At 64.7% G+C, this 56254-nt stretch carries 54 protein-coding genes (2 of these 54 only partly in view); 20 read left to right on the forward strand and 34 right to left on the reverse strand.

The features are described 5' to 3' along the window. Together rfbB and RAD16_RS24395 are read left to right on the forward strand one after the other, a co-directional pair. On the forward strand, positions 1–28 hold the end of the coding sequence (rfbB, locus tag RAD16_RS24390; protein ID WP_458160393.1) for a dTDP-glucose 4,6-dehydratase. 1037 nt of this gene lie to the left of the window's left edge; only the last 28 of its 1065 coding nucleotides appear in the window; the start codon falls outside the window, past its left edge; it ends in the stop codon at positions 26–28. Between the two features lie 102 nt (positions 29–130). Beyond that, positions 131–337 (forward strand): hypothetical protein, encoded by a 207-nt coding sequence (locus tag RAD16_RS24395; RefSeq protein ID WP_458160394.1) that lies wholly within the window; start codon positions 131–133, stop codon positions 335–337. An 85-nt stretch (positions 338–422) separates the two neighbouring features. Here the strand turns inward: RAD16_RS24395 and RAD16_RS24400 are convergent, their stop codons facing one another. Next, entirely contained in the window at positions 423–683 is a 261-nt protein-coding gene (locus tag RAD16_RS24400; protein WP_458160395.1) for a hypothetical protein, read from the reverse strand. 657 nt (positions 684–1340) lie between these two features. Beyond that, positions 1341–1616: a hypothetical protein gene (locus RAD16_RS24405; RefSeq protein WP_458160396.1), complete on the reverse strand. Its 276-nt coding sequence runs from the start codon at positions 1614–1616 to the stop codon at positions 1341–1343. Here RAD16_RS24405 and RAD16_RS24410 point away from each other — a divergent pair. From RAD16_RS24410 to RAD16_RS24420, 3 genes are all read left to right on the forward strand, one after another. Next, positions 1606–2232 carry a hypothetical protein gene (locus tag RAD16_RS24410; RefSeq protein WP_458160397.1) on the forward strand — a complete coding sequence of 209 codons (627 nt, stop codon included), beginning with the start codon at positions 1606–1608 and terminating at the stop codon, positions 2230–2232. The two genes, RAD16_RS24405 and RAD16_RS24410, sit on opposite strands and share 11 nt — an antisense overlap. Positions 2233–2416: 184 nt before the next feature. Continuing rightward, a complete protein-coding gene (locus RAD16_RS24415; protein WP_326897928.1) occupies positions 2417–2590 on the forward strand; it encodes a hypothetical protein in 174 nt (57 codons plus the stop codon). A gap of 309 nt (positions 2591–2899) precedes the next feature. Further along, positions 2900–3265, forward strand: coding sequence for a VanZ family protein (locus tag RAD16_RS24420; RefSeq protein ID WP_458160398.1), 366 nt, complete (start codon positions 2900–2902; stop codon positions 3263–3265). 82 nt (positions 3266–3347) lie between these two features. On the opposite strand, the gene RAD16_RS24425 is transcribed toward RAD16_RS24420, so the two are convergent. The 12 genes from RAD16_RS24425 to RAD16_RS24480 form a co-directional block, all read right to left on the reverse strand. Then, positions 3348–3653, reverse strand: coding sequence for a hypothetical protein (locus RAD16_RS24425; protein WP_458160399.1), 306 nt, complete (start codon positions 3651–3653; stop codon positions 3348–3350). A 126-nt stretch (positions 3654–3779) separates the two neighbouring features. Beyond that, on the reverse strand, positions 3780–4226 hold the full coding sequence (locus RAD16_RS24430; protein ID WP_458160400.1) for a hypothetical protein: 447 nt from the start codon (positions 4224–4226) through the stop codon (positions 3780–3782). 141 nt (positions 4227–4367) lie between these two features. Then, positions 4368–6095, reverse strand: a complete 1728-nt coding sequence (locus RAD16_RS24435; protein WP_458160401.1) for a chemotaxis protein — start codon at positions 6093–6095, stop codon at positions 4368–4370. A 6-nt stretch (positions 6096–6101) separates the two neighbouring features. After that, positions 6102–7193, reverse strand: a complete 1092-nt coding sequence (locus RAD16_RS24440) for a protein-glutamate methylesterase/protein-glutamine glutaminase (RefSeq protein WP_458160402.1) — start codon at positions 7191–7193, stop codon at positions 6102–6104. 15 nt (positions 7194–7208) lie between these two features. Then, positions 7209–8063 (reverse strand): CheR family methyltransferase, encoded by an 855-nt coding sequence (locus RAD16_RS24445; protein WP_458160403.1) that lies wholly within the window; start codon positions 8061–8063, stop codon positions 7209–7211. 139 nt (positions 8064–8202) lie between these two features. Continuing rightward, entirely contained in the window at positions 8203–10005 is a 1803-nt protein-coding gene (locus tag RAD16_RS24450) for a methyl-accepting chemotaxis protein (RefSeq protein WP_458160404.1), read from the reverse strand. Between the two features lie 55 nt (positions 10006–10060). After that, positions 10061–10549, reverse strand: coding sequence for a chemotaxis protein CheW (locus RAD16_RS24455; protein ID WP_458160405.1), 489 nt, complete (start codon positions 10547–10549; stop codon positions 10061–10063). Positions 10550–10615: 66 nt separating this feature from the next. Next, the gene (locus RAD16_RS24460) at positions 10616–12316 is read right to left on the reverse strand and encodes a methyl-accepting chemotaxis protein (RefSeq protein ID WP_458160406.1); all 1701 of its coding nucleotides are present in this window, start codon (positions 12314–12316) and stop codon (positions 10616–10618) included. Positions 12317–12353: 37 nt separating this feature from the next. Next, positions 12354–12815, reverse strand: coding sequence for a chemotaxis protein CheW (locus RAD16_RS24465; RefSeq protein ID WP_458160407.1), 462 nt, complete (start codon positions 12813–12815; stop codon positions 12354–12356). Then, positions 12815–14899 carry a chemotaxis protein CheA gene (locus RAD16_RS24470; protein ID WP_458160408.1) on the reverse strand — a complete coding sequence of 695 codons (2085 nt, stop codon included), beginning with the start codon at positions 14897–14899 and terminating at the stop codon, positions 12815–12817. The genes RAD16_RS24465 and RAD16_RS24470 overlap by 1 nt, the downstream gene beginning before the upstream one ends. Further along, positions 14896–15261 (reverse strand): response regulator, encoded by a 366-nt coding sequence (locus tag RAD16_RS24475; RefSeq protein WP_458160409.1) that lies wholly within the window; start codon positions 15259–15261, stop codon positions 14896–14898. The genes RAD16_RS24470 and RAD16_RS24475 overlap by 4 nt, the downstream gene beginning before the upstream one ends. After that, the gene (locus RAD16_RS24480) at positions 15261–15584 is read right to left on the reverse strand and encodes an STAS domain-containing protein (RefSeq protein ID WP_458160410.1); all 324 of its coding nucleotides are present in this window, start codon (positions 15582–15584) and stop codon (positions 15261–15263) included. Before RAD16_RS24480 ends, RAD16_RS24475 begins: the two co-directional genes overlap by 1 nt. A gap of 287 nt (positions 15585–15871) precedes the next feature. On the opposite strand from RAD16_RS24480, the gene RAD16_RS24485 reads away from it, so the two are divergent. The 3 genes from RAD16_RS24485 (at position 15872) to RAD16_RS24495 (ending at position 20030) form a co-directional block, all read left to right on the forward strand. Beyond that, complete coding sequence (locus RAD16_RS24485; protein ID WP_458160411.1) at positions 15872–17005, forward strand: response regulator; 1134 nt, start codon at positions 15872–15874, stop codon at positions 17003–17005. A gap of 183 nt (positions 17006–17188) precedes the next feature. Further along, a complete protein-coding gene (locus RAD16_RS24490; protein WP_458160412.1) occupies positions 17189–17860 on the forward strand; it encodes a hypothetical protein in 672 nt (223 codons plus the stop codon). Positions 17861–17879: 19 nt separating this feature from the next. Continuing rightward, the gene (locus tag RAD16_RS24495; RefSeq protein ID WP_458160413.1) at positions 17880–20030 is read left to right on the forward strand and encodes a CHASE2 domain-containing protein; all 2151 of its coding nucleotides are present in this window, start codon (positions 17880–17882) and stop codon (positions 20028–20030) included. Positions 20031–20060: 30 nt separating this feature from the next. Here RAD16_RS24495 and pobA read toward each other — a convergent pair whose 3' ends face one another. Beyond that, entirely contained in the window at positions 20061–21233 is a 1173-nt protein-coding gene (gene pobA / locus RAD16_RS24500; RefSeq protein WP_458160414.1) for a 4-hydroxybenzoate 3-monooxygenase, read from the reverse strand. A 50-nt stretch (positions 21234–21283) separates the two neighbouring features. Between pobA and RAD16_RS24505 the strand changes: the two genes are divergently transcribed. The 3 genes from RAD16_RS24505 (at position 21284) to RAD16_RS24515 (ending at position 24629) form a co-directional block, all read left to right on the forward strand. Then, the gene (locus tag RAD16_RS24505) at positions 21284–22186 is read left to right on the forward strand and encodes a helix-turn-helix domain-containing protein (protein ID WP_458160415.1); all 903 of its coding nucleotides are present in this window, start codon (positions 21284–21286) and stop codon (positions 22184–22186) included. Between the two features lie 287 nt (positions 22187–22473). Then, positions 22474–23679, forward strand: coding sequence for an elongation factor Tu (gene tuf, locus RAD16_RS24510; protein ID WP_458160416.1), 1206 nt, complete (start codon positions 22474–22476; stop codon positions 23677–23679). A 338-nt stretch (positions 23680–24017) separates the two neighbouring features. Next, positions 24018–24629 (forward strand): LabA-like NYN domain-containing protein, encoded by a 612-nt coding sequence (locus RAD16_RS24515; RefSeq protein ID WP_458160417.1) that lies wholly within the window; start codon positions 24018–24020, stop codon positions 24627–24629. Positions 24630–24654: 25 nt separating this feature from the next. On the opposite strand, the gene pcaG is transcribed toward RAD16_RS24515, so the two are convergent. Further along, positions 24655–25281: a protocatechuate 3,4-dioxygenase subunit alpha gene (gene pcaG / locus RAD16_RS24520; protein ID WP_458160418.1), complete on the reverse strand. Its 627-nt coding sequence runs from the start codon at positions 25279–25281 to the stop codon at positions 24655–24657. A 4-nt stretch (positions 25282–25285) separates the two neighbouring features. Further along, on the reverse strand, positions 25286–26074 hold the full coding sequence (pcaH, locus tag RAD16_RS24525) for a protocatechuate 3,4-dioxygenase subunit beta (RefSeq protein ID WP_458160419.1): 789 nt from the start codon (positions 26072–26074) through the stop codon (positions 25286–25288). A 100-nt stretch (positions 26075–26174) separates the two neighbouring features. On the opposite strand from pcaH, the gene RAD16_RS24530 reads away from it, so the two are divergent. The 3 genes from RAD16_RS24530 (at position 26175) to RAD16_RS24540 (ending at position 30266) form a co-directional block, all read left to right on the forward strand. Further along, the gene (locus RAD16_RS24530; RefSeq protein WP_458160420.1) at positions 26175–27095 is read left to right on the forward strand and encodes a LysR family transcriptional regulator; all 921 of its coding nucleotides are present in this window, start codon (positions 26175–26177) and stop codon (positions 27093–27095) included. Positions 27096–27402: 307 nt separating this feature from the next. Next, entirely contained in the window at positions 27403–28707 is a 1305-nt protein-coding gene (gene pncB / locus RAD16_RS24535) for a nicotinate phosphoribosyltransferase (protein ID WP_458160421.1), read from the forward strand. A gap of 242 nt (positions 28708–28949) precedes the next feature. Beyond that, positions 28950–30266: a GGDEF domain-containing protein gene (locus tag RAD16_RS24540; RefSeq protein ID WP_458160422.1), complete on the forward strand. Its 1317-nt coding sequence runs from the start codon at positions 28950–28952 to the stop codon at positions 30264–30266. Positions 30267–30285: 19 nt separating this feature from the next. Here RAD16_RS24540 and RAD16_RS24545 read toward each other — a convergent pair whose 3' ends face one another. Continuing rightward, positions 30286–30909, reverse strand: a complete 624-nt coding sequence (locus tag RAD16_RS24545; RefSeq protein ID WP_458160555.1) for a TetR/AcrR family transcriptional regulator — start codon at positions 30907–30909, stop codon at positions 30286–30288. Between the two features lie 677 nt (positions 30910–31586). On the opposite strand from RAD16_RS24545, the gene RAD16_RS24550 reads away from it, so the two are divergent. Together RAD16_RS24550 and RAD16_RS24555 are read left to right on the forward strand one after the other, a co-directional pair. Further along, positions 31587–34991, forward strand: coding sequence for an acyl-[ACP]--phospholipid O-acyltransferase (locus tag RAD16_RS24550; protein WP_458160423.1), 3405 nt, complete (start codon positions 31587–31589; stop codon positions 34989–34991). Beyond that, on the forward strand, positions 34984–35673 hold the full coding sequence (locus RAD16_RS24555; RefSeq protein ID WP_458160424.1) for an esterase/lipase family protein: 690 nt from the start codon (positions 34984–34986) through the stop codon (positions 35671–35673). Before RAD16_RS24550 ends, RAD16_RS24555 begins: the two co-directional genes overlap by 8 nt. On the opposite strand, the gene RAD16_RS24560 is transcribed toward RAD16_RS24555, so the two are convergent. From RAD16_RS24560 to tcuA, 5 genes are all read right to left on the reverse strand, one after another. Beyond that, positions 35666–36232, reverse strand: coding sequence for a disulfide bond formation protein B (locus RAD16_RS24560; protein WP_458160425.1), 567 nt, complete (start codon positions 36230–36232; stop codon positions 35666–35668). The genes RAD16_RS24555 and RAD16_RS24560 overlap by 8 nt on opposite strands. A 10-nt stretch (positions 36233–36242) precedes the next feature. Beyond that, positions 36243–36401, reverse strand: coding sequence for a DUF5993 family protein (locus RAD16_RS24565; protein WP_014497560.1), 159 nt, complete (start codon positions 36399–36401; stop codon positions 36243–36245). Positions 36402–36472: 71 nt separating this feature from the next. After that, positions 36473–37579, reverse strand: a complete 1107-nt coding sequence (gene tcuB / locus RAD16_RS24570; RefSeq protein WP_458160426.1) for a tricarballylate utilization 4Fe-4S protein TcuB — start codon at positions 37577–37579, stop codon at positions 36473–36475. A gap of 4 nt (positions 37580–37583) precedes the next feature. Beyond that, positions 37584–38612, reverse strand: a complete 1029-nt coding sequence (locus tag RAD16_RS24575) for an esterase (protein ID WP_458160427.1) — start codon at positions 38610–38612, stop codon at positions 37584–37586. A gap of 27 nt (positions 38613–38639) precedes the next feature. Beyond that, on the reverse strand, positions 38640–40031 hold the full coding sequence (tcuA, locus tag RAD16_RS24580; protein ID WP_458160428.1) for an FAD-dependent tricarballylate dehydrogenase TcuA: 1392 nt from the start codon (positions 40029–40031) through the stop codon (positions 38640–38642). Between the two features lie 156 nt (positions 40032–40187). Here tcuA and RAD16_RS24585 point away from each other — a divergent pair, with 156 nt between their 5' ends. Next, entirely contained in the window at positions 40188–40871 is a 684-nt protein-coding gene (locus RAD16_RS24585; RefSeq protein ID WP_458160429.1) for a GntR family transcriptional regulator, read from the forward strand. Positions 40872–40981: 110 nt separating this feature from the next. Here the strand turns inward: RAD16_RS24585 and ybaK are convergent, their stop codons facing one another. The 8 genes from ybaK to mobB form a co-directional block, all read right to left on the reverse strand. Next, positions 40982–41455 carry a Cys-tRNA(Pro) deacylase gene (ybaK, locus tag RAD16_RS24590; protein ID WP_458160430.1) on the reverse strand — a complete coding sequence of 158 codons (474 nt, stop codon included), beginning with the start codon at positions 41453–41455 and terminating at the stop codon, positions 40982–40984. Between the two features lie 168 nt (positions 41456–41623). Then, positions 41624–44392 carry a formate dehydrogenase subunit alpha gene (gene fdhF, locus RAD16_RS24595; protein WP_458160431.1) on the reverse strand — a complete coding sequence of 923 codons (2769 nt, stop codon included), beginning with the start codon at positions 44390–44392 and terminating at the stop codon, positions 41624–41626. After that, complete coding sequence (locus RAD16_RS24600; protein ID WP_458160432.1) at positions 44389–46098, reverse strand: NADH-ubiquinone oxidoreductase-F iron-sulfur binding region domain-containing protein; 1710 nt, start codon at positions 46096–46098, stop codon at positions 44389–44391. Before RAD16_RS24600 ends, fdhF begins: the two co-directional genes overlap by 4 nt. Before the next feature lie 247 nt (positions 46099–46345). Beyond that, entirely contained in the window at positions 46346–46621 is a 276-nt protein-coding gene (locus RAD16_RS24605; RefSeq protein ID WP_458160433.1) for a hypothetical protein, read from the reverse strand. Between the two features lie 92 nt (positions 46622–46713). Further along, entirely contained in the window at positions 46714–48369 is a 1656-nt protein-coding gene (locus RAD16_RS24610; protein ID WP_458160434.1) for an OFA family MFS transporter, read from the reverse strand. A 322-nt stretch (positions 48370–48691) separates the two neighbouring features. Then, complete coding sequence (locus tag RAD16_RS24615) at positions 48692–48967, reverse strand: sulfurtransferase TusA family protein (protein WP_458160435.1); 276 nt, start codon at positions 48965–48967, stop codon at positions 48692–48694. A gap of 44 nt (positions 48968–49011) precedes the next feature. Further along, positions 49012–50268 carry a molybdopterin molybdotransferase MoeA gene (locus tag RAD16_RS24620; protein ID WP_458160436.1) on the reverse strand — a complete coding sequence of 419 codons (1257 nt, stop codon included), beginning with the start codon at positions 50266–50268 and terminating at the stop codon, positions 49012–49014. Between the two features lie 9 nt (positions 50269–50277). After that, positions 50278–50805 carry a molybdopterin-guanine dinucleotide biosynthesis protein B gene (mobB, locus tag RAD16_RS24625; protein WP_458160437.1) on the reverse strand — a complete coding sequence of 176 codons (528 nt, stop codon included), beginning with the start codon at positions 50803–50805 and terminating at the stop codon, positions 50278–50280. 214 nt (positions 50806–51019) lie between these two features. Here mobB and fdhD point away from each other — a divergent pair, with 214 nt between their 5' ends. Together fdhD and mobA are read left to right on the forward strand one after the other, a co-directional pair. Continuing rightward, positions 51020–51910, forward strand: a complete 891-nt coding sequence (gene fdhD, locus RAD16_RS24630) for a formate dehydrogenase accessory sulfurtransferase FdhD (RefSeq protein WP_458160438.1) — start codon at positions 51020–51022, stop codon at positions 51908–51910. Continuing rightward, entirely contained in the window at positions 51891–52532 is a 642-nt protein-coding gene (gene mobA, locus RAD16_RS24635) for a molybdenum cofactor guanylyltransferase MobA (RefSeq protein ID WP_458160439.1), read from the forward strand. Before fdhD ends, mobA begins: the two co-directional genes overlap by 20 nt. Positions 52533–52538: 6 nt before the next feature. On the opposite strand, the gene RAD16_RS24640 is transcribed toward mobA, so the two are convergent. Next, a complete protein-coding gene (locus RAD16_RS24640) occupies positions 52539–52838 on the reverse strand; it encodes a hypothetical protein (RefSeq protein ID WP_458160440.1) in 300 nt (99 codons plus the stop codon). Between the two features lie 108 nt (positions 52839–52946). On the opposite strand from RAD16_RS24640, the gene RAD16_RS24645 reads away from it, so the two are divergent. Continuing rightward, entirely contained in the window at positions 52947–53165 is a 219-nt protein-coding gene (locus tag RAD16_RS24645) for a hypothetical protein (RefSeq protein ID WP_458160441.1), read from the forward strand. On the opposite strand, the gene RAD16_RS24650 is transcribed toward RAD16_RS24645, so the two are convergent. Both RAD16_RS24650 and RAD16_RS24655 read right to left on the reverse strand, forming a co-directional pair. Then, positions 53132–54262 (reverse strand): FAD-dependent monooxygenase, encoded by a 1131-nt coding sequence (locus RAD16_RS24650; protein ID WP_458160442.1) that lies wholly within the window; start codon positions 54260–54262, stop codon positions 53132–53134. The two genes, RAD16_RS24645 and RAD16_RS24650, sit on opposite strands and share 34 nt — an antisense overlap. Positions 54263–54320: 58 nt before the next feature. Then, a protein-coding gene (locus tag RAD16_RS24655; RefSeq protein WP_458160443.1) for a molybdopterin biosynthesis protein crosses the window boundary here: on the reverse strand, positions 54321–56254 show its 3' portion. Its footprint extends 10 nt past the window's final position; only the last 1934 of its 1944 coding nucleotides appear in the window; the start codon falls outside the window, past its right edge; its stop codon occupies positions 54321–54323.

A 56254-nucleotide genomic window follows, 5' to 3' on the forward strand; every position in this document is an offset into this window, starting at 1 on the left:
CCAGCAGAAACGTATCGGCCTCGGCTAGCCGGCCGAGTTGGCTTACTTCCCGACAACCTGACGATATCGACTTGCATCGCCTTGGGAGCGGACTTGTCGTATCAAATGCGAAAGGGAATCGACGCGAAAAATGGACGAATACTACTTCGTGTGGATTCGTGGCTTCGACGGCCGCCCTAAGCCACAGATTTGGGCTGCGGATCAGTTCGAAGGCCCTGATTGGAGATTAAGTCAAGTTGTTGCGCGACGCGTTCTCGATGCTGCAGAACGCGGGATGGGTCTGGATCGCCTCGTGAAGCTGTTTCCGGCACCGTCTGGTCAAGATGAGATCAACTAGTCTGTCTCCACGACAGGGTTGCCGCTCGACGCTGATTGCGCCCCCGCCAATTAAGCGTCGGATGAAGTTACCCGGAACGGTCGAATCAAGTTCTGATCTCTGCTCGGCTCCGTGCCATCCAAGCCTTCCAGGCGCCGTCGTGTTTCTCGTAGAGTTCCAGCAAGCGCTGCTCGCCGGCAGCCGGCCAAAAATCATGGGCACCCCGCGTAACCTGCCTGCCCTCCTGAGCGGACGCCTGCTCGCTATCGAGCCGCTCGAACTCGAAGGTTTCCTCCAGCGTCAGACCGATCAGGACGCGCCGGCCCAGCGCATCCACGAAATAGCGCCGCGGCGCATTGTTCGCCAAGCTAGTCAAGGTGCCCCCTCCCCGGCGATCCACTGACCGCGCAACGTATCGAGACGGCGGCCATAGGAACTGACAAGACAGAGAGCGATGCCCTCACGAGCGGAACGATCAAGACCAGCCAGACCATCGACCGCAGTCCTCACATCCGACAACATGACAGGCGCCCATCAACGCGAGGAAGACCAGCTGACGGCCTGCAAGATCCATGCGCGATCCCGCGATCGGGAACCAGCCCGGAAGTCTCCTTAACCTAAGCAGACCTGGTTACGCCGCCACCATATCCGGAACGCGCTGCGGCAGGACAATCGGCATCCGCCACCAAGTTGCAAATCATCAGAATACACGTATCGCCCTCACGAACGACGCATTCTGCCGGGATCCGGAGGAGCCGTAAGGCTGATAGAGCGGATGACGTACTCTGCGCCGGCGCGATCGCCACGCGCGGGTCGCATAGCCCGCACCAAAGCCCGCGAAGATCGAGATTAGAATCGCGACTACCATCATTCGGAACTCTTCCAATTGTAGGGCGTGTTGTCTTTGCGATGCGCTAGTCTCATCTTCGAGTTGTGTCGAGAACATGATGAGCGCCGCTGATTTTCTTGTCATGTCAGGGATTTTTTGGGCAGCACCGTGCTTGCGATGTGGTCGGCCATGCGTTCACCCGAAGAACCACAGGAACAATCTCACCAGCAACAGCGTGATGAAATACACCCAGCCTGCCATCGCAATCAGCGCAACGCCGAAAAATGCGCCTTCGAACGCCCGCTCTCTGATCTTCGTGAGAGGAAATGCCACTCGCGCTTTCTGAAGCATCTCGGTCTTCTTCTTGATTTGTTGATTTTGATTTGTTCGTGGTCGCTTGCGCGAGACCATAGCCGAACGAATTCGACGATCTCGTGACGACTCGTCTGAGAGATGCGCAATGCTGCTCATCGCGATCCTCGATGCAGGCATCGCGATTAAATCTATTCTCGTTCGAGGCTGTTGCGATCAGCCAAGCCGCGATTCAATTGAAATTGATTCCTCGAATCTGTGTCGTGATCTCGCGACAAGTAGTTCCGGATTTCGCGCAAGTGATGACGCGGGACGAAGCATTCGGCTTTGCGATGTCCGCCACGGCATGATGAGCGCGTGGTGCCTCGCCCCGGCGACCCGGCTTCTCCGGCTCTATGTCGCCGACCACACTGAGGGGCTGAAACTGGTGCTCGAGCACGGCGGGACAGGCGAGACCTACAACATCGGCGCACGCTGCGAATGGACCAATCTCGACGTGGTCGAGCGCGTCTGCGATCTACTCGATGAGATCTCGCCAGCTTCGTGGCCGATCGGGCCCGGCCACGATCTTCGCTACGCCATGGCCCCGGCAAGATCGAACGCGAGCTCGGCCGGCGCCCCTCGCGAGAGCTTCGAAAGCGGGCTTGCGAAGACCGTCCGCTGGTTCTGCGACAACCGGACATGGTGGCAAAATATCCTCGATCGCGGCTACCAGCGCGTGCATCGGCCTCGGCTAGCGAAAAACTCCGTGGTTATACGGAGCGCAACGCACTGATTTTATCCCGGTAAGGTTGAGCGGTTAGCTTAATCCGCGTTGTGTGTTGCGAACGCCGAGGGATCGCATATCCATCTGGTCACCGGGCTCCCCCAAGCCCGGCCCCACCCAAGCAAAGCCGTCGAGCGAACGTGGGTCCGCTTGGCGGCTTTGTCGTTGTGTCGACGAGAGGATGGTTTCGGTTATGGCGCGTAGGCCCTGGTCGTTCAAGGAAGACCGCCGGCTGATGGAATTGGCCAAGTCTTCGACTTCGCTAGAAGAAGCGGCAAAAGCTCTCGGTCGCTCGCCCGATGCGGTCAAACGCATGGCCTTGCGCCTCGGGCTGTCGCTGAAATCCAAGGGCTCCAAGAAGAACTAGCGTCCGTCGCACAGGCCGCGCACGACTGCTCGTGGACGGGCGCGTCTTCCTCATCAATCGGTGATTGGAAGATGCCAATCGACGCAGCCCGATCGGCTCCAAGAGCTCTGCCATGCGCATGGCTTCGTGCCTGACGAAGTCGGCTTGGTTCGTCGATGACGAGAATTTGGGCAGGGATGTCGCCTGGCCATTTGCCTGAAGGCGGAACTCCCAGTTCGCCCGTGAACATCGGTTCATGCTGTTTGTGAACCTTAACGATGTTCTTGGCTTTCGAAAGCGGCCAGCGGGCTGACAGGCTATGTTGGCACCATGCGCCGCAATCATCTCATCGCCGCCGCGAGTATCTGCCTCGCGCTCATCATCTACGCCACGTTCGCCAAGCTCGCGGGCAGGCCGGCGCTCATGGGCCACGCGGAGGACTACTGGGTCGTCGTCATCGAGCGCTTCAGTGCCTACGGGCTATTGGGCTTCCTGCTGTCGTTCCTGCTGCCGGGCCGCGTCAAACTGGCCTGCGCCTTTGTGGTGGCCGTGGCCGTCGGGCTCGAGGTCTTGCAGGCGGTGACGCTGGATCGCGATCCCCGGCTCATGGATGTGCTGCAGAAGGCGGCCGGCGGCACCGTCGGCGTCCTCCTTGCCCAGACCATCCTGGCTTTCCTGCCGAGACCACCGTCCTGAAGCGCGATCGGATTGGGATGAATCGTCTTCGCGCGTCAGGCTAATGCTTGCGCATGATCCTGCCGCTGCACGGCTTTTCGGATCATGCTCTCGGGCTGCCGGCATACGCCACGCCGCGACGCAAGCCCTGGTGATCGACCGACAGAACCCCCGACATCTGCCGATGGGCATCGCGCAGTGCCGTGATCGCCTCGTCGAGGTCGAATTCGGCCACGCGAATGGTCTCGAAGAACCGCGCCATCAAGGCGACGTTCAGCTTGACGCGGGTATTCCCGTCGCGGCTCTTGCGGCGATCGAGCGACAGATGCATCGCCTGCATCCTGGCATCGGCAGCACTGCAGCCGCTGAGCGTCGCGAGTTCGTCATAAGTCATCCAGATTTGAGGCATGTTCCCTGTCCGCCTTTTGTTGTTGGCATCAACCTAGATTTCACCTCTAAAGGCAGGGTTGCCGCAGTGCCGTCGCGCCTTGTTTTCGCAACAACAGCGTCAATGCAAACCTAAGACAGCGGCGTTCTAGGACAGGGGCGCCTTGGGCGGCGTGAACGGATGGCGCGGCCGGGAACGGCCGTCGAGGCCCTTGGGCAGCTTGTCGGCATTGAGCTTGACGACCGCGCATTTGGCGTCAGTCGCCGGCGCATCTTCCTGACTGTAGATCAGCGTCGCCTCGAAATTCACGTCGGGCGCTTCCTTGGCCGTTCCCGAGCAGGTCGCCACCAGGCCGTTGCACACACCCGAGAGCTTGACCTCGACCTGGTCCAGACCGAACACGCTCGGCGGCCCGTCAGCATACCGGCTCACGGTCAGGACGGCCGAGAAATGCCGCTCGTCGACGCGGTAGGAGCCGCCATAGGTGAAGAAGCTGTCACTCCCCGAGATCCGGCCCCCGGTCAGATCCACGAGGCCGGTGCCCTGCCCGCGGGGAGTCCTGAACCAGGCCGCGTATGTACCGTCTCTCAGCATGGGAAATTTCCCGACGTGAAAATTGACCTCTATTTGCGACCAACTCTGGGGCGCGACAATGGCTGAACTGCCAGCCTTGCGAGCAAGGTTAACGCCCCGAAAACTCAAACCGTCGAATTGCCGCCGGCGCCGGCGGCCACGTCAAAACAATTCTATGCCGTCATCCGCGGCCTCGACCGCCTCGACGCGCCGCGTGGTGGCGATCGACGCAAGGCCGAGCGTCTGCAAAAATTCTCGATGGACGTCGCGTTCGCGCTCCATCGTGTAGCGCGCGAAGAGATCGTCGAGTATCGCCTGATCCTGCGTCTCGGGCCGAGGCCTTCCCGTGCCCGCGCTTGCAGTCTCGAGCCGCGCGGCAACCGCAGGCAAGGTCGCGGAGCTTTCGCCGAGCGAGGTCATCAGGCCTTGCGCCGAATTCATCAGGCCTTCGAACTCCGCGCCCTCATCGACCAGCCGGCTCATCAGCTTGCCGAGCCGTTCGTTGCCGACCTCCACCTCGCGCAGCGCCTGCAGGATCTGCGGCTCGAGCTTGGAAAGCTGCGTGGAATCACCCTGCACGCGGAGCTGCTTCAGCTCCAGCGCCGATCGTTCGATGCCGTCGAGCACAGGCTTCAAGCGCCCTGCGCCCGCCGAGACCTGATCGGCGGTCGCCTTCAGCTCGTTGGCGATCACGACGAAAGCGCTGCCGCGACTACCGAGATGGCTTGCCTTGAGCCCGGCATTCATGCCGATCAAGGTGATGTCGACGGTCGCTTCGGCGAGCCCGGCAATCGCCTGGCGAAATTTTGCCAGCGTATCCTCGACGATGGCCAGCGCCTCGTCGACCGCGCGGCCGGCACTCTCGCAGGTGGCGATCAGGGTCGAGGCGTGCGCCAGCGTCTGCTTGATGCGTGACAGGAACGACGCCGAGCCGCCCTCCTCACCGCCGAACAGCGTACGGCCATGCCCGACGACGCTGCCGGCATCATGCAGGATGGCCGTCAGCGCACGAACGATCTGGCCGATGTCGCTGCCGAACTCGCGCTGGGCGTCCCTGAGCAGGGCCGCCTGCAACTGGCAGATCGCACGCGCGCCGTCGTCGCTCGCAACCGGTCCGGGAACGAGGCTGGGCGAAGACTCCGACGCGAGGCCGAGGCCATGGCAGACATGCTCGAGACGCTGGCGCGTGCTGTCGCCGGCCTGAAGCGAGATGATGGCGCCGCCGACCGCCTCGGCAATCTTTTTGGTGCTGGCGCTGGCGAGGTCGGCGAGATGGCGGCTCTTGCTGCGCTGGTCGCGCAATCCGGAATATGCATCGTCAAGCTCGGCACTCTCGGACACGAGCTGCTTCGCGTAGCGGCTCTCGAAGTCCTTCTGGCGGCCGGAGGCGGTGGCGACGGCGTCCGACAGGCGCTGCTGATCCCGTGCACAGCCCTCGATCGAGCCCTGCACCGCCTTGCCGAGATCGTAAGCCTCCTGCGTGAAAGCGAGGAAGCCCTCACGATCGCCATCGAGCGAGGCCGCCTCGATCCGCGCGCTGCGCGCGATGATGGTGATCATCCCGATGTGCTTGAACAACGGCTTGAGCAACGCGGAGGCTTCCGACGTGCTGTTGCCGATCGTGGCCAGCAGCGCGCTCTCGGCCGGCAACGCCTTCGCAAGCTCGCTGAGCCGCGCGGAAATCTCCTGCAATGCGGTCGCGGCGCCCTCGATCTCGGCGCCGGAGAGTTCCTCCGAGAGCGTCGCGAGGCCCTGGTTCAGCTCCTTGAAGATGAGGTGGCCGCGGCCGAGTTCCTGGCCGACCCGCGCGAACACGTCCTCGATCCGCGACGAGACATCCTCGATCGCGGCGGTCGCCTCAGTCAGTGTGTGAGCCGGAATGACGGACATCTGCGATCAGCCCACCGCCGCCACATGCCCGGCCTGGTACCAGAGCATGATCTCGCGCGGGATATGGTGCAGCGAGACGACCTTCTCGACGCCGCCATGGGCGATGGCTTCCTTCGGCATGCCGAACACCACGCAGCTTTCCTCGTCCTGCGCCCGCGTCGAGGCGCCGAGCTTGCGCATCTCCAGCATGCCACGCGCGCCATCGTCGCCCATGCCGGTCATGATGACGCCGAGCGCGTTGGCGCCGGCGTGCTGGGCGGCCGAGCGGAACAGCACGTCGACCGACGGGCGATGCCGCGACACCGGCGGGCCGTCCTTGATTGCGATCTGATAGCGCAGGCCGATGCGCTGGAGCAGCATGTGGCGGGCGCCCGGCGCGATATAGGCGCAGCCCGGCAGCACCGGCTCACCATCTTCGGCCTCCTTGACGCGAATCTGGCAGACGCTGTCGAGACGCCTGGCAAAGGCCGCGGTGAAGCCGGCCGGCATGTGCTGGACGATGACGATCGGCGGACAATGCGGCGGCAGCATCTCGAGGACGTCGTTGAGCGCCTCGGTCCCGCCCGTCGAGGCACCGATGCAGACAATGCGTTCCGTCGTCGGCCGCACCCTGCCCTGCACCGGCGGCGGGATGATCGCATCGGCGGTCAGCTTCTTCTCGATCGTGCGACGCTCGGCTCGGGGACGCACCCGCGCGCGCGCCGCCGACTTAACGGCCTCGCGCAGCCGCGTCGAACATTCGAGCAGCGCCTGCCGCGTGTCGATCTTCGGCTTGGGCACGATATCGACCGCGCCGGCCTCGAACGCCTCGAACATCACGTTCGAGCCTTCTTCTGTGAGCGAGGAGCAGATGATCACCGGGATCGGTCGCTGCGCCATGATCTTGCGCAGGAAAGTCAAGCCGTCCATGCGCGGCATTTCCAGATCGAGGATCATGACGTCGGGGATTTCGTCCTGGAGACGCCGCGCCGCCACGAACGGATCGGACGCCGTGGCCATCACCTCGATATCAGGATCGTCGTTGAGGATCGTTTGCAGGATTTGGCGCACCGACGCCGAATCGTCCACGATCAGTACGCGAACTTTCCCCCTCGGCATCGCGCGTGGCTCCAATCAGACCTGGAAAATCGTTGGCTGAACTTGCTTCAGATCCGGAACGGAACTGTGAATCATGGATTCCGAATGTCCGACCAGCAGATACCCTCCTGGCCGCAAATGGTTGCAGAGCTGCTGGACGACCTTGCGCTGGGTCGGCTTGTCGAAATAGATCAGCACGTTGCGGCAGAAGATGATGTCGACGTCCCGATCCACCGGATAGGCTGCGTCCATCAGGTTCATCCGCATGAAATGGGTCATGCGCCGCAACTCCGGCACCACCCGCACCTCGCCGCGCGACCTGTCACGCGACGACAGGAAATAGCGCTTCACGAAGGGCTCCGGCACCGGCGAAAGCACGTCGCGGGTGTAGATCGCGGTCCTGGCGAGACGCAGCACCGCAGTCGAGATGTCGGTGCCGAGGATGCGATACTGGAAGCGCGAGCCGTTCCGCGTCATGTCGTCCAGCACCATCGCGGTGGTGTAGGCTTCCATACCGGTCGAGCTCGCCGAGCTCCAGATCTTCAGGTTCGCGTTCTTGCGCCCGTGCGACTTGAGCAGCGCGGGGATCGCGACGTCGCGCATGAATGTGAAGTGCTGCGGCTCGCGGAAGAAGTCGGTCTTGTTGGTCGTCACCACATCGATGAGATGGGTGAGCTCGGTGTCGAAATGTTCGGCCTCGAACAGATTGTCGACATATTCGTTGAGGTCGGAGAAGTTCAGCGCGCGCACGCGCTTGTGCAGCCGCCCCTCCAGCATCAGCCGCTTGCCCTGCGGCAGCTTGATGCCGACCTGGCCTTCGATCAGTTCGGCGATGGTCCGGAAGTGGCGATCCGACAGATGGACGGCCGTATCCTGCATGGCGGGCATCATGGCTGAATGCCCCCAAACGCGACGGCCGCCTGCACTGAATGTCGGGCCGAACGGGCCATCTCGAGTCCTACGCGTTTACACGATTTCTGAAGACGGATTGGCCCGCCGACAAAGGGCGGGCCGATCCCCTTAGTTAGTCTTAGCGCTGGAAATCGGCGTCCCGATCGTCCTCGCCGTCGTTCATGTCGAAGGCAAAGCCGCCGCCACCGGCCGCCTTCAGCGCGCGCGCCGGCTTGGCCTGCGGCTTCTTGGCCGGACGCTCGACGGCTGCCATGGTCGCCGCCTTGGCGCGCAACTGGTTGACAGCCCGGTCGATCGGCGCGGCCGCCTGGGCACGGCCGTGCTCGATGCGGAAATAGGCAATGGTCGACTGAAGCTGCTCGGCCTGCGAGGCGAGCTCTTCCGAGGTCGAGGACACCTGCTCGGACGCGCTGGCGTTCTGCTGGCCGACCTTGTCGAGCTGCTGGATCGCCTGGTTGATCTGGGCCGAACCGACGTCCTGCTCGCGGCAGGCCGCCGTGATCTCCTCGACCAGCTCTGCCGTCCGCTTGATGTCGGGGACGAGCTTGGAGAGCATGGAGCCTGCTTCCTGCGCGACCTTGACGGTGTCGGCCGACAACGTGCCGATCTCGGCGGCAGCCGCCTGGCTGCGCTCGGCGAGCTTGCGCACTTCGGAGGCGACCACCGCAAAGCCCTTGCCGTGCTCGCCGGCGCGCGCGGCCTCGACCGCGGCGTTGAGCGCGAGCAGATCGGTCTGGCGCGCGATCTCCTGCACGATCGTGATCTTCTCGGCGATGGTCTGCATCGCATTGACGGCACGGCCGACCGCGGCACCACTGGCCTCGGCGTCCTTGGCGGACTGCGCGGCGATCTTCTCGGTCTGGTTGGCGTTGTCGGCGTTCTGCTTCACGTTCGAGGCCATCTCCTCCATCGAGGAGGAGGCCTCCTCGGCGGACGAAGCCTGCTCGGTCGCGCCCTGCGAGAGCTGCTCGGCGCTGGCGGAGAGCTCCTGGCTGCCGGCCGAGACGTTCTGCGCCGCGGTCAGGGCTTCCGACACGATCTGGCGGAGCTTTTCGACCATGCGCTCGAGCGCAAGGCCGAGCGTATCCTTGTCCGACAGCGGCTTGGCCTCGACCGTGAGATCGCCCTGCGCGATCTGGTTGGCGAGCGCCGCCGTCGCATTCAGGTTCACCGTCATCGCGTTCAGCGACTTGATGAGATCACCGATCTCGTCGTTGCTGGAGGATTCGATCTTGTGGCTGAGATCGCCGATCGCGACCGCGTCGGCAAGGCCGACGGCCTGCGCCAGCGCGCGGCTGATGTTCATGGCGATCCAGGTCGCCGCAGCCGCGGCGATCAGGAGCGAAGCAATCACCAGGCTCATCAGGATCAGTTCGGCGCGGGCGCCGTCCTGCTTGGCCTGTTCGGCCTGCTCGGCCATATTCTTCTTGACGTTCTTGATGTAGCCATCGGCCGCCTCGATCGCATCGGCGACGACCTTGCGGCCATCATGCATTGAGCGGTCCAGCGCCTTCGGCTTGTCGGTCTTCGCAAGCTGAACCGTCTCGTCCTGATAGGCGTTCAGCTTGGCGAAAGCGATGTTGAAGCCCTCCATGAGCTTCTTGCCGCTCTCGCTGGCCGCCGCATAGATCTCGTCCTTGGACTTGCTAACAGCTTCGCGGTTCTTGAGGAGGTCGGCACGGAACTGCTCGTGCTCTGCGTCGGACGCCGCCAGGATCGAGTTTTTCTCGGCGCGAACGAGGAACAGAATGCCTTCCTTCAGCTCGGCGGCCTTCTCCATGCGGCCTGCGCGGCTGACCAGCAACTCGGTGGTACTGACCATGTCGGCCAACTTCAGGTAACCGACCGCACCGGCGATCATGGACAGCAGGATGACGACGCCGAAGGCGCTGGCAAGCTTGGCTTTGACGGTGAATCTCATGTCAGTCTCGTTGGTTCGAATTGGGGTGCTTACGCTTGACCACGCACTAGCAAACTCAGGCGGCGCGCGACGAATCCGCGGCCGCGTTACGTCCTTCCGGGATCTCGTCATTCGCCATCAGCTTGGCGAGATCAAAGATCACCACGAATTTCTCGCCCTTGCGGCCGATACCGGCGGCATAGTCGGACTGCCATTTGCCGCCGACTTCGGGGATGGGCTCGATCGCCTGCTCGTCGATGTCGGTGACCTCGAACACGCAATCGGCAACGAAGCCGACGCCGACCAGACGGTCCTTCATCGGCACGTCGAGGATGATGATGCGGGTCGCCTCGGTGGCTTCCACGGCCGGCAGGCCGAGCTTGGTCCTGAGATCGACGATCGGATAACCGGCGCCGCGCACGTCGATCATGCCGAGCAGGAAGTTCGGCGCGTGCGGAAGCCGCGAGATCGGCCGCATGTCCAGGATCTCACGGACATTGCGGATGCTGATGCCGAACGTCTCGCCGGCGAGCCCGAGCGTCAGATATTGCGAGGTTGCGGCCATGTTGCAGTCCAGGGATCCCAGGGTTGGCGAATGAGCGTGGCCCGGCACGAGGCCGGACCGTCTTGATCAGCGTTGGAACTCGGCGTCGCGGTCGTCTTCGCCGTCATGCATGTCGAAGGCAAAGCCGCCACCGCCGCCGGCGACCTTCATCGCACGCGCGGGCTTGCGCGCCGGCGCGGGCTTCTTCGCGCCGCGATCCGCGGCCGCCATGTGGGCGGCCTTGGCGCGAAGCTGGGTGACGGCGCGATCGATCGGCGCCGGCGCTGCGCTCTCGCCACGGCCGGCATGCTCGATGCGGAAGAACGAGATGGTGGACTGGAGCTGCTCGGCCTGCGAGGCGAGCTCTTCCGAGGTCGAGGACACCTGCTCGGACGCGCTGGCGTTCTGCTGGCCGACCTTGTCGAGCTGCTGGATCGCCTGGTTGATCTGGGCCGACCCGACGTCCTGCTCGCGGCATGCGGCAGTGATCTCCTGGACCAGCTCGGCGGTCTTCTTGATATCGGGCACCAGCTTGGACAGCATGTCGCCGGCTTCCTGCGCGACCTTGACGGTGTCGGCCGACAACGTGCCGATCTCGGCGGCAGCCGCCTGGCTGCGCTCGGCGAGCTTGCGCACTTCGGAGGCGACCACCGCAAAGCCCTTGCCGTGCTCGCCGGCGCGCGCGGCTTCGACTGCGGCGTTGAGCGCGAGCAGATCGGTCTGGCGCGCGATCTCCTGCACGATGGTGATCTTCTCGGCGATGGTCTGCATCGCCTGAACAGCGCGGCCGACGGCAATACCGCTGGCCTCGGCGTCCTGGGCCGATCGCGCGGCGATCTTCTCGGTCTGGTTGGCGTTGTCGGCGTTCTGCTTCACGTTCGAGGCCATCTCCTCCATCGAGGACGAAGCTTCCTCGGCGGACGAGGCCTGCTCGGTCGCGCCCTGCGAGAGCTGCTCGGCGCTGGCGGAGAGCTCCTGGCTGCCGGCGGAGACGTTCTGCGCCGCGGTCAGGGCTTCCTCGACGACCTGCCGAAGCTTTTCGACCATCAGGTTCAGCGATTTGATGAGATCGCCGATCTCGTCATTGCTGGAGACGTTGATCATCTGGCTGAGATCACCGCTCGCCACCGCACCGGCGAGGCCGACCGCGCGGCCGAGACCACGGGCGATGCTGATCGAGATCCAGATCGCGGCGATCAAGCCGATGGCGAGCGACGCCACCACAGCCGAGGTCAGCAGGAGCTGAGCCCGGTTGCCGTCCTGATGCGCCTGGGCGGCCTGGTCGTTCATGTTCTTCTTAACGTTGGTGACGTAGACGTTGGCGGATTCCATTGCCTCGCCGACGGCTTTGCGAACGTCGGTTTGGGAGCGTTCAGCCGCCTTCGCCTTGTCGGTCCGGGCGATCTTGAGTGCCTCATCCTGCACGGCGTTCATCCGCGCATAGGCGACGCCAAAATTCTCGAGCAGCTTCTTGCCTTCGGGGGAGGCCGCCGCCTGAATCTCTTCCTTCAGCTTCGCGAGCGTCTCGCGCTGCTTGGCGATCTCGGCGAGGAAGCGATCCGCATCACTCTCAGAGGCCATGATGAGGTTCTTCTCGGCGCGAACCTGAAGCAGGATGCCCTTCTCGATTTCGGCCGCACGGTCCATCCGACCGGCGCGCGCCACCAGGCTGTCGGCGGTGTCGATCATCTCGCTCAGCTTCACATAGGCAAGGCCGCCCGCCGCCATCGAGAGCAACAGGACGACACCGAATGCGCTGGCAAGCTTTGCCTTGACCGTAAATCTCATCTTCAGCCCCTACCGATCTCGCCCCCGAGACCTCATTTCAATTCAGGATGCGTTCCATGTTGGGAACGATGACGAACTCTTCGCGCCACTTCGCGATGAAGCGAATGAACTCCGGCTTCCAGTGCATGCCGACGCGCGGCGTCTGCTGCACGTCGGTCTGCGAAATTTCCGTGACCTCGTAGACCTTGTCGGCGGTGACGCCGACCAGCACCGGCTCGCCGTCGAGCTGCAGCTCGATGACCACGATGCGGGTATCGGCGGAATCGTCGAGCTGCGGCATGCCGAAACGGATGCGCAAATCGGCGAGCGGGATGACGTTGCCGCGCACGTTGATGACGCTGGGAACGAAGGCGCGCGCACCCGCCACCTTGGTGACAGGGACGGGATCGATGATCTCGCGGACGAGGCCCGCGTCGAGCGCGAACTTCTCCTCGCCGAGCCCGATCATCACGACCTGCATCGCGTCAGCCTGATGTCCGCCAGCCAAACCTTCGTTCATCACGCCGCCTCGCTGATGTGCTGCTTCTCGACTTTCGACTGCGCCAGCGTGACGAGCTGCGCGACGTCGAGGATCAGCGCCGCCGTGCCGTCACCCAAAATCGTCGCGCCGGAGAAGATCGTGACGTCGGAATGCAGCTTGGAGAGCGACTTGATCACGGTCTGGTGGTTGCCGATGATCTGGTCGGCGACCAGGCCGACGCGGGTCTCGCCGGTCGAGATGATGATGGTCTTCTGGTGCCGGTCGGGCGTGCCCGACGACGCCATGATCTCGCGCAGGCGCAGGAACGGCACGAGGTTGCCGCGCACGTTGAGGAAGTTGCGGCCGCGCGAGCGCTCGTCCTCGGCGGTCAGCTCGACGCATTCCTCCACCGCCGACAGCGGAATGATGTAGCGGCCCTCGCCGACGCGGATTAAAAGACCTTCGATGATCGCCAGCGTCAGCGGCAGGCGCAGCGTCACCGTGGTGCCCTGGCCCGGCTTGGTCGACAGGTCGATCGTGCCGCGCATGTTCTCGATGGTGCGCTTGACCACGTCCATGCCGACGCCGCGACCCGACAGCGCCGAGATGGTCTGCGCGGTCGAGAAGCCCGGGTGGAACAGGAACTGGTGGATCTCGTGATCGGTCAGCACGGCGCCGGCCGCGATCAGGCCCTGCTCTTCCGCCTTGGCGCGGATGCGCGCGGTGTTGAGGCCGCCGCCATTGTCCCTGACGGTGACGAGAACCTGCGCGCCGGAATGAACGGCGGCGAGCTCGATGCGACCCTGCTCGGACTTGCCGTTGGCCGCACGGGTCGCGTTGTCCTCGATGCCGTGGTCGATGGCGTTGCGGATCAGATGCACCAGCGGATCAGCCAGGCACTCGATCATGGTCTTGTCGAGCTCGGTGTCCTCGCCCGTGGTGACGAAATCGACCGGCTTCGACAGATCGCGCGACAGATCATGCACGAGGCGACGGAAGCGGCCGAACAGCGAGCCGATCGGCACCATGCGCGCGCCCATCGTGGTGTCGCGCAGGGAGGACGCGAGGCGTTCGATTTCCTCGGCAATCATCTTGATCGAGAGATCGGAGCCGGAGGCAGCGAGCTGGGTCAACCGGGCCTGGGCAATGACGAGCTCGCCGACCCGGTCCATCAATTCGTCGAGGCGCTCGGCCTGGACGCGGACGGTGGCGATGCCGCGGTCCTGCTTGGCGTCCTCGCGGCGCGCGGGCGCGGCTTCACGCTTCGGCTCGGGCGCGACTTCAGCCTTTGCAACCGGCTGTTCGGCCACGGGCGCAGCAACAGGAGCAGGAGCAGCCGCCGGCGCGGGCATCTCGGCCGCCGGCTCCTCGTCGAGAAGATTGAGCAGCGGCATCGGCGCGGGCGCTTCGACATGCTCCAGCGGCGAGAGCGTCAGCTTCATCTCATCCGAGACGAACATGAAGACGTCGTCGATCGCGTCCTTGTCGCAGGCCGCGTGCAGCTTGACGTCCCACTTCAGATAGCAGTCTTCCGGTTCCATCTCGTCGAGGAACGGGATGCCGTCGGTGACAGGCACCACGAAGCAGGGACCGAGCTTGCAGAGATCCTCCAGCAGGTCGAGCGGGTTCGAGCCGTTGCGCAGGATGTGGGATTCGAATTCCAGATAGAGGTGCCAGCCGGCCTGCTTGCTCTCAACCGGGGCGGGCGGCGGCGCCGCCGCGATCGCGATGACCGGAGCGGCAGCCTGGTCGGGAAACACGAAGCGCTTGAGGTCGTCGAGGATGGCTTCGCCGATGATGTCGTCGGTCGACTGCGGATCCTCGATCAGCGCGCGGATATAGTCTTTAGCCGCGAGCGCGACCGAGATCAGCTCCTGCGTCGGCTTGATCTCGCCCTTGCGGACGCGATCGAACGCGGTCTCGAATTCGTGGGTGAAGGAGGCGACCTTGTCGAAACCGAACATGGCGCCCGAGCCCTTGATCGTATGCAGGGCGCGGAAGGCGGAATCGACCAGCTCGCGGTCGTCGGGACGCTGGCCGAGATCGAGCAGGGCCCCTTCCAGGACCTCGAACAGCTCGCTGGCTTCCTGGCGAAAGACCTCGGTCGGGTCCATCGCGCTCATGCGCGCACCAGCTTGCCGACCACGGCGAGCAGTTGCTCGGGCTTGAACGGCTTCGTGATCCAGCCGGTGGCGCCGGCGCTCTTCGCTTCCTGCTTCACCGCGTCGTTGGATTCGGTGGTCAGGAAGACAATGGGCATGCCGACCGCGCTCGGCAGCTTACGCAGCGCCCGGATCAGCTCCAGCCCGTTCATGACAGGCATATTGAGGTCAGTGATGACCAGATCGAGCTTGGCGGCCTGCGCCTTGGCGAGCCCTTGCGCGCCGTCGCCGGCCTCGATCACGTTGTGACCGGCCGGCTCGAGCACGACCTTGATCATCTGGCGGATGCTGGGCGAATCGTCGACCGTGAGAATCGTGGCCATCAGGTGCCATCTTTCTTTTGCGGGAAGTGCTGATCGATCATCGCATCGCTGGCGAAGCCGGCGCGGCGAAGGGTGTTGCGCAGAGACTGGGAGAACGATGTGAGCACCACCGGGCGGCCCTGAGCCTCACCCGTCTTGGCGGTCGACAGCAGAAGCTGGATCGATGTCACGTCGGCCTTGTCGACGCTCGAACAATCGATCTCGAGCCGGTCCTGCCGGCCGAAAGCTTCGCGGATCAGGTCATAGACACCGCGGATCACAGCAATGCTGCAATCTGCAGGCAGCCGTAGGGACCACTTCGGCTCAGTGACATCAGACGACATTCGTCCCCCAAAAATTCCGGGGAGCCGCTGCACGCATGACGCGAATCCCGCAAGACGACTATTCGGGACGGAGAGTGTTCAAACCCCTAATGGAGATCACCGTACAACTACGGGTCACAAACCCTAGAACTTCGCGCATGCATGCAAGCGTGCATGGCCCGCTCAATTCTCATGCGTTGTGCGCAGTCTTGAGTCAGTCCGTCACAGCCTAAACGTTTGCTCCGCGTTAAATCGCAATGGCTACTTGTGAAGGTCATGCCTCGCCATCCGAACGAGTCCGGCCGCCGATGCTGACCCAAGCGCTTCTGGTTGATGACAGCCGCTCTGTCCTCAACTTCCTGAAACGTCATATCGAAGCGGAAGGCCAGGTGGAGGCCACCACTTTCCTCGATCCGATCGAGGGGCTGGCCTGTGCGCGCGAACGCGTCTTCGATCTCGTGCTGGTCGACTACGAGATGCCGCATATGGACGGCATCAGCTTCATCCGCGCCTTCCGCACCCTGCCCGGCTGCGCCGACATCCCGATCGCGATGATCACATCGCGACAGACCGATGACGTGAAGATGGAAGCGCTGCAGGCCGGTGCAACCGATTTCTTACCGAAACAGCCACAGAGCGTGGAGATGACGGTGCGCCTGCGCAACCTGGTGCGCCTTGGTGCAGCAATACGCAAGCAGAACGACCGCGCCGCCGATCTTGCGGGCGCGGTCGCCGCCGCGACCCAGAAGCTCGGCGAGCGCGAGGAGGAGATCATCCTGCGGCTCGCGCTCGCGGTCGAGTATCGCGACAACGACACCGGCGAGCACACGCTGCGGGTCGCCCGCTACAGCCGCATCATCGCCGAGCAGCTCGGTCTGCCGGCCCGGCTCTGCCGCGACATCTATCTCGCCGCGCCCCTGCACGACGTCGGCAAGGTCGCCATTCCCGACAACATCCTGCTCAAGCCCGGCAAGCTGACCGACGACGAAATGACGGTGATCCGCACCCATGCGACGATCGGCGAGAAGATCCTGGCAGACTCCAGCTGCGAGCTGATCCAGCTCGGCGCGCAAATTGCCGCAGGCCATCACGAGCGCTGGGACGGTGCCGGCTATCCCAACGGCCTCAAGGCCGACGAGATTCCGGTCGCCGCGCGCGTCGTCGCGGTCGCCGACGTGTTCGACGCCCTGACGACGCGGCGCCCATATAAAGAGCCGATGCCGCTCGAGGTCGCCCGCAACTATCTGGTCGAGCACCAGGGCCGTCAGTTCGACCCGGCCTGTGTCGAGGCCTTCCTGTCGCGCTGGGATGAGGTCGTGGAGATCGCCGCCGGGCAGCAGGCGCCATATAAGAAGAGTGAAGCCACGCTCGCGCCTGAAATAGAGAGTGCCCCGGAGAACGGTCCCGTCGAGGACCGAACCGAGGCCATCCCGGCCGGCTGATATTAGCCATCCCGCCAACAGCTTGCCGCGGCTCCGTCTTCTCCGGTCGCCGGGTTGAACCTGTTCCTGCTAGAGTGGCACCAAGAAAAAAGAGTGATTCTGATCACACTTGCCTGGGCGCTCCGCTGCTAAGCATCGAACCAGGACGGGGCAATACATCGGTCGAACTGGATGAGAACTCCCATGAAAAGCCTGATCGGCGCCGCTGTCGGCGCGCTCTGCCTTGCGGCCCCCGCTTTGGCGGAGACCCCGGCCGCGATCGTCGAGGACGTGCAGGGCAAGGTCGACGGCATCGCGTTCATGGACTACGTGGCGCCGGGCAAGATCATCAAGCTCGGGCCCAAGGCCAGCATCACGCTCAGCTACCTCAAATCCTGCCAGCGCGAGACCATCAGCGAAGGCGTCGTCCTGGTTGGCGCCGAGCAGAGCACCGTGCAGCTCGGCGAGGTCAAGCGGGAGAAGGTGCCCTGCGATACCAATGCGGCAAAGCTGTCCGAGCGCGAAGCCAACCAGAGCGCCGCGACGACCTTCCGTACCATGCGCTCGGACGCCAAGGGAGCCGCACCGTCCAAGCTGCCGACGCTCTACGGCGTCTCCCCGCTGGTGCAGGCCAAGAGTGGCAGCACGCTGGTGATCGAGCGCACCGACGGCAAGGAGCCCACGATCACCGTGCCGCTCAAGACCGAAGTCATGGTCGGCGGCAAATTCTATGACTTCGCCAAGGCCGGCAAGTCGCTAACCCCGGGTGGCAGCTATCTCGCCATCCTCGGTGCCAAGCGCTACGCCTTCCAGGTCGACGCCAGCGCCACGTCATCGCCGACGCCGATCGTCGGCCGGCTGCTGCGGCTCGAATAGGCAGCCCAGCGACGGGGCGATGCGGCGGATCGGTGGGCGGGACATCGTTGCGGCGATCCTGATTGCGCTCCTCGCGGGCGCGGTCTTCACGTCGCTTCCGCTCCAGACGCTGCAAGGCCTGTCGCTCGACATCCTAACCGCACTGCGCGGCAGGATCGCTCCCGACCGCCGCGATCCAGCGACATCGCCGGTCGTGGTCGTCGCGATCGACGGGGAGACCTACGAGACGCCGCCCTTTAGGGGATCGCCGACGCAAACCTGGACGCGCGAGATCGGCCGGGTGCTCGGCAGCATCACCGAGGGCGGCGCCAAGGTGATCGGCTTCGACGTCATCTTCAAGAACTCGATCGAGCAGTCGGAAATTCCCTTCGGCGATGCGCCGATCGGCGCGCGCATGAGAGGATTCGACCGGGACTATCTGATCGCGCTGCGGCAGATCTCCGACAACGGCAAGCTGGTGCTCGGCGAGATCCTGAGCAACGACCATCCGGAGCCGCCCTACCGCGCGCAGCAACTGGCCGTGCGGAGCAACATCCGCGCACTCAACGTCCACACCGACGCGGACGATGTCATCCGGCGAATGCCGCTCACCTTCTCCATCGACGGCAAGCCGGTGCCCGCGATGGCTGTCGAGCTCGCCGCGCGTGCGCTCGGCGCGAAGGTCGAAATTGCGCCGTCAGGTGCGGCCGAATTGTCCGGCTATGCGCTTCCGAGCGCAGTGCCGAATACGGTGACGCTGAACTTTCGCGGGATGGGCCGCGACGTTCCGGCCTATTCCTTCGCCGATCTGCGCGCTTGCGTCGAGAAGGGTGACCGTGACTTCTTCCGCCGCTCCTTCGACGGCAAGGTCGTCCTGCTCGGTACCATCCTCAATTTCGAGGATCGCAAGCTCACTTCGATGCGCCTTGCGGGCGGATATGACGGAGCGCCGGCCGCGCGGTGCGCCCTGCCCGCGCCCGCAAGCGCCGCAGCGAAGGTCCGCAGCGACGTCGCCGGCGTCTTCGTGCACGCCGCCGTGGTCCGCAACCTGATCGAGCGCGACGCCGTCACCGAGCTCGGTTTCCCCTTAAGGACCATTCTCACCATCCTCTTCGCAGCGGTCATCGCCTGCGCGGCCTGCATGCTCGCGCCTGGCGGCGCGCTGATCGCCTGGCTCGGCCTCACCGCCGTTTACACCGCCGTCGCCACCGGCGCTTTCGTCCATGCCGTGGCGCTGCCGCTGACCGAGCCTGCGCTTGCGAGCCTTTCGGCACTCGCGATGATGATCGGCTATCGCTTCGTGCTGGCCGATCGCGACGAACGGTTCCTGCGCAAGAGCTTTGCCTTCTATCTCGCACCGGAAGTGATCAACAGCATGGTCGCCTCGGGCAAGATGCCCGCGCTCGGCGGCGAGATGCGCAACGTGACCATGTTCTTCTCCGACCTCAGCGGCTTCTCCTCGATCGCGGAGACGATGACGCCGGGCGAGCTGGTGACGCTGATGAATGAGTATCTCTCGGCCATGACCGACATCATTGAAGGCCATGGCGGCTATGTCGACAAGTATATCGGCGATTCCATCGTCGCGATGTTCGGTGCGCCCGCCGACGATCCCGCGCACGCGCGCAACGCCGTGCATGCCGCGCTGAAGTGCCACGAGAAGCTGGCGGAGCTCAACGCTCATAATCCCGCCTTCGCCGGCCACGGCCTGTCGCATCGCATCGGCCTCAACAGCGGCGAAGCCGTGGTCGGCAATATCGGCTCCCGTCGCCGCTTCAACTACACCGTGATGAGCGACACCGTGAACGTCGCCTCGCGGCTGGAGGGCGCCAACAAATATTACGGCACCGCGATCATGGCCTCGGAAACGACCATGGCGCAGAGCGACGACGTTTTCGCCTGGCGCGAGCTCGACGCGATCAGGGTGATGGGGCGCGGCGAGGCGATCAAGGTGTTCGAGCCGCTGGCGGAGAAGAACGCGGAGAGCGCCGCGAAGGCGAAGACGGCCGCGGCGTATGCGGAGGGGCTCGCCCATTGGCGCGCGCGGGAATTTGCGCAGGCAGCTGACGCATTCGGACGGACGGCAGAGACCGATCCTGCGTCGGCGCTGTTCGCCAGGCGCGCGGAGGTCCTCAGCGTAAATCCACCGCCTTCGGACTGGACACCGGTCAATACGCTGGAAGGGAAGTAGCTCTCTTACGCTCCTCAAGCGAGGCGGCCGCTAGAACGGCAGCCCGACATAATTCTCCGCGAGCAGCCGCTGCGCCGTCTCGGATGAGAGCAGATAGTCCAGCTCCGTCTGCTGGAGCCGATCCTCATAATCGAACCGGTCGGGGAAGCGATGCAGCAGCATCGTCATCCACCACGAAAAGCGCTGCGCCTTCCAGATCCGCGCCAAGGCCTTGGCGGAATAGCCCGCAAGGCCGGAATCGTCGCCGCGCTGATAGTGTGCGAGCATGGCGTGGTAGAGATAATAGATGTCGGACGCGGCGCTGTTCAGCCCGCGCGCGCCGGTCGGCGGCACGATGTGGGCGGCATCGCCGGCGAGGAACAGGCGGCCGTAGCTCATCGGCTCGGCGACGAAGCTGCGCAGCGGTGCGATGCTCTTCTCGATCGACGGACCCGTGATCAGGCGGCCGGCGACCTCGTCCGGCAAACGGTGCTTCAGCTCGGCCCAGAACGCATCGTCGCTCCAGTCCTCGACCTTGTCGGTCAGCGGCACCTGGATGTAGTAGCGGCTCAACACCTGCGAGCGCAGCGAACACAGCGCAAAGCCGCGCTCGTGCTTCACATAGATGAGCTCGGGCGACACCGGCTTGGTGCGCGACAGCACCCCTAACCAACCGAACGGATAGACCTTCTCGTATTCGCGCAGCACGTCCTTCGGGATCGACCTGCGGCTGACGCCGTGAAAGCCGTCGGCGCCGACGATGTAATCGCAATCGATGCGGACGATCTCTTCGTTCGACCGGTAGGTCACGTAGGGCTGGTCCGACGTCAGATCGTGCGGCGTCACGGCCTCGGCATTGTGGAAGACCTTGCCGCCTAGCCGGTCGCGCGCCTCATAGAGATCGCGCGTCAGCTCGGTCTGGCCATAGACCAGCACCGAATTGCCGCCGGAATGCCTGTGCAGGTCGATGTGGGAGAGCCTGCCGTCATGGGCGATCTCGAACCCGCCGTGGATCTCGCCCTCCCGGTCCATCCGCTCGCCGCACTGCGCCTCGCGCATCAGCTTTGCAAAGCCGTGCTCCAGCACGCCGGCGCGGATGCGGGCCAGCACGTGGTCGCGGCTGTATTTCTCCAGCACGACCGTGTCGATGCCCTTCAGGTGCAAGAGCTGGGACAACAGCAATCCCGATGGCCCACCGCCGATGATGCAGACCTGAACCTTCATTTTTGCGTCCTCCCGTCGGCACTTTTTTGCAGATTCAGCCCTGCGAACCGATGGAGGCTTTCGCCTTTGTCTTGTACTATTCGAACATGAGAAGCGCGGCGTCCGCCCCGGCGATCCGGGTCTACAATCTGTTCGGCGAGTCCGGCGATCTGCCCGACGTCGTGCATTGCGAGACGATCGCGTCCCGCTCGGTGCTGCACGACTGGACCCTGGCCGTGCATCGCCATGCCCGGCTTCATCAGGTGCTGCTGATCGAGCGCGGCGGCGGCGAGGCGACGCTCGAGGGGCGCGTGGTGCCGCTCAAACCGATGCAGATCGTCAACGTGCCGGTCGGCCACGTCCACGGCTTCCGCTTCGAGCCCGACACGCAAGGCTGGGTGCTGACCATCGCCGCCGAGATCCTGGACGAGGCGCTGCTCGCCGCCGAAGGCCTGCGCGGAGCCCTGTCGCGATCGGCCGTGGTGCGCGGCACGCCGCAGATCCGCACCACCATGAAGCAGATCTTTGCCGAGCACGCCGCGCGTGAGTTCGGCCGCGCCCATGTGCTGCGCGCGCTGTCGTCGGCCACGATCGGGCTGGTGGCACGCGCGCTCACCGCCGAGAGCGGCGGCAACGGCACGGCGGAGAGCGGACTGTTCCGCCGCTTCGAGGCGCTGCTGGAGCAGCATCATCTGGAACGCTGGAGCGTTGCGGACTATGCCAAGACGCTGTCGATCACGCCGACCCATCTCAATCGGGTGACGCGGGCAGCGACCGGCGACACCGCCTCGCACCTGATCCTCAACCGCCTGATCCGCGAGGCGCGGCGCAATCTCGTCTACACCAATCTGCCGGTCTCGACGATCGCCTACGCCCTCGGCTTCGAGGATCCCGCCTATTTCAGCCGCGTCTATGCCGCGGCCACGGGCCTGTCGCCGCGCGACTTTCGCGCGCGGCTGCATGGCGGCAAATAGCGCCACCTAAGGTTTTCCCTTGCATAAGGCGCCCGCAGCCCTTATGTACGCGCCTCACTTTGTAATCAGGCAACCGACAATGCGGCAGTCACAGCAAGCATCAGTGCTGATGATGACGGGAGGGCTAATGCCCTCGCCCGCCGTGGATCTGCTTTGCGCCTGAACGAGCGTCACACCTGACAATCGAAGCGGCCCGGAGCGGATACGGCTCCGGGTGCCGAACGAGCTCTCGCGGTGCCCCGAGTCGTGCAAATCCAGCACGGGAGCTCGAGCACCACAGGTGTCCTATGTCCAAAGAGAAGTTCACTCGCCTCAAGCCCAACTGCAACGTGGGCACGATCGGCCATGTGGACCACGGCAAGACGACGCTGACGGCGGCGCTGACGAAGGTCTCGGCCGATTACGGCTGGGGCGCGTTCGTCTCCTATCAGGACGTCGCCAAGGCATCGGCTGCGCAAGGTACGCGTGACGATTCCAAGATCCTGACGATCGCGACGAGCCACGTCGAATTTTCGACCGCGGCGCGGCATTACTCGCATGTCGACTGTCCCGGCCACGCCGATTATGTGAAGAACATGATCACGGGCGCGGCGCAGATGGACGGCGCGATCCTGGTCGTCTCCGCCGTGGACGGCCCGATGCCGCAGACGCGCGAGCATATCCTGCTGGCGCGACAGGTCGGTGTGCCGCGCATCGTGGTGTTCCTGAACAAATGCGATGTCGCGGACGATCCGGAGCTGGTCGATCTCGTCGAGATCGAGGTGCGCGATCTCCTGTCGAAGTATGCTTACGACGGGGACAACGCTCCGGTCATTCGCGGCTCGGCCATCCAGGCGCTGCGCGGCGAGACCGGTCCGTTCGCGGACCAGGCGATCCTGAAGCTGTTCGAGGCGCTCGATCATTTCATCGAGGTGCCCGAGCGGCCAAAGGACCGTCCGTTCCTGATGCCGATCGAGGGCGTCCAGTCGATCTCCGGCCGCGGCACTGTCGTGACCGGGCTGATCGAGCGCGGCACCGTCAAGCTCGGCGACGAGGTCGAGATCGTCGGCCTCGGCGAGACGCGCAAGTCGGTGGTGACGGGCATCGAGACCTACCGGAAGATCCTCGAGCAGGGGCAGGCCGGCGACAATGTCGGCTGCCTGCTGCGCGGAATCGACAGGGAGGCGGTGCAGCGTGGCCAGGTGCTGTCGCGGCCGGGTGCTGCGAAGCCGCACCGGGCGTTCCGGGCGGAAGTTTACGTGCTGACGAAGGACGAAGGCGGGCGGCATACCCCCTTCTTCAAGAACTACCGTCCGCAGTTCTACTTCCGCACGGCCGACGTCACCGGCACCGTCCAGCTCGACGACGGCGTCGAAATGGTGATGCCGGGCGACAGCGCCGAGCTCACGATCGAGCTCAACAAGGCGATCGCGCTCGAAGAGCGGTCGCGCTTCGCGATCCGTGAAGGCAACCGCACCGTCGGTGCGGGTATCGTGACTGCGATCGTGGAGTAACGGATGGGGGCCGGATCAACCGGCCCCCATTCATCGAGCGACGAACCGGCCGCTTGAGCGACCACTTACCTTCGTATATGGCGTCCCATCCTTTGGATAGGAGCCGCTTACCTCCGTACAATTGAGCGGGGAATGCGCGTGCCTTAGCGTGTCTGCATTCGGCGCCCCGGCGCTGGTGGCATGGAACCTCCCTAACCTTGGCGCAAGACGGCCACCCCTGTCCGGTCGTCTGCGCTGCTTTTTCAGCAAGCCATCGGCGCTTCAATGTTGTCCGGCCGACACGCCGCGCCTGGCGGCTGGACCGGGAACTTTCGCGCAGGACTGGAGATCTGTGCAAAATGTCTTCACTCCAGAAGATCGCACTCTTTATCGATGGCTCCAACCTCTATGCCACCTCCAAGGCGCTCGGCTTCGACATCGACTACAGGCGTCTGCTCGGCGAATTTCAAAGCCGAGGCGCGCTGTTGCGGGCCTTCTACTACACCACCGTCATCGAGGATCAGGAGTATTCGTCGATCCGCCCGTTGATCGACTGGCTCGACTATAACGGCTACACCGTCGTCACCAAGTTCGCCAAGGAGTACGTCGACGCCACCACCGGCCGCCGCAAGGTGAGGGGCAGCATGGATGTCGACCTCGCGGTGAGTGCGATGGAGCTTGCCGAGCACGTCAATCAGATCGTGTTGTTCTCGGGCGACGGGGACTTTCGTTCGCTGGTGCAAGCCCTGCAACGCCGCGGTGTCCGCGTGACGGTTGTCTCGACGCTCTCTACTCAGCCCCCCATGGTCGCCGACGATTTACGCCGACAAGCGGACATATTCATTGACTTGGCAGAACTGAAACCAAAAGTGGGGCGCGATCCGGTCGAGCGGCCGGTATCGCGCGAGATGCGTCAGTTACCGCAATTCCTCGCGCGCGGAACGATCCATCGCGACGACCGCGTGGAGTGATCCCTGCGGGACGGCCGCCGGCCCCTCAGACATCGAAGAACACGGTCTCCTCGGGCCCCTGCAGATTGATCGTGAAGGAATACACGACCTTGCCGGCGCGCTCGCTGCGCGTGGCGATCAGCGTCTTGCGGCGCACCGCCGGCTCGACCAGGTTGAGCACGGGATCGGCAGCGTTGGCGGCCTCCTCATCGGAGAAATAAAGCCGCGTGTTGAGACCGATGTTGATGCCGCGCGCGACGATCCAGACATTGACGTGCGGCGCGCATTTGCGGCCGGTCTTGTCGGTGATGGCGCCGGGCTTGATGGTCTCGAAGGTGACGAGGCCGCTGTCGAAATCCGAGCCCCCGCGGCCCCAGCCGCGAAACTCCTCGTCCAGCGCGCCGGCCGAGCGATCGGACGGGTGGTTGTAACGGCCGCTCGCGTTGGCCTGCCAGATCTCGAGCAACACATCACGCAGCGGCGAACCGCTGCCGTCGAGCACCCTGCCCTCCAGCGTGATGCGTTCGCCCTGCGTGTTCGGCGTCACCAGCACGTTTGAGAAATTCTTCTCGAAGATGTCGAAGCCCGCCATGGCCGGGATCAGGCCGATATGGACGTAGGGCCCGGCGGTCTGCGAGGCGGTTTCCTTGAGATAGTTGAGCGGCTGCGGCATGGACTCAGTTCCCCGCGGTGCGATTTTCAAAATAGGTCGAACGCCGGCCGCGCAGCACGATGTCGAAGCGGTAGGCGAGCGAGTCGAACGGTGTCGAGGCATTGAGATCGAGCGGCGCAACGAGACGGTCGAGCGCGTCCTTGTCCGGGATCGTGGTCAGGATCGGGCAGACCGGGATCAGCGGATCCCCCTCGAAATACATCTGCGTGATCAGGCGCTGCGCAAAACCCGAGCCGAATACCGAGAAGTGGATATGGGCGGGGCGCCAGCTGTTGACATAGTTGCGCCAGGGATAGGGGCCCGGCTTCACGGTGCGGAAATAGTAGTAGCCGGTGTCGTCGGTCAGCGCGCGACCGCAGCCGCCGAAATTCGGATCGATCGGCGCCAGATACGTATCCTTCTTGTGCCGGTAGCGGCCGCCGGCATTGGCCTGCCAGAACTCGACCAGCGTGTTCGGCACGCCGCGGCCAGTCTCGTCCAGCACGCGGCCATGGACGATGATGCGCTCGCCGACGGGGTCGCCATCCCTGGCGTAGTTGCGGATCAGATCGTTATCGAGCGGACCGAGATCGTTGTGGCCGAACACCGGACCCGTGATTTCGGAGACAGAGTTCTCCAGCGACAGCAGCGCCTGCCGCGGCGAGCGCAGCACCGAGGATTTGTAACCGGGCGCATGCGCCGGCGGATGGATGGAGCGGTCGCGCTGGAAGAAGCCACCGTCGCCGAGCGGCGGCATCAACGGCTCGGGGCGATTGAGGCGGGGATCCTGCAGGACTGGCGCCTGGGCATTCATCGTGTCTCTCCCTGGGGCGCCCGGGTCGGGGCGCGCGCTTATCGGGGAGATCATGGGCCGGGCTATTCCACAGATAAATAGATTGATTATAATATATTGCATGAAGAAAATCGATCATTTGGCCCTCGACGGCCATGCCCTCGAACTGTTCCTCGCCGTGCTGGAGGAAGGCTCGGTGACGGCGGCGGCAACGCGGCTCGGCCTGACGCAGTCGGCCGTGAGCCACGGCCTCAACAAGCTGCGGCGCATCGCCGGCGATCCGCTGTTCGCGAAGTCCGGCCGCGGCATCGTCGCCACCGCGCATGCCCAGGCCCTCGCAGCGAAGGCGCGCGCGCTGATCGACGAGATGCGCAGCTTTGCCGGCGGCGTCAGCTTCGTGCCAGCGCAGGCCCAGCTCTCGTTGACGATCGCCGCCAACGACTTCCAGCGCGACCTGCTGCTGCCGCGCTTCTTCGGCCATGTCGCCGGACAGGTGAAGGGCCTGAACCTGCGGGTGATCCCCTCGCAATCGCCCTCGCCCGCGATGCTGCGCGAGAACCGCTGCGATCTCCTGGTCACGCCGCTGCCGCCGTCCGGTGTCGATATCGTGCAGAAACGCCTGCTGCAGGATCATTACGTCTGCTACTACGACGCCAAGGCGCGCGCCGCACCATCCGGCCGCGCCGCCTATCTTGCCGCGCGTCACATCACGGTCGTCTACACCGACAACGAGCGGCTCGACTTCGACCGCAGGCTGGCGGCGAACGGATTTCACCGCGATATCGCGATCTCGGTGCCGAGCTTCTCCGGGGTGCCGTCGTTCCTGCTCGGCTCGCAGATGCTCGCGAGCATGCCGAGCCTGCTGGCCTCCGGCGTGATGGGAGGATTCGCACATGTGCGGATTCCACTCGCCTCGCGCACGCGGACGCTGGCCGAGCTTCCGATGTTCATGGTCTGGCACCAGCGCTACCAGAAAGACCCGGCGCATCGCTGGATCAGGAATCAGCTCGAGGTTGTCGCGGCGACGGCTGCGGGCGGCTGAACATCGACTGCGTCCGATCGGCCACACCGCAGTCCGGAAATACGTCACCGAATACGATGACCAACCGAGTTCAACCGTATGATTGATGCGAGGTCCGCAATTCCGCGCCACGGTCCCGCCGCTGGTGGGACGAGGTGAAGACAACCAAAAAGACTTTTGCAATGCTGAAATCACGGGGCGGACGCGCAAAGGCTCAGCCTGCCAGAGCCGCGCCCCGCGTTCCTCGCCCCGCCGGTCGGCCCAAGCGGTGGCCAGCCCCTCGCCAAACCCACTGGTTGCGCGAGGGCGGCCACGCTAGAATTCGCCCATGACAGTGACCGATATTGCGAGCCGGACCTACAATCACAGCTGGCGGCTGGACCCCATCATCCGCAGCCTGCTTGATACCGACTTCTACAAGCTATTGATGTTGCAGATGATTCGGGAAGATTACCCGGATCAGCAAGTGACCTTCTCGGTCATCAACCGCTCGCGCCATGTGCGGCTCGCCGAGATCATCGACGAGGGCGAGCTGCGCGCCCAGCTCGACCACGCCCGTACCATCCGCTTCAGCAAGAAAGAGCTGATCTGGCTGGCCGGTAACACCTTCTACGGCAAGACCCACATGTTCTCGGCGGATTTCATCCGCTGGCTGGCCGAATTCCGGCTGCCCGAATACGAGCTGCGCAAGGTCGAGGGCCAGTACGAGCTGCACTTCCACGGGCCGTGGACCCACACCACGATGTGGGAAATCCCGGCGCTCGCCATCCTCAACGAGCTGCGTTCGCGCGCGGCGATGAAGGGCCGCGGCCGCTTCGAGCTCGACGTGCTCTATGCCCGCGCCAAGGCCAAGCTGTGGACCAAGGTCGAGCGGCTGCGCAAGCTGGAGAATTTGCGGCTCTCCGATTTCGGCACTCGTCGCCGCCACGGCTTCCTCTGGCAGCGCTGGTGCGTCGAGGCCGTGAAGGAAGGGCTGGGCTCGTCCTTCATCGGCACCTCCAACGTGCTGCTCGCGATGGACAACGACCTCGAAGCCATCGGCACCAACGCACATGAGCTGCCGATGGTCGCCGCCGCGCTCGCCAAGGACGACGAGGAATTGCGCTGGGCGCCCTATCGCATTCTCGACCAGTGGCGCCAGACCTATGGCGGCAACCTCCTGATCGCGCTGCCTGACGCTTTCGGCACAAAAGCCTTCCTGCGCGATGCGCCGGAATGGGTCGCCGACTGGACCGGCTTCCGCCCCGACAGCGCGCCGCCGATCCAGGCCGGCGAGGAGATCGTCGCCTGGTGGAAGAAGAAGGGCCGCAATCCCAGCGACAAGCTGCTTGTGTTCTCCGACGCGATGGACGTCGGTTCGATCGAGGAGACCTATCACCACTTCTCAGGCCGGGTGCGGCTCTCCTTCGGCTGGGGCACCAACCTCACCAACGACTTCGTCGGCTGCACGCCCGACGGCTCGTTCAACCTCGATCCGATCTCGCTGGTCTGCAAGGTGTCGTCGGTGGACGGCCACCCCGCAGTCAAGCTCTCCGACAATCCGGAGAAGGCCACAGGCCTGCCCTCGGAGATCGAGCGTTATTTGCGCGTGTTCGGCGACGCCGGCCGCGTGCGCAAGCCGGTGCTGGTCTAACCCTCCGAATTCTCTCAATCGAGTAAATCGATAAGACCGGATTCGCGGCATCGGCGCGGCGATGCCGCGCCGGTTCCGGCTCGATGGCATTTGCAACGATCTGCGTATATCCGTTTCACAACGCCTTCATCCTGCGATGCAGTCCCCGCATCTTTCAGGTCGAGTTAAGCAACCTTCTCCTCTACTTGGCGTTGCAGGCGCAACGCTCCGGTGGGTCGTTGATCGATTTGGGGAATGCAGAGTTGTTTCGCAGAACAGCGTCTTCGATGAGGGAACGCAGCTTCCTTCACGTCATCAAGCTCGTCTCGCCGTTCGTCATGGTCGTCGTGCTTCAGGCCGCGATCGCGGGCTTCAGCCTCGAGGTGATGACGTCGGTCCGCGCCTATGTCGCGGGCGAGGCGCTATGGTCGCGCTCGCAGAAGAACGCGGTCTATTTCCTCAATCTCTATCTGCATTCGGGCGACAAGAGTCAGTTCGCGCAATACCAGGCCTCGCTCGCCGTTCCCATCGGCGACGAGTTCGCACGCTGGGCGCTCGAAGGTGATCCGGTCGACGTCGAGGCCGCCCGCATCGGCTTCCTGCAAGGCGGCAATCATCCCGACGATGTTCCGGGATTGATCTGGCTGTTTCGCTATTTCAACCGCGTCAGCTTCCTGCAGGAAGCAATCCACGAATGGGCTGCCACCGATCCCATGCTGCTGGAGCTGAGCGTATTCGGCGAGGTGATCCGCTCCGAGCTGGAGAAGAGCCCTGTTCAGGACAGCGGCCGCCTCCAAGTCCTGTCATCGCGGCTTTCGGAGCTCAATGCCCAGTTCACGGTGCATGCCAACCGCTTCTCCACGGTCCTCGGCGAGGGCTCCCGCGCCATCAAGGTCACGCTGACCTGCATCAACATCGCGACCGCTGCGACGCTGATCCTGCTCCTGATCTGGCACACGCGGCGACTGGTGCTGCAACGGCAGGCGTTCGAGAACGCCTTGCATGACGAGAAGGAGCGTCTTGCCTGGCAGGCATCGCACGACTGGCTGACCGGCCTTGCCAACCGCCGCGCTTTCGAGGCACGGCTGCAAAGCGAGCTGGACGATAATGCGACAGGTTCGCTGGGCCTGATCCTGCTCGACCTCGACCAGTTCAAGAACGTCAACGACAGTTGCGGCCATCTTGCCGGCGACCGCCTGCTTTGCCAGGTCTCCAGCCTGCTGCAACAGGACCGGCGACCGCATGATCTGGTGGCCCGGCTCGGCGGCGACGAGTTCGGACTGATCCTGCCGCAGTGCGCGCCCGCGAGCGCCGTCGACATCGCCGAGCGGCTGCGGCGATCGCTCGAGCTGTTCAGCTTTGCCTGGGATGATCGGCTCTTCGCGGTGACCGCCAGCATCGGCGTCACCTGCATCGCCGACCGCAACACCACCCTCGAAGACGCGATGCGGCGGGCGGACGCCGCCTGCTATCGCGCCAAGGAAAAGGGCCGCAATCGGGTGCAGGTCGACACCGCGGGAGCGGACGTCGTCCTCGTCGCCGGCCGGCGGCGCGAAATCGCCGCCGCGCAGGGCTGGTAGCGACAGCGCCTCATCAAGCTCACGCGCGGGCCGGCAAAATTCCAAGACCGGCGAGATGCGCGTCGAGAAACTGCTCGACCTGCTGACGCAGCATCTGCGGCGGCACCGCGATCATGCGCTCCTCGAGGCCGAGCGAGATGATCCCATGGACCGCCGAGAACAGCGTGCGCGACAGCAGCGCGATCTTCACGTCGTCCGCATCCGGTAGCACCCGCACCAAAGGTGGATGCATCAGCGCGAAGGCATCCATCACCATCTGCAGGATGTCGTCGGGATAGGGACGGTCGTCCTCCATCCGGTGTTCGAATAGCGACCGCAGCAGATTGGCGTGCTCGGCGAAGAAATCGAGATAGGTCTCGGCCAGCCCGTAGAGCTGGCGCACCGGATCCTCGGCCGGAACCCCGCGCAGCCGCACCGTCAGCGCCTGCACCGTCTCCCGATTGACCGTCAGGATCACCCCGTCGAAGTCGCCGAACTCGTTATAGACGCTGCCGACCGAGCAGCCCGCGGCCTCCGCAACGTCCCGAACCTTCAACGATCTCAATCCCTTAGTGGCAATAATGCCGCGGGCGATCTCCAGGATCTGGAGCCGGCGTCGATTTTTTTTCTGGTCCCGCAGTGATTCTTCTTGAACATTGTTCATTTTCAAGCTACTCACGTGAACATTGTTCAAATTAACCCGGAGACGACCAAAATGCAAACCCTCGCTGTTGATATCGCCACCACTTTCGTCGACGACGCCACCGCCATGGCGACCGGCCTTGGCCGCTCCCTGCTGCGGTTCGCCATGGCCCCGATCGATCGTATCGCCAATGCCTGCGACATTGCCGGCGTGCTCGCCGAGCGCCGCGCGACCTTCCGGATGTGGCGGGCGAGCCGCTCCCGCGCGCGTCACGAGGGCCGCCGGTTCAGCCTGCTCCGCCGCCTCTCGCCCTTTCGCCACCTCGCCCATCTCACCTGAGGCGGGCCGCAGCCGGTACGTTCCGGTCGGCTCGAATGCAATATCCGGTTGCAAGGAAGGACTTACCATGTCCCGACATTGGCAGCCGTTCCCGAAATCCTTGGCGATGCGGTTCAGCTTTTCCTCATCGCCCCACGCGATACCCCGACAAGCGCGACTGTTCCGCCCGAACTGCGGTCGCGGCCAGATATTTGCGAACCTAACGAGACCAGTTGGAGACCAACAGGATCAGAGGGACCGAGGGGACTGAGCAGGCGGCGATTGTCGTCACCTTGCCATCGTTCATCCACATCCTTCCGGTCGTGACGTTCACTTGCCGTGCAAACACCTCATTCTGCTTTTCCAAAACAGGACTAGTTATGATCAGGGAATTGATGTCGTCACGCCGCTTTGCGCCGCTGTTCTGGGCGCAGTTCTTCTCGGCGCTCAATGACAACGTGCTCAAGAACGCACTCGTCATCATCCTGCTTTACAGTGCAGCGACTGGTCACGGCGATGCGCTGGTGACGGTGGCCGGCGCCGTCTTCATCTTCCCCTATTTCATCCTGTCCGGGCTCGGCGGCCAGCTCGCCGACAAATACGTCAAATCCGTCGTCGCACGGCGGCTCAAATTCGCCGAGATCTTTGCCGCCGCGTTTGCGGCTGCCGGCTTCTTCATGCACTCCGTGCCGCTGCTGTTCGCGGCGCTCGCATTGTTCGGCATCATCGCCGCCCTGTTCGGCCCGGTGAAATACTCCATGCTGCCGGACCAGCTCGAGCTCGGCGAGCTCGCAACCGGCAATGCGCTGGTTGAAGGCGCGACCTTCATGGCCATCCTGCTCGGCACCGTCGCCGGCGGCCAGTTCGTGGCTGGCTCCGCGCATATGGGCTGGGTCGCATCGGCGGTCGTCGTGCTGGCCCTGCTCTCCTGGGCCTTCGCCTCCCGCATTCCGCAAACGACGCCGTCCGCGCCCGATCTGCCCGTCGATGCCAATCCCTGGACCTCGACGGTCAGCCTGCTGAAGACGCTGCATGCCGATCACCGGCTGTGGGACGGCACCGTGATCGTCTCCTGGTTCTGGCTGGTCGGCGCGATCGTGTTGTCGCTGCTCCCGGCGCTGATTAAGGATGTCGTCGGCGGCACCGAAGGCGTGGTGACGCTGTGCCTTGCGATCTTCGCGATCGGCATCGCCATCGGCTCGCTGTTCGCCGCCAGCCTCAGCCACGTTCGCCCGAACCTCGCGCTGGTGCCGATCGGCGCCATCATCATGGGCTGCGCCGGCCTCGATCTCGCCTGGGCCATCGCCGTGACCAGCAAGGGGCAGGACATCACTGCGGCCGACTTCGCGACCTCGTTCGCTGGTCTGCGCATGATGGCCGACTTCGTCGCCTTCGCGTTCGGCGGCGGCCTGTTCGTCGTCCCCTCCTTCGCCGCGGTGCAGGCCTGGTCGGCGCCGAACGAGCGCGCCCGCATCATCGCCGCCGGCAACGTGCTGCAGGCCGCCTTCATGGTGGTCGGCTCGCTGTTCGTCGCGCTGCTGCAGGCGGGCGGGTTGCATGTCGGCTGGATCTTCTTCGGCCTCGGCGTCGCCAGCTTCGGCGCGGTCTGGTTCGTGCTGACCAAGTGGGGCAAGGAGGGCGTCCGCGATTTCGGCGGCCTGCTATTCCGCGCGCTGTTCCGCACCGAGGTCCGCGGCCTCGAAAACCTGCCGCCTCCGGGCACGCGCATGCTGATCGCGCCGAACCATGTCAGCCTGATCGACGGCCCGCTGCTGCACGCCGTGCTGCCGATCGACGCCAGCTTCGCGGTCGACACCGGCATCTCCAAAGCCTGGTGGGCCAAGCCGTTCCTGCGCGTCGTCAAGCACTACACCATGGACCCGACCAAGCCGCTCGCCGCACGCGACCTGATCAAGCTGGTCGCCGCCGGCGAGCCGGTCGTGATCTTCCCGGAAGGACGCATCACCGTCTCCGGCTCGCTGATGAAGGTCTATGACGGCACCGCGATGATCGCCGACAAGGCCGACGCCGTTGTCGTGCCGGTCCGCATCGAAGGCGCGCAGCGCTCGCATCTCAGCTACCTCAACAGCAGCCAGATCAAGCGCTCCTGGTTCCCGCGGGTGACGGTCACGATCCTGCCGCCGGTCAAGCTGCCGGTCGATCCGGCGCTGAAGGGCAAGGCGCGCCGCAACGCCGCCGGCGCCGCGCTCCAGGACGTCATGATCGACGCAATGGTCAAGAACGCCATGCTCGATCACACGCTGTTCGAGGCGCTCGGCCACGCCTATCGCGACCGCGACACCGGCAAGGTCATCATCGAGGACGCGCTCGGCACCAAGCTGACCTATCGCAAGCTGATCCTCGGCGCGCAGGTTTTGAGCCGCAAGCTCGAGACCGGCACGATGGCGGGCGAGAATGTCGGCGTGCTGTTGCCGAACTCCGCGGGCGTCGCCATCGTCTTCATGGCGCTGCAGAGCATCGGCCGCGTCCCGGCGATGCTCAACTTCTCCGCCGGCCCGGTCAACGTCCTCGCCGCCATGAAGGCCGCGCAGGTCAAGACCGTGCTGACGTCGAAGGCCTTCATCGAGAAGGGCAAGCTCGACAAGCTGATGGCCGCGATCTCCGCCGAGGCCCGCGTCGTCTATCTCGAGGACGTCCGCGCCTCGATCGGAACAGTCGACAAGATCAAGGGCCTGCTCGCAGGCACCGCGCCGCGCGTCGTCCGCCAGGCCAACGATCCCGCCGTGGTGCTATTCACGTCCGGCTCGGAAGGCACGCCCAAGGGCGTGGTGCTGTCCCACCGCAACATCCTCGCCAATGCGGCGCAGGCGCTGGCACGGGTCGATGCCAACGCCAATGACAAGGTGTTCAACGTGCTGCCGGTGTTCCACTCATTCGGCCTGACGGGCGGAATGATGATGCCGATGCTCGCGGGCATTCCGATCTACATGTATCCCTCGCCACTGCATTATCGCATCGTGCCCGAGCTGATCTACCAGACCGGCGCCACGATCCTGTTCGGCACCGACACGTTCCTCTCCGGCTATGCACGCTCGGCGCATGCCTACGACTTCCGCACCCTGCGCCTGGTGATCGCCGGCGCCGAAGCGGTCAAGGACCGGACGCGCCAGGTGTTCATGGAGCGTTACGGCATCCGCATCCTCGAAGGCTATGGCGTCACCGAGACGGCGCCGGTGCTGGCGATGAACACGCCGATGGCCAACCGCCCCGGCACCGTCGGCCGCCTCTCGCCGCTGATGGAAAGCCGCCTCGATCCGGTCCCCGGCATCGAGGAGGGCGGACGTCTCTCGGTGCGCGGGCCGAACGTGATGCTTGGCTACTTGCGGGCCGAAAATCCCGGCGTGCTCGAAGTGCTCCCCGAGGGCTGGCACGACACCGGCGACATCGTGGCGATCGACGCCGCCGGCTTCATCACCATCAAGGGCCGCGCCAAGCGCTTTGCCAAGATCGCGGGCGAAATGGTTTCGCTGTCGGCGGTCGAGAGCATCGCGACGACGCTATGGCCGCAGGCCGCCTCGGTCGCCGTGTCGATCCCCGACCAGCGCAAGGGCGAGCGCATCGTGCTGCTGACGACGGAGAAGAATGCCGAGCGCAGCGCGATGCAGGCCCAGGCCAAGACGATCGGCGCATCCGAGCTGACTGTGCCGGCCACGATCATGGTGCTCGACAAGGTGCCGCTGCTCGGCACCGGCAAGACCGATTATGTCACGGCAACGACGATGGCCCGCGAGCAGGCGTCCTCGCCGGAGCGCGAGGTTGCGTAAGACCCAACCCATCGCCGTCGCATCGGATGTCCGATGCGACGGCGTGGTCTTGCTTCACGGCATCGGGGTCGGCTCCTGGACGCTGAAGAAGCTCGAACGAACGCTGCAGCGCCACGGCTTTGCGACGCTCAACCTCGACTATGCCAGCCGCAAGAAGCCGCTCGAACAGCTTGCGGAGGACATCCACGCGCCGGTGGCCGCCTTTGCCGATCGATGCGGTGGCACGCTCCACTTCGTCGGCCATTCCATGGGCGGCCTGCTCGCGCGGGTCTACATTGCCAGACACCGGCCGGCGCGCCTCGGCCGCGTGGTGATGCTGGGCACGCCCAACAACGGCAGCGAGGTCGCCGATCTCCTGAAGGATCTCTCCGTCTACCGCGCGGTTTTCGGACCGGCTGGCCAGCAACTGACGACCATCCCGGCCCCCGTGCTTATCGACCTGCCGTCGCCCGATTATCCGGTCGGCATTATCGCGGGGTGTCGCACCATCGCGCCGATCGCCTCGGCTTTCGTCCTGCCACGTCCAAACGACGGCAGGGTTTCAGTCGCGAGTGCGAAGCTGGCCGACATGGCCGACCACATCGTCGTCAAGGCGTCTCACACCGGACTGCCGCGCCACTCTGTTGCGATCGAGCAGACCATCGCGTTCCTGCACAATGGCCACTTTACGCCGGTCACCTGAGCAGGAGATAGCGGACCGGGTTGTCGTCGCACTGACCTGCCCCGCATTCCAGCACGGTGGACAGCAGGTTTGCGGCCACCAGCAACGCGAAGATGGCGAACACCGCGCTCGATACCGGCCCGCGCATCGGCACGGCGCCATCGCGATCGCAGGTCACATCCTTCAGGACGAAGACCAGCGCGACATAGCAGACAATGCCGAGGGCCGCGATCAGCGCCCAGGTGTAGAAATGCAGCCCCAGCAGCGCCGAGCCATATCCGGGATCGCCAGGCGCGAGATGCAGCGACACCTGCCGCATCGAGATGAAGCCGGTGACGAGGCTCGCGATGAGGATCATCGCGTAGTGCGACGGACGCTCGCCGAACCGCATGTTGAGCAGGAACCCCATCCCGATCGCGATGAACCCGGCCCGCTGCAGCAGGCAGAGCGGACATGGCAACTCGCCGAGCGCAAGCTGATAGAAGAATGCGACGGCCAGAACGAGCGATATCCCGAGCAGCCCGAGCACATTCAGGATCGCGCCGACAGATCGTTGCTCGCTCATATCCATCGTGCTCATCTCGTCCCCGTCAGAACGAGAATTTCAGCGGATCGGTCGCGTGGTGGAAGAACCATGCGACAGTAACGACGATCGTTGCGCTCCAGAGCGCGTAGCTCAGCCCCGCGCGCGAACGCCAGACTGACGCGCAGCCTGCCAGCGCCAGCAGAAAAGGCAGAAACATGTACATGAGCGCGGGCTCCCCAGGCGATTCGCGCATCACGCGAACGGCTCAAGAGATACGTCAGCCCTGCATACCCCTCAAGAGCCGGCTTCGCTGCGCCGCTCCTGCGCGTAACGCACCAGCGCTACGAAACGATAGATGCCGTGCACGAACTTGCCGTAGGGCATGGTGATGAACAGTGCGAACACCGCGCCGAGATGCAGCGCCAGCAGCGGTCCCATGGCGGCGGTCTCGCGCAGGATCAGGAGCAGCATGCCGGTGAAACCGGTCAGGAACAGCATGGCGATGAAGCCGACATCCATGCCGTAGCGGTTCTCGTCGAGCAGCGCCGGATCGCGGCGCGTTTTCGCGAGGAACAGGCCAATCGGACCAACGACGAGCCCGATGCCGCCGAGCGTGCCAAGCACCACGGGCAGATCCCACACCGGATACGGCGCCTCCCGGCCGAGCAGATAGTGGTACAGCGTGGCCACAGAGGTCGCGGCAAAGCACAGCAGGAAGCCGTAGAACGTCAAATGATGGAAAAGCTTGCGCCGGTCGGTCGGCTTATCGTCCTCGTTGTAACAGCCGACGCCGCCGCCATGGAGATAACGCAGCTCCCCGGCATCGCGGATCGCCTGGAAGATCGAGCCCCCGTCGGCGTACCCACCGATCGGCGTACCGATGTCGCGCCAGAACGCGCGCACGCTCATGACCAGCGCGAGGATGGCATAGAGGAAGGCGGCGCTGAACAAGGCGGCCATCGCGTTGTGTGGCATCAGCTTGTAGAAGGCGCCGGGGCCGGTGTGCACGCCGAACAGCACGCTGCGGTCGTTCAGCGCGGCGAAGCCGAGGATGAAGGCTGCCATGCTGAGCGCGGCGATGATACTGATGACGAGCCCATTGCGCGCGAAAGCGCCGGACAACGCCTGCGGCCAGGCATAGGCCGCGTAGGATTCGGCGCGCGCCACCGCCAACGTCTTCGGAACGTTGACGTTGAACTCGTGCGGCGGCGAGAACTGGCAGTCAACGTAGCAGGCGCCACAGGAATGGCAGAGGTTGGCGAGATAGTTGAGATCGCCGTCGGAGAAGGCGCGGCGCATCTCCATGGCCGGAAAGACCGCGCAAAGACCCTCGCAGTAGCGGCAGGAATTGCAGACCGTCATCAGACGGTCGGCTTCGTCCAAAATTCTTGTTCCGTGCATGGCTTTACTTCGTCAGGCCTTTCCCCTCGAGCCATTTCTGGATCAGGCTCGCGACCTCGAGATTGTTCTTGTCCATCATCACCAGATGCGAATTGCCTTTGATGCCGGCTTGCGGGAGGTCGACGATGTCGACGCTGCCGCCGGCGGCCTTGATGGCGTCGGCAAAGGCGATGCCGTTGGCGCGGATCTTGGGCCAGCGCGAGTCGCGCTCGATATAGTCGCCATAGATGATGAGAGTCGGGATGTTCTTCAGCACATCCGCCTTGGCGAGATCGCCGACGCCGGCCGGCTCGATCGCGATCAGCGCCTTGACCTTGTCAGGCCGGGCCTGCGCGACCTTGAAGCCGAAGCTGCCGGCCTGGCTATGGAACAGGATCACCGAGGGGCCGACGCGATCGATCTCGGCGATATAGGCGGCGATGGTCGCATCGTCAGTCGTGGTCCAGCGCGGCACGTTCTGCTTGACGAAATTCTCGTAGCCCTCGACCGGAAACTGGTTACCCGGCAACACTTTTCGCTTGGCAGGATCGGGATCGTAGGAGTTCGGCCCGTCGCCGATGCGGAAACGCTCGAACGGATTGGCCGTGGTGAGGAAGACCGGCTCGCTCTTGAAGATGTCGGGATATTGCGCCCAGCCAGCGCGTCCGCGTTCCACCGCGTCGGAGTTGTAGACCGCCCATCCCTTGCGCAGGAAATAGTTCAACCAGCCTTCGCGTCCGTCGGGCGTGGTCTCATAGGTGACACCGGTCAACCCACCGCCATGCCACATCAGCAGCGGATAGGCCCCCTTCTCGTTCGCCGGCAGGAAGTACTGCACGTACATCTGCTCGACCTGATAGGTGCCGTTGGGATCGACCTTGGCCGGCACCCCGCCGGGCGAAAACACGACCTCCTTCACGGGCTTGCCGGAGATTTCGACGAGACGTCCGCCGACATGGAACGAGCCCATGTCACGCAGAGTGATCGGCTCGGCGGCGCGGGCCTCGCCAAGCATCAGCAGCGCCGCGATCGAAGCAATGGCAATACGTGACATGATTCCTCGCTCTGTCGTTTCTTCTGTCTAGTTCTTGGCGTTGCGTGCCGCTTCCCGTCCCGCGATCCGACCGAACACACTGCCGATGGTCATGCCCATGCCGGCGGCATAGCCCTTGCCGAGCACGTTGCCGGCCATGATCTCGCCGGCCGCGAACATGTTGGCGGAGGGCTTGCCATCAGCCATCAGCATCCGCGCCTCCTTGTTCACGCGCGTGCCGAGATAGGTGAAGGTGATGCCGGGCCGCACCGGATAAGCAAGATAAGGTGGTGTCTCGATTTTACGCGCCCAGTGCGTCTTCGGCGGCGTGATGCCTTCGGTCACGCAGTCATCCAGGATCGTATGATCAAACGTGCCTGGCCGCACCGCCGCGTTGAATTCGGTGATGGTCTTTTCCAGCGCCGCCGGATCGAGCTCGAGCTTGCCGGCAAGCTCGGCAATCGTCTGCCCGGCAATCGGCGGGAACAGCGTCGGCATGAAGCTCGTGACCACGGTGGAATCGAAAATGATGTAGGCGATCTGGTCCGGCTGCGCAGCGACCAGCCGACCCCAGATCGCGTAGCGCTTCGGCCAGATGTCCTCGCCCTCGTCGTAGAAGCGCTGGGCGTGCTTGTTGACGACGATGCCGAACACGACGGAGTCGTGGCGCGTGATGATGCCGCCGTCGAATTTCGGCGCGCGAGCGTCGATCGCGACTGCGTGGCACTGGGTGGGATCGCCGACCTCCTGCACACCCTTGTCGAGCAGCATCTTCAGGATCGAGCCGCGATTATAGGGGGTGCCGCGGATCAGGAAATTGTCGGCGGCCTCGCCCCAATATTGCTTCAGCCATTCGATGTTGGCCTCGAACCCGCCGGCCGCGGCCACCAGCGAGGTCGCACGGATCTCGGTCTCGCCCCTGATCGGCCGCTTGAGCCGCGCGGCGAGAAACATGCCATCCTCGATCACGAGGTCGGTGACTTCGGCGTCGTATTCGACATCGACGCCGAGGCGTTCGGCGGTCAGGTACAGCGCATTCAGCATCGCCCGGCCACCGCCGAGGAAGAAGGAATTGGTGCGGCCGAGGCTCAGCGTGCCGCCGAGCGAGGGCTGCCAGCGCACGCCCTGCTCCACGATCCAGTTCAGGATGTCCTTGGACTCGCGGATCATGTGGCGCGCAAGCACCTCGTCGGTCTGCCCGCCGGTGACGCGCAGCAGGTCCTCCCAGAACTCGTCCTCGGTGTAGGGGCCGGTCAGGATTTCGGTGGCAGCATCATGGGCGCAGCGCATGTTGCGGGTGTGGCGGGTGTTGCCGCCGCGATAGAATTTTGGCGCGCCTTCGAGCACGAGGACGGAGGCACCGCCGCGGCGCGCCGAGATCGCCGCGCACAGCGCTGCGTTGCCGCCGCCGATCACCAGCACGTCGTATTTGCTGCTCATGCCGTCTGCCCGATGCGACGAAGTTAGAGACATTCTGCCCGCCGGCGGCCCCGGTCAACCGCACCGCCGTTGCGTACTTTTGTATACAAAGATATACAGTATTGGCGCAAGCGGCATCTCTGCATGGGCAGGATGCGCTTAGCGTTCCGAGGGAACATGGCAAGGCGCCCGGCAAAGGCAGGCGGATCGATCACGCGCGGCGCCGGCGTCGCGCTGGGCGAAGCCGTATTCCGCTCGCTCTGCGAGGCGCTCCAGGCCGGCAGTTACCGCGCCGGCGATCGCCTCCGCGAGGAGGAAGTGGCGCAGCGGCTGAAGGTCAGCCGCACGCCGGTGCGCGAAGCCTTGGGCCGGCTCGCCGCGCGCGGCTTCGTCGAGCCCGCCGGCGGGCGCGGGCTCATTGTCCGCAACCTCGACATTTCCGAGGTGCTCGAGCTCTACGCCATGCGCGAGATCATGGAAGGCGCCGCCGCGCGCCTCGCCGCCGAGCATGCCTCGGCGCCGGAGGTCGACGCCCTCCGGGATATCGAGCAGGCCTTTGTCGAGGCGTCCGCGACCGACGCCGCCGAGATGGCGAAGCTCAACCGCGCCTTCCACGAAGCGGTCTGCCGCGCCGCGCGCAACCGCTATCTCGACAATGCTTCCCGCGAATTGCAGGACTGGATCGCGCTGCTGGGCCCGACCACTTTCACCGTCACCGGCCGTCCCTCGACCAGCCACACCGAGCACCAGGCCATCATCGACGCCATCACGGCGCGCGACGGCGACAAGGCCGAGCAACTCGCACGCGCGCACATCCGCGAGGCGCTGCGCTGCCGGCTGAAGCTGCTGCAGAAGCAGTAGGCAGGAGCATGATCCGGAAAAGTGCGCAGCGGTTTTCCGGAAAGATCATGCTCAAACCACAACCTGAAGCGCGATGATGATTCATCCAAATCTCATCGCGCTTTAGCCGCTCACGCCAGCACGTCCGCGGCGACCGCTTTCGTGACGTCTCGCACATCCGTGGGCTTGAGCCGCACCTGCAAGCCGCGCTGGCCACCGTTGAGATAGACGAGGTCATGCGCGAGCGCGCTCTGCTCGATCACGGTAGCCACCTGCTTGCGCTGCCCGAACGGGCTGATGCCGCCGACCTTGTAGCCGGAGAGGCGCTCGGCCTCGGGCGGCTTCATCATCTGCGCGGACTTGCCGCTTACGGCTGCGGCAAGCTTCTTCATCGAGACTTCCTGGTCGGACGGAACGACGACGCAGACCGGCTTGCCGTCCACCAGCGCCATCAGCGTCTTGAGGACGCGCCCGGGGTCCTCGCCGAGCGCAGCGGCAGCCTGGAGGCCGATGCTCTCGGCGTCAGGATCGTAGTCGTAGGTGTGAACCGTGAAGGCAACACCGGCGGCCGTGAGCGCGCGCGTGGCGGGAGTGACTTTGGACATGCGCTATCTCTGCGCCGTCATTGCGAGGAGCGCAAGCGACGAAGCAATCCAGAATCCCCGCAGTGGAGGCAGTCTGGATTGCTTCGCGGAGCCTGTCATCGGGCCGCGCTTCGCGCGGACCCGGTGGCTCGCAATGACGGCGTTAGCACAACGGCCGCTAAACTGCCCCTACTCCGCCGCGTCCCGCATCTCCGCGCGCTCGGCGCGCACCGCGCAGAACTTGAATTCCGGGATCTTGCCGAACGGATCGAGCGCCGGGTTGGTCAGGAGATTCGCCGCGGCTTCCGCGTAGCAGAACGGCATGAACACCATATTCTCGGGCACGTCGCGGTCGGAGCGGACCTTGACCTCGACGGCGCCGCGGCGGGTCTCGAGGCGGATGAAATCGCCGGGCATGAGCTTCTTCCTGCGCATGTCCTTCGGCGACATGAACGCGACCGCCTCCGGCTCGATCTGATCGAGTACCTGCGCGCGGCGCGTCATCGAGCCGGTGTGCCAGTGCTCCAGCACGCGACCGGTCGACAGCACCATCGGATATTCGTCGTCGGGCACTTCGTCGGGCGGAATGACATGGGCCGGCACGATTTTGCCGCGACCACTGGCGGTCGGGAAGCCCGTGGTGAAGATGATCTCGTTGCCGGGCTTGTTCGGATCGTCGGCCGGATAGGTGACGGCGCCTTCGCGCACCAGCCGCTCCCAGCTGATGTTCTTGAGCGACGGCATCAGCTCCGCCATCTCGGTGTAGACATCGCCCGGGCCGGAATAATTCCAGGGCAGGCCCATGCGCTTGCCGATCTCCTGGATGATCCAGAGATCCTGCCGGGCGTCGCCCGGCGGCTTGATCACCTGGCGCGCGAGCTGCACGCGGCGATCGGTGTTGGTGAAGGAGCCGTCCTTCTCGGCGAAGGCCGAGGCCGGCAGGATGACATCGGCGTGGAACGCGGTCTCGGTGACGAAGAGATCCTGCACCACGAGATGATCGAGCATCGCGAGCGCCTGACGCGCGTGCTGCAGATCCGGGTCGGACATCGCGGGGTTTTCGCCCTCGATGTACATGCCATTGATCTCGCCGGCGTGGATCGCGTTCATAATCTCGACCACGGTCAGACCGCGGACGGGATCGAGATCCTGCTGCCACAATTTCTCGAAGGCGCCGCGCATGTCGTCGCGACCGACCGGCTGATAATCCGGCAGGAACATCGGGATCAGGCCGGCGTCGGAGGCGCCCTGCACGTTGTTCTGGCCGCGCAGCGGATGCAGGCCGGTGCCGGGACGGCCGACCTGGCCGGTGATCAGCGCCAGCGCAATCAGGCAGCGCGCATTGTCGGTGCCGTGAACATGCTGGCTGATGCCCATGCCCCAGAAGATGATCGAGGATTTTGCCCGCGCATAGGTTCGCGCCACCTCGCGCAGCGTCTGAGCCGGGATGCCGCAGATCGCCTCCATCTTCTCCGGCGTGAACTCCTTGATCTTCTCCTTGAGGTCCTCGAACCCTTCGGTGTAGCCGGCGATGTATTGGTCGTCGGTCAGGCCTTCGGTGATGATCGTGTTGATCATCGCGTTCAGCATGGCGACGTCGGAGCCCGGCTTGAACTGCAGATGCTTGGTCGCGTGGCGCGACAGCGACTGCCGGCGCGGATCCATCACGAACAGCTTTGCGCCGTTCTGCTTGACTGCGTTCTTGATGAAGGTCGCGGCGACCGGATGGTTCACGGTCGGGTTGGCGCCGATCACGATGATGACCTCGGCATCCATCGCAGCCGAGAACGGCGCCGACACCGCGCCCGAGCTCAGGCCCTCGAACAGCGCCGCCACCGACGAGGCGTGGCACAGGCGGGTGCAGTGATCGACATTGTTCGAGCCAAAGCCGGTACGCACCAGCTTCTGGAACAGGTAGGCTTCTTCGTTCGAGCCCTTGGCCGAGCCGAAGCCCGCCAGCGCCTTCGCGCCTTTCTCGTCGCGGATCTTGACGAGCCCCTTAGCGGCGAGGTCGAGCGCCTCTTCCCAGCTCGCTTCACGGAAATGGGTGAAGGGATTGGCGGGATCGACCTGGTCGTTGGAATCCTTCTTCGCATTCGGCAGCCGCACCAGCGGCTTTGTCAGGCGATGCGGATGGTGGATGTAGTCGAAGCCGAAGCGGCCCTTGACGCAAAGACGGTTGTGATTGGCTGGGCCGTCGCGGCCCTCGGCATAGATCACCTTCTCGTCCTTGACCTCGTAGGTCACCTGGCAGCCGACGCCGCAGAACGGGCAGAGCGAATCCACCTTCTTGTCGGCATAGGTAACGCGGGTCTGATTCTCGTCGAGCATCACCGCCGGCATCAGCGCGCCGGTCGGGCAGGCCTGCACGCACTCGCCGCAGGCCACGCACGTGGACTCGCCCATGGGATCGTCGAAGTCGAACACGATCTTGGCGCCATGGTTGCGGTAGGCCATGCCGATGACGTCGTTGACCTGGACCTCGCGGCAGGCGCGTACGCAGAGGCCGCACTGGATGCAGGCATCGAGATTGACGCGCATCGCCGGGTGGCTGGCGTCGGTCGCCCAGCGCTCGGCGGCGGGGAAGCGGCTCTCGGTGACCCCCGTGGTTTCGGCCCAGTGCCAGAATTTCGAATCGGGATCGTGCGAGGTCTCGCGCGCCGGTTGGTCAGCGACCAAGAGCTCCATCACCATCTTCTGCGCCGAGACCGCACGCGCGGACTCGGTCTTCACCTTCATGCCGACCGACGGTGTGCGCTTGCACGATGCGGCCAGCACGCGCTCGCCCTCGATTTCGACCATGCAAGCGCGGCAATTGCCGTCGGGGCGATAGTCGGGCGCGGGCGAATAGCACAGATGCGGAATCTCGCGGCCCTGGCGTTTGGCGACCTGCCAGATCGTCTCGCCGGGTTTGGCCTCGACCTGCTTGCCGTCGAGCTCGAACGTAATCTTCGTCATTCGGCCGCTTCCTTGAACTCGTCAGGGAAATATTTGATCACGGAGGACAGCGGATTCGATGCCGCCTGGCCGAGCCCGCAGATCGAGGCATCGCGCATCGCCTGGCTCAATTCTTCCAGCAAGGCACGGTTCCAGACCGGCTTCTGCATCAGCAGCGCCGCCTTCTGGGTTCCGACGCGGCATGGCGTGCACTGGCCGCAGCTTTCGTCCTCGAAGAACTTCATCAGGTTCAGCGCGGCCGCACGCACACTGTCCTTCTGCGACAGGACCACGACCGCGGCCGAGCCGATGAAGCAGCCGTATTTCTCCAGCGTGCCGAAATCGAGCGGGATGTCGTCCATCGACGCCGGCAGGATGCCGCCGGACGCACCGCCCGGCAGATACGCGTAGAACTGATGGCCGTCGGCCATGCCGCCGCAATATTCGTCGATCAGCTCGCGGATGGTGATGCCCGCAGGCGCGAGCTTCATGCCGGGATTTTTCACGCGGCCCGAGACCGAGAAGCTGCGCAGGCCGTGGCGTTCGTGACGGCCATTGCCCTTCCACCAATCGGCGCCCTTCTCGACGATGTCGCGCACCCACCACAGCGTTTCCACATTGTTGATGAGCGTCGGCAGCCCGAACAAGCCGACCTGGAACGGATAAGGCGGCTTGTGCCGGGGCAGCCCGCGCTTGCCCTCGATACTTTCGAGCAGCGAGGACTCTTCGCCGCAGATGTAGGCACCGGCGCCGCGGCGCATGTGCAGCGTCGGGCCGCCCGCGGGAAGTTTCGCGATCTCGCGCACAAGAATCTCGCGCGAGGCCGGATATTCGTCGCGCAGGTAGATGTAGATATCGGAGGCCTGCACCACATGCGCGCCGATCAGCATGCCCTCGATGAAGCGATGCGGATCGCTTTCGAGATAGATGCGGTCCTTGAACGTGCCGGGCTCGCCCTCGTCGCCGTTGATCGCCATCAGCCGCGGACCGGGCTCACCGAGTACCGCGCGCCATTTGCGCCCCGTGGGGAAGCCGGCACCGCCGAGACCGCGCAACGAGGCGTCGTCGAGCCCCTTCAGCAGATCGTCTTTCGACAGTTCGCCCGAGCGCACGCGATTAAGCAGCTTGTAGCCGCCGCCGGCGACGTAAGCGTCGTAGTCGATATATTTGGGCAGATGCGCGTGAGTGTCACCGGCCTTCGCCGCCGCCATGACATTGGCGACCGTGGCGTGGTCGACGAAATTGTGGCCGACTTCCGCGGCCGGCGCAGTATCGCAGCGGCCGACGCAGGGCGCGCGCACGACGCGGATGCCGGGACCGGAGGCGCTCTGCAGATCCTCGAGCAGCTTTTCGCCGCCGAGCATCGCGCACGTGAGCGAATCGCAGACGCGGATCGTCAGCGGCGCGATGTCGGGCTCGCCTTCCTTCACCACGTCGAAATGTGCGTAGAAGGTCGCGGTCTCGAACACTTCGGCGAAGGCAAGCTTCATCTCGTCAGCAAGCGCAGCAAGATGCGCAGCCGAGATCTGGTGATACTTGTCCTGGATCAGGTGCAGATATTCGATCAGGAGATCGCGCCGCCGCGGCCGATCGCCGAGCAATTGCTCGATCTCATGCGCGGCGGTCGGATCGACCTGCCGGCCCTTGGGCGTGGCCTTGGCGCGCCGGCGCCCCTCGCCTGGATGCTCGAATTCTCTAACCTTGTGAACGTCGTCGTTGCTGCTCATGGAAACGTCGCGTTCTCCTCAAAAGCCCGATGACCTCAGCGCGGATTGCCATCGCGATCCGCCCCTATTTCCAGGCCTGACACCCGGGAACCGCGTCGCCCGCGTCCCCTAAATCAGGCCTCATTCCACACAACTCTAGCCTCTGGTATACCAGATTCCAACCAAATTTAGAACGTCTCTATAATCATTTAGGGGCGGACAGCCGCCCTGACACGCCCCCTTACGCAAACGCGATAAGGAACCTCGCTCACGTCTTGTTCATGCACTCTTCGATGTAGAACCAGCGGTCGTCGCCGATCAGCCCCTTGGACTTCACGTCCGCACGGCAAGCTTTCAGCTTCGGCCTGTTGGCCGACCATTTGACCTTCATGTCCTTCAGCTTCTGCATGGTCAGCTTGACCTTGCCGGGCTTGGCTTCAGCCGTTGCAGCAGGCGCCGCCGGCGGCGTCGCGGTCTGCGCGGATGCGGCATGAAGACCGGCAACGAGCAACACGGCCGCAAGGCAAATTCGGGTGCGATGCATTTTAATCCCCCTAAGTCCCATTCCTGATGATGTCTGAAAGGCGAACGCCGCGGGACGCACTGATGAGCATCCCGCGACCGTGTCGATGGCGATCAGAATATCTTGACCGCGCTCTCCAGCGTCTTCCAGACACCCCAGAGCAGGGGAACGCCGACGAAGGCCCAGAACAACGCCGCCTTGGCGTCAAGCCCGCCAAACCCGATGCCGTAGGAGCCATGCGGCCCCGCAGCAGCAGCGCTGGCGCTCGCCGCCTGCATTTTGGCGACGTCGGCCTCCTTCATGTGCCACTTCGAATCGACCGGCTTGATCAGGTAGTTGCAGATCAGGCCCGCGATCAGCATCGCACAGAGGATGTACATGGTGGTGTTGTAGAGCTGGTCGCGCGGCACGCCCGCCGCGAGCTGGAATTCGCGGATGTAGTTGACCACGACGGGGCCGATGATGCCTGCGGTCGACCATGCCGTCAGCAGACGGCCGTGGATGGCGCCGACGAACTGCGTGCCGAACATGTCGGCGAGATAGGCCGGCACGGTCGCGAAGCCGCCGCCATACATCGACAGGATGATGCCGAAGCCGAGCACGAAGAGCAGCTTCGAGCCCATCGCCGCGAAGGTCGGCGCCGCCGCGTAGAGCACGATGCCGAGGATGAAGAACGTATAGTAGGTGTTCTTGCGTCCGATCTTGTCTGACAGCGACGCCCAGAAGAAGCGGCCGCCGATGTTGAACAGCGACAGCAATCCAGCAAAGCCCGCGGCGATCGCCGCGATCTGCGCCTTCTGCCCCGCATCGAGCGCGTTGAAGCCGACATCCGGCAGACCGATCAGCTTGCCGGCGAAGATCTCCTGCAGCATGGGCGAGGCCATGCCGATCACGCCGATGCCGGCCGACACGTTCAAGCACAGCACCCACCAGATCAGCCAGAACTGCGGCGTCTTGTGCGCGTCGTTAAGATGAACGTTGTTCTTCGAGATCATCGCGTTGGCCTTGACCGGCGGAGTCCAGCCCTCGGGCTGCCAGCCGGGCGGCGGCAGGCGATAGCGGAACGCGCCGATCATCATGAACACGAAGTAGATGACGCCCATCGCGACGAACGTCTCCCAGACGCCGACCGAGGTCGGGCTCTTGAAGTAGTTCATCAGGAGGTTCGCCAGCGGCGCGCCGATCATGGCGCCGCCGCCGAAGCCCATGATGGCCATGCCGGTCGCCATGCCGCGGCGGTCGGGGAACCACTTCACCAGCGTCGACACGGGCGAGATATAACCGAGGCCGAGACCGACGCCGCCTATCACACCCGAACCCAGCCATAACAGCCAGAGCTGATGGGTGTAGACGCCGATTGCACCGAGGAAGAGGCCGCCGCACCAGCACAATGCCGAGACGAAGCCGGCCTTGCGCGGACCGACACGCTCCAGCCAGCCGCCCCAGACCGCAGCGGCGATACCGAGCAGAACGAAGAACAGCGTGTACATCCATCCCATGCTGGCGACCTTCCAGTCGCAGCTGGTCGTGAACAGCTCCTGGAACAGCGAGATATCCCCGCAGGTCTTGGGCGCGGTCAATCCAATCGCGCGCGACAGCGGCAGCCAGAACACCGAGAAGCCGTAGGCCATGCCGATGCAGAGATGGATGCACAGCGCCGCGGGCGGCACCAGCCAGCGATTGAAGCCGGCAGTCGCGATGGTTCGCTCGCGATCAAGAAAGCCCGCTCCGGCGCCTGAAAGTGTTCCAGCGCTCTCGATTGTTGACATGTAGTCCTCCCCTGCAGTTGCCCTTCTGAGCAAGCCTGCCGCTACAATCCCGTTCCTCAGCCCGTTGCAGGCGCAGCCGTGGTCCCTGCTGCCCCGCACAATCATGCGACGCGCGCCAGGATCACCACGCGCATCCGAGAAGTTAACCCCTGAAGCGGGGCTCTATGCCGATACACCGTGCAGGCTTCTGACATGTGTCCCGTTCGTCCGCGTATCGCAGACAAGACTCAACCTCCGCGCCTGCACGGAGAAAGTCAATTGGGGCAGAAGCCATGCTTGATGTCGATAGATAAAAGGTAGGTATCAGCAGAGTGACCGTGCACTACGAACGCAGCGCACCATTCGTTTTCTCTATCGAGCCATCGATCTTTTCTATCAAGAACACGATGCGCGTCTCGTTACGCTCCGTGATCTCCACCGTGTCGCCCGTCTCGCGGATGAGGTTCGGAATGTCAATCACCGACAGCGGATCGGTGCAGTGCACTTCGAGCTGATCACCCGGCTGCAACGGTTTCAGCGCCTTGCGCGTCTTCAGCGCGGGCAGCGGGCACTTCAGCCCGGTGAGATCGAGAGTCGTTCTTGTCTTCATTCTAGTCATGGGCGCAACATGGCGGGGCGAGGCGATGGCGTCAACGCGAGGACTCAGAGCAAGTTCGCATAGGACAAGAAACCTACGCGCTGCCCCGGCTCGACACCAACGATCTCCTCGACGAGTTCGATGAGGCCATCGGTCTCGACCAGGGACGACAGCAGACCCGCCCCTTCGCGCGGGAACTTGATCACCTCCAGCACGCCGTCCTCTCCACGCCGCAACGAGGCGCGAACATATTCGCGGCGGCCGATTTTTTTCTTGTAGGAAAATGCTGCGCGCACCGGGATCGGCAACAACGGCTCGGGCCGGCCGCCGGCAAGCGCCAGCACCGTCGGCCGCACCACGTGGACGAAGGTGACAAAACTCGCGACCGGATTGCCGGGCAATCCGATCAGCGGTGTGCCGTCGATGATGCCCATCGCCACGGGACGGCCGGGCTTGATCGCCATCCGCCACAGCACCAGTGAGCCGATGCTCTCGACTGCCGCCTTGACGTGATCCTCTTCGCCGGTCGAGACGCCACCGGTGGTGAGGACCAGATCATGCGCGCTCGCCACCTGCTTCAAGCCGTTTGCGAGCGAGCTACGCTCGTCGCGCAAAATGCCGAGATCAGAGACCTCGCAGCCGAGCCGGCGCAGCATCGCCATCAGCATAAAGCGGTTGGAATCGAACAGCTGCGATGCGGCGCGCGGCTCTCCGGGCGGGGCCAGCTCATCGCCGGTGGAGAACACCGCGACGCGAATGCGCCTGATCACATCGAGCCGGGTCAGGCCAAAAGCCGCGGCAAGCGCGACATGTTGCGGCCGCAGCCGCTGACCGGCGTGCAGCGCGACATATCCTTGCGGAATGTCCTCGCCTGCAGGACGGACGTTCGCGCCGGGTTTCAACCCCGGCGGCAGCACGATCTTGCCAGACTCATCGATGCGGACGTCTTCCTGCATGAAGACGGTCCCGGCCTCCGGCGGCATCGGCGCACCCGTGAAGATGCGCGCGGTGTGGCCGGGTTTGATCGGCGCATGCGCAGCCCCGCCCGCCTGGATGCGGCCGTCGAGCGGCAATGCCTGCTCCGCACTTTGCGGCAGGTCGGCGTTGCGCACAGCGTAGCCGTCGACGGCCGAATTGGTGAACGGCGGCAGCGGCAGCGGCGCCGCGATATCGCGCGCGAGCACGCGCCCGTCCGCATCGACCAGCGCCACCGTCTCGAGATCGGCGATCGCGTTGACGCGCGTCGTGATCAGGCCAACGGCCTCGTCGACCGACATCATCGGTCCGCCGAAGGCAAAACAATCGTCCGACAGTTGCGCCATGGTGCCTCGTCAGCGCGTCGCGGCGCTTTTTGCCACCGCTTCCTCGACCGGCATCGCCGCGCGCAGCAGCAACGCCGCGGCAGCCTCGATATCATCGAGATGGACAGTCGGCAGCCGCGTGTCAATCGCGACATCGGTCGCGATCCCGGCAATCCCGGGATCGTCCGGAAACAGCAGCGGCTTCCCGTTGGCAGCGCGGTACACCTCGATCTTGCGATGCGGCTCGCGCTTGAAGCCCTCGACCACGACCAGATCGACAGCCGACAGCTTGTTCAATAGTTCCGGCAGCCGCGGCTTCGCCGCACCGCGGAGCTCATGCATCAGGGCCCAGCGGCTCGACGAGGCCACCAGCACCTCGGCCGCGCCCGCCTCGCGATGCCGCCAGGAATCCTTGCCGGGCACGTCGACGTCGAACTGGTGATGCGCATGCTTGATGACGGAGACGCGCAGCCCCTGCGCGTTGAAATGCGGGATCAGCCGCGTCAACAGCGTGGTCTTGCCCGCACCGCTCCAGCCTGCAAGGCCGATGACTTTCATTTCCGATCCGTCTCCGCAAGCGACCTGCTACCGATGGAACCGACGTCCCCGCCCCCGTCATTGCGAGGAGCGTAGCGACGAAGCAATCCAGACTACCACCGCGGAAATAGTCTGGATTGCTTCGCTTCGCTCGCAATGACGAACCGAGGCATTTCGTTCTCTCCACCGCATGCATATATCGGCTTGACCCGAATGTCATGCTAACGTCATGGCCATGATGAAGATCGACAAAGCCCCGGTGCCCCTGATCGTCCCCAACCCGGACGACCCGCGCCTGACCCAGAGCGTGACCGGGACCGACCAGACCGGCGCCAAGGTCGAGATCAAGGTGCCGATGGAGCGCCCGCTGACGCTCTATCTGAATGCGCAGGAGATCGTCACCATGATGACGATCGGCGACTATCCGGAATATCTGGCCCTCGGCTATTTGCTGAACCAGAACATGCTGAAATATAATGACGCGGTCACCGAGGTCGAATACGACGACGACCTCCAGGTGGTCGTGGTGCGCACCGAGCACCACACCAATTTCGAGGCCAAGCTGAAGAAGCGCACGCAGACCTCGGGTTGCGCGCAGGGCACCGCCTTCGGCGATCTGCTGGAAGCCGTCGAGAGCGTTGCGCTGCCGAAGGCCGAGCTGCGCACCTCCTGGCTCTACCAGATGACGCAGACCATCAACACCATGCCGTCGCTGTATCTCGAGGCCGGTGCGATCCATGGCTGCGTGCTGTGCAGGGAGGGCGAGCCGCTCTGTTACACCGAGGACGTAGGCCGTCACAACGCCGTCGACAAGATCGCGGGCTGGATGTACCGCCACGGCGTCGATGCGTCCGACAAGATCCTCTACACCACGGGACGGCTTACCTCGGAGATGGTGATCAAGACCGTGCGGATGGGCATTCCGATCCTGGTGTCGCGCTCCGGCTTCACCGCATGGGGCGTGGATCTCGCAAGGCAAGTCGGACTGACGCTGGTCGGCCGCACCCGCGGCAAGCGCTTCATCGTACTCGCGGGCGAAGAGCGGATCGTCTACGATCAGAACCTCGCTTACGTCGAGGAGGAATCGGCGAAGCACAAGCGCAAAGGTGAAGGTGGTGACGACTGAGATTCCGGCGACACAAGGCGTCCTGCTCGCCGGCGGCCTCGCGCGACGCATGGGCGGCGGTGACAAGCCGATGCGCACCATCGGCGGCCGCACCATTCTGGAGCGCGTGATCGCACGCCTGTCGCCCCAGTGCAGCGGGCTGATCCTCAATGCCAATGGCGATCCCGCGCGCTTCGCCGCGTTCGGCTTGCAGGTCATTGCCGACGACGTGCCAGGCTTCCCCGGTCCGCTCGCCGGCATCTTGGCCGCGCTCGACTGGACCGCGGCGAACCGGCCCGAGATCGAATGGGTGCTCAGCGCCGCCGGCGACTGCCCGTTCCTGCCGCGCGATCTCGTCGCGCGCCTGCATGAGGCGCGCGCGCGAGAGAGCGCCCAGCTCGCGGTCGCCGCATCAGGCGATCAGTCGCATCCGGTGATCGGCCTGTGGCGCGTCGCCTTGCGCGACGAGCTGCGTCACGCGCTGGTCGTCGAGGACCTCCGCAAGATCGACCGCTGGACCGCGCGCTATCCGCTGGCGACGGTGACATGGCCGGCCGAGCCGCTCGATCCATTTTTCAATGCCAACACGGTCGAGGACATCGCCGAGGCCGAACGGCTCGCGGCGCTGGATGACGCGGCCTGAGCCGTTTTACGATTTTGGAAACTCGTTGAGGAGTTGCGCCCAGATGATCGCGAAGGCGATCAGGCCGGCAAGGCCGACAAGGGTGGTGAACCGCGGCAGCCGGTTGATCGCAACCAGCAGCCAGGCCGGCAGAAAGAACAGGCCGAAGATCATGCCGAGCGGAAACACCGCGAGCCATTGAAAGCCGCTGCCATCACCGGGCGGCACGTGGGCGATGAAATAGAAGGTGTAGAGCCAGAACAGCGTGCCGGCCGCCGCGACAAGGGCGGCAATCTTGCGGAAATTGAGGGGTGCTGGCGCGGTCATGGCTTGGCTCATGCCCCTTGGTCGCAGCGGCCGCCATCCGGGTTCACGGGCATCGAACCGGGCGGAAGCCGGTGGCGACTACTGATCGGGACATTGCCCGGATCAGCCATGGCCGACTCGCTCCTGAATGCCATCTTCGCAGCCGTCGATTTCATGTTCGATCTCTCGGAAACGATCGATCGTACGAAGCGGCTGAGCAAGCCTGACATCGTCGAGGTCCCGCCGGACCCGAAGCCGCTACCGCCTGCGGCAGAGCGTGCGCTCGCGGAAGCCGAGCAGCGTGAGCGCGCCGCTCAGGCCGCCAGCGGCACCGACCAGGCGTCGTAGCCGTACACCCAGCTGGCATCGGTCCGCTCTTTCAGCCAGATGTTGGCGCGCGAGGTCTCCTGAACCCGCGTCGTGCGCGGCTTGCGCGTCGCCTCGAAGCGGCGGAATGCATCCGCGACACCGTCGCGATCGACACCGTCGAGGCAGCGCGACAGCACGGCGGCGTCCTCGATCGCCATAGCCGCGCCCTGCGCCATATAGGGCGTCATGGGGTGGCAGGCATCGCCGAGCAGCGTCACCTTGCCGTCGGCCCAGCACGCCAGCGCATCGCGGTCCATGATCGCCCATTTATGCACGTCGGGACACGCCGCGAGCACTTGCCCGACCTGCGGATGAAAGCCCTCGAACGAGGCGCGCAGGTCGCGCACGTCGCCCTTCGCCGACCAGGACTCGACACGGAAATTTGGCTCAGGCTGGCTGGTGACGAGATAGACCTCGCTGCGATCAGGCTTGACGTAATAGATTACGATGTGGCGGTCCTCGCCCCACCATTTGGTGCAGTCGTCGATTGTCGCGCCGCCGAGCAGCGCGGCCGGATAGGTGGTGCGATAGGCGATGCGGCCGGTGAACTTCACGGGCGCGGTGTCGAACAGGATGTCGCGCACCGCCGAATGGACGCCATCGGCGCCGACCACGGCATCGGCAACAGCGCTGGTGCCGTCGGCAAAGCTGAGCCGGATGCCCTCGCCCGTCTCGTCGAGACCGACCAGCTTGTGGCTGAGCCTCACGACCTCATCCGACACCGCGCTCGCCAGCGCCGCATGCAGATCGCCGCGATGGGCCAGCAGATAGGGCGCGCCAAACTTCTCTTCGGCGCTCTCGCCAAAGATCATGTCGAACTTGATGTCGCCGCTCTTCCAGTCGCGGTTATTCCAGGATCGCGGATAGAACGACTGGCCGCGCATCCGTTGCTCAAGCCCCAGCGCACGCAACACCTTCATGGCGTTGCAGCCGATCTGGATGCCGGCGCCGATACGGGCGAATTGGGAGGCCTGCTCGTAGACCATCACGTCGATACCGACGCGCCTGAGCGCTGCGGCCGTCGCGAGCCCGCCCATCCCGGCTCCGACGATCGCAACCGAAAGCGGCCTTGCCATCGCGTCCCCCCACCCTGTCTTCCGCGCGGCTTGAATGCCGCGTCGTTGGCCTTCCGCCTTACGCGGGCCGGAAGCCGGCTCGCTCAAGTGCCGTACGTGCCTCATCCGAGCCGAGGGCATCGAGAAACGCCTGCACAGCCGGACGCTGCTTGCGCGCCGTCACCAGCGCGAAGTCATAATGCTCTTCCGCGAACGGAATGAAACCGAGGCCGACCGCATGGGCGACCGGCGCAATGGTCATGCCCCAGTCGGCGCGGTGCTGCGCGACGGCCGCGGCCACGGCGTTGTGCGAGCGCGGCTGGTTCCAGTAGCCCTCCGGGCGCGCGCCGCCGAGCAGCCGGTCGATCAGGATGCGGGTGCCGGCGCCCTGGTTGCGGTTGACCATGATGCAGGTGGGGTCGGCGAGCGCCGCGGCAACGGCTTCCTTCACGCCGAGCCCCTCGAAACGCTTGTCGCCCTTGCGGAAGACGATACCCTGCATCCGTCGCCAGCCCGGTACGAGCTCGAGCCCCTCGACGAGATACGGCGTGTTGTAGGTCTCGCTCTTGTCGTCGAACAGATGGATCGGCGCGAGATCGCATTCGCCGCGCTTCGCCGCCGCAAGCCCGCCGAGGCTGCCGACCGCGATCGAGCGCACGGTGAGGCCCGCATGCGCGAGCTGCGCGGTGACGAGATCGAGGCCGGTGCAATGGCTGCCGACGATGACGAGATCGGGCACGCGGACATGCGGCGTGAACAGCGTCACCTCGGTTTCGGTACCGGCCTGCATCTGGTCGGCCAGCGCATCGATGCGAAGAAAGCCGTCGGCCTGTGCGAAGGAGGTGATCGCACCGGATCCCTTGCCCGAGGGATAGGCGATCAGGCCGTCCTTGCCCTCGACCAGCGAGACCATGACGAACTCCGTGCGGCCGAGTTCGGACGCGATGCGCACCGGCACCGTTGCATTCACCTTGGCATCGGAGCGCGGCGGCAGGCCGGCCATCCTGCGCAGCACCGGCACGATCATGTCGTGGAAGGTGAACATCGCCGAGGTCGGAAAGCCCGGCAGGATCACCACCGGCTTACCATCGCAGACCGCAAGGCACAGCGGCTTGCCGGGCTTGAGCGCCACGCCATGCGCGATGATGCCGGGCTGGCCGAGCTGGCCGATGATGCGATGGGACAGATCGCCCGCGCCCTTCGACGTGCCGCCCGAGAGCACCAGCATGTCAGCGTCCGCCAGCGCACCGCGCATCGCGGCTTCGAGCTTTGCCTCATCGTCGGGAATGGCGCCGAGGAAATTCGCTTCGCCGCCGTTCTCGTCGATCGCGGCGGCGACGATCGCGCCGTTGGTATCGTAGATCGCAGCCGGCGCGAGCGCCTCGCCGGGCTGCACCAGCTCGTCGCCGGTGGAGATCACCGCCACACGCAGCTTGCGCGCGACCTTCACCTCGGCGATGCCGCAGGCCGCGAGCATGCCGATCTCGCGCGAGCCGACGATCGTGCCGGCACGCAGCAATGCCTCGCCCCGCGCGATGTCGGAGCCCGCATAGGAGACGAACTGCCCGGGTGAGACGGCGCGACGGACTTCGATCGCATCCGAGCCTGCCGGCTGGGTGTGCTCGACCATCACGACGGCATCAGCCCCGCGCGGCAGCGGACCACCGGTGGCGAGCGGCGTTGCGGTTCCTGCCGCAACTGCCAGCGCCGGCGCGGTGCCACAGTGAATCGTCTCGCCATTCAGTGCCAGCCGAACGGGTGCGCCTTCGCCGGCAGCGGCGAGATCCGCCGAGCGCACCGCAAAGCCATCGACATTGGACCGGTCGAACGGCGGCACGTCGATCGGCGCAGTGATATCTTCAGCGAGCGCCGCGCCGACCGCATCGGCGAGCCTGCGCGCCTCGCTAGGGATCGCGCGCGGGAACAGCGCAGTCTCGAAGCGCGCCAACGCCTCCTCACGCGAAAGGATTTTGAGAAACTGCTCCTGCTCGAGCGCGCTGCGGTCTTGCGGTT

Source organism: Bradyrhizobium sp. 18BD (assembly GCF_054185225.1).

Excerpts from the sequence above, each read along its gene's own strand:
- RAD16_RS24395 (WP_458160394.1), top strand. The coding sequence starts at position 131 with ATGGACGAATACTACTTCGTGTGGATTCGTGGCTTCGACGGCCGCCCT.
- RAD16_RS24410 (WP_458160397.1), top strand. The coding sequence starts at position 1,606 with ATGCTGCTCATCGCGATCCTCGATGCAGGCATCGCGATTAAATCTATT.
- RAD16_RS24405 (WP_458160396.1), bottom strand. The coding sequence starts at position 1,616 with ATGAGCAGCATTGCGCATCTCTCAGACGAGTCGTCACGAGATCGTCGA.
- RAD16_RS24415 (WP_326897928.1), top strand. The coding sequence starts at position 2,417 with ATGGCGCGTAGGCCCTGGTCGTTCAAGGAAGACCGCCGGCTGATGGAA.
- RAD16_RS24420 (WP_458160398.1), top strand. The coding sequence starts at position 2,900 with ATGCGCCGCAATCATCTCATCGCCGCCGCGAGTATCTGCCTCGCGCTC.
- RAD16_RS24425 (WP_458160399.1), bottom strand. The coding sequence starts at position 3,653 with ATGCCTCAAATCTGGATGACTTATGACGAACTCGCGACGCTCAGCGGC.
- RAD16_RS24430 (WP_458160400.1), bottom strand. The coding sequence starts at position 4,226 with ATGCTGAGAGACGGTACATACGCGGCCTGGTTCAGGACTCCCCGCGGG.
- RAD16_RS24435 (WP_458160401.1), bottom strand. The coding sequence starts at position 6,095 with ATGTCCGTCATTCCGGCTCACACACTGACTGAGGCGACCGCCGCGATC.
- RAD16_RS24440 (WP_458160402.1), bottom strand. The coding sequence starts at position 7,193 with ATGCCGAGGGGGAAAGTTCGCGTACTGATCGTGGACGATTCGGCGTCG.
- RAD16_RS24445 (WP_458160403.1), bottom strand. The coding sequence starts at position 8,063 with ATGATGCCCGCCATGCAGGATACGGCCGTCCATCTGTCGGATCGCCAC.
- RAD16_RS24450 (WP_458160404.1), bottom strand. The coding sequence starts at position 10,005 with ATGAGATTCACCGTCAAAGCCAAGCTTGCCAGCGCCTTCGGCGTCGTC.
- RAD16_RS24455 (WP_458160405.1), bottom strand. The coding sequence starts at position 10,549 with ATGGCCGCAACCTCGCAATATCTGACGCTCGGGCTCGCCGGCGAGACG.
- RAD16_RS24460 (WP_458160406.1), bottom strand. The coding sequence starts at position 12,316 with ATGAGATTTACGGTCAAGGCAAAGCTTGCCAGCGCATTCGGTGTCGTC.
- RAD16_RS24465 (WP_458160407.1), bottom strand. The coding sequence starts at position 12,815 with ATGAACGAAGGTTTGGCTGGCGGACATCAGGCTGACGCGATGCAGGTC.
- RAD16_RS24470 (WP_458160408.1), bottom strand. The coding sequence starts at position 14,899 with ATGAGCGCGATGGACCCGACCGAGGTCTTTCGCCAGGAAGCCAGCGAG.
- RAD16_RS24475 (WP_458160409.1), bottom strand. The coding sequence starts at position 15,261 with ATGGCCACGATTCTCACGGTCGACGATTCGCCCAGCATCCGCCAGATG.
- RAD16_RS24480 (WP_458160410.1), bottom strand. The coding sequence starts at position 15,584 with ATGTCGTCTGATGTCACTGAGCCGAAGTGGTCCCTACGGCTGCCTGCA.
- RAD16_RS24485 (WP_458160411.1), top strand. The coding sequence starts at position 15,872 with ATGCTGACCCAAGCGCTTCTGGTTGATGACAGCCGCTCTGTCCTCAAC.
- RAD16_RS24490 (WP_458160412.1), top strand. The coding sequence starts at position 17,189 with ATGAAAAGCCTGATCGGCGCCGCTGTCGGCGCGCTCTGCCTTGCGGCC.
- RAD16_RS24495 (WP_458160413.1), top strand. The coding sequence starts at position 17,880 with ATGCGGCGGATCGGTGGGCGGGACATCGTTGCGGCGATCCTGATTGCG.
- pobA (WP_458160414.1), bottom strand. The coding sequence starts at position 21,233 with ATGAAGGTTCAGGTCTGCATCATCGGCGGTGGGCCATCGGGATTGCTG.
- RAD16_RS24505 (WP_458160415.1), top strand. The coding sequence starts at position 21,284 with ATGGAGGCTTTCGCCTTTGTCTTGTACTATTCGAACATGAGAAGCGCG.
- tuf (WP_458160416.1), top strand. The coding sequence starts at position 22,474 with ATGTCCAAAGAGAAGTTCACTCGCCTCAAGCCCAACTGCAACGTGGGC.
- RAD16_RS24515 (WP_458160417.1), top strand. The coding sequence starts at position 24,018 with ATGTCTTCACTCCAGAAGATCGCACTCTTTATCGATGGCTCCAACCTC.
- pcaG (WP_458160418.1), bottom strand. The coding sequence starts at position 25,281 with ATGCCGCAGCCGCTCAACTATCTCAAGGAAACCGCCTCGCAGACCGCC.
- pcaH (WP_458160419.1), bottom strand. The coding sequence starts at position 26,074 with ATGAATGCCCAGGCGCCAGTCCTGCAGGATCCCCGCCTCAATCGCCCC.
- RAD16_RS24530 (WP_458160420.1), top strand. The coding sequence starts at position 26,175 with ATGAAGAAAATCGATCATTTGGCCCTCGACGGCCATGCCCTCGAACTG.
- pncB (WP_458160421.1), top strand. The coding sequence starts at position 27,403 with ATGACAGTGACCGATATTGCGAGCCGGACCTACAATCACAGCTGGCGG.
- RAD16_RS24545 (WP_458160555.1), bottom strand. The coding sequence starts at position 30,909 with ATGAACAATGTTCAAGAAGAATCACTGCGGGACCAGAAAAAAAATCGA.
- RAD16_RS24550 (WP_458160423.1), top strand. The coding sequence starts at position 31,587 with ATGATCAGGGAATTGATGTCGTCACGCCGCTTTGCGCCGCTGTTCTGG.
- RAD16_RS24560 (WP_458160425.1), bottom strand. The coding sequence starts at position 36,232 with ATGAGCACGATGGATATGAGCGAGCAACGATCTGTCGGCGCGATCCTG.
- RAD16_RS24565 (WP_014497560.1), bottom strand. The coding sequence starts at position 36,401 with ATGTACATGTTTCTGCCTTTTCTGCTGGCGCTGGCAGGCTGCGCGTCA.
- tcuB (WP_458160426.1), bottom strand. The coding sequence starts at position 37,579 with ATGCACGGAACAAGAATTTTGGACGAAGCCGACCGTCTGATGACGGTC.
- RAD16_RS24575 (WP_458160427.1), bottom strand. The coding sequence starts at position 38,612 with ATGTCACGTATTGCCATTGCTTCGATCGCGGCGCTGCTGATGCTTGGC.
- tcuA (WP_458160428.1), bottom strand. The coding sequence starts at position 40,031 with ATGAGCAGCAAATACGACGTGCTGGTGATCGGCGGCGGCAACGCAGCG.
- RAD16_RS24585 (WP_458160429.1), top strand. The coding sequence starts at position 40,188 with ATGGCAAGGCGCCCGGCAAAGGCAGGCGGATCGATCACGCGCGGCGCC.
- ybaK (WP_458160430.1), bottom strand. The coding sequence starts at position 41,455 with ATGTCCAAAGTCACTCCCGCCACGCGCGCGCTCACGGCCGCCGGTGTT.
- fdhF (WP_458160431.1), bottom strand. The coding sequence starts at position 44,392 with ATGACGAAGATTACGTTCGAGCTCGACGGCAAGCAGGTCGAGGCCAAA.
- RAD16_RS24600 (WP_458160432.1), bottom strand. The coding sequence starts at position 46,098 with ATGAGCAGCAACGACGACGTTCACAAGGTTAGAGAATTCGAGCATCCA.
- RAD16_RS24605 (WP_458160433.1), bottom strand. The coding sequence starts at position 46,621 with ATGCATCGCACCCGAATTTGCCTTGCGGCCGTGTTGCTCGTTGCCGGT.
- RAD16_RS24610 (WP_458160434.1), bottom strand. The coding sequence starts at position 48,369 with ATGTCAACAATCGAGAGCGCTGGAACACTTTCAGGCGCCGGAGCGGGC.
- RAD16_RS24615 (WP_458160435.1), bottom strand. The coding sequence starts at position 48,967 with ATGACTAGAATGAAGACAAGAACGACTCTCGATCTCACCGGGCTGAAG.
- RAD16_RS24620 (WP_458160436.1), bottom strand. The coding sequence starts at position 50,268 with ATGGCGCAACTGTCGGACGATTGTTTTGCCTTCGGCGGACCGATGATG.
- mobB (WP_458160437.1), bottom strand. The coding sequence starts at position 50,805 with ATGAAAGTCATCGGCCTTGCAGGCTGGAGCGGTGCGGGCAAGACCACG.
- fdhD (WP_458160438.1), top strand. The coding sequence starts at position 51,020 with ATGATGAAGATCGACAAAGCCCCGGTGCCCCTGATCGTCCCCAACCCG.
- RAD16_RS24640 (WP_458160440.1), bottom strand. The coding sequence starts at position 52,838 with ATGACCGCGCCAGCACCCCTCAATTTCCGCAAGATTGCCGCCCTTGTC.
- RAD16_RS24645 (WP_458160441.1), top strand. The coding sequence starts at position 52,947 with ATGGCCGACTCGCTCCTGAATGCCATCTTCGCAGCCGTCGATTTCATG.
- RAD16_RS24650 (WP_458160442.1), bottom strand. The coding sequence starts at position 54,262 with ATGGCAAGGCCGCTTTCGGTTGCGATCGTCGGAGCCGGGATGGGCGGG.